This window comes from Mobilitalea sibirica, assembly GCF_015999265.1.
Taxonomy (GTDB): Bacteria; Bacillota; Clostridia; order Lachnospirales; family Lachnospiraceae; genus Mobilitalea; species Mobilitalea sibirica.
On the sequence record NZ_JAEAGR010000014.1, the window covers coordinates 1 to 57,671 of the forward strand.

A 57,671-nucleotide genomic window follows, 5' to 3' on the forward strand; every position below is an offset into this window, starting at 1 on the left:
TTTTTGTTGCACTCAAGGTTGGCGTAACCTGCCAATGCATAAATTCAGGGTTAAAATATTTGCTTTTTCAATGTTCAAAGGGACATATTTTTTTATATCAGTTTTTCATACCAAACTTTACACTACCCAATTCGAGTCTACACCTTTACGTAGCGTCAATGTCAAGAAGTTTTTGTAACATTTTTTCAAGATGAAATTTCTATCTCCATTGCTCTATCCGTTGCATAATATTATCCGGTATGCATGATATCGCCGTTTCCAACAAAGCTTTTATTGTAAGTATTCCAATATATTTCCCATATTCTGTTACAACAATTATATCATAGAGTTTATCAATTTTTCTTAGCATCGCCAGCTTCGATACGTTAAAGATAGGAATATTTACATCTACTGATAAGAAGTCCTTTTCCATAAAAGAAGATATAAAGTTATCCTCATAAAGAGATGAGCCATCATACTCCTTCATTCTTAAAGCCAGCTTATCCTTCATAATAATTCCAATCGGAATATTATCATCGACAACACACAAACCCGGAACGCATTTATTAGATTTTAACACATTATTTACACATTTAATATTATCATTCGGTGATATGCTCTCTGTGTAAGTACAAATACTCTTTAAGCTGTAATTATTAATATAACTATATATTGCTAAGTTATTACTTAAGTTTATCTCCATAATTGACTCCTGTACCTCCTCCCTAATTTCAGAAATCATAGTATCCGGTTTTTGTATGTAATAACCTTGTCCGTATTGTACCCCTAGCTTTATTAATGTTTTTAATTCCTCATAGGTTTCAATCCCCTCTGCAATCAAAGCTATGTTAGATAATTTCGATAATTCAACTAATCCCTTCACCAGTGCATATTTTAGACAATCGGCATCAATTCCTCGGATCAGCTTCATATCCAATTTTATATAATTAGGATTTACATCACTGATTAAGTTCAAGCCGGAATAACCGGCTCCTGCATCATCTATGGCAATCTTATAATTCTGACTTCTATAATGGTTTATGGTCAGTAAAAAACCTTCCATGTCAGTGATAGCATTCTTTTCAGTTATCTCAAATATCACATTATTGGGTCTAATATTATATTGCATAAGAAATTCTTTTGTAAAACCTTTTTTAAAATTCTCATCATGCATCGTATTTGGGTTTACATTAATAAAAAGGATTTTATTGTACGGAGGTCTCATAAATTTATATGCAGCTTCTAAGGCGGTTGTCCTACATAATAGCTCCAAATCCCACAAACGGTTATAAGTGCCTGCCACAGAAAAAAGCATCTCCGGATTTTCTATCATACTATCACAGGTGATTCTACTCAAGGCTTCATGACCTAACACACAACCATCCTTAAGTGAAATAATCGGTTGAAAGACTGTTTTTATTTTTTTATTTTTTATTATATATTCCAATGCTTCATATCTTTTGTTATTCATTTATTACCTCACACGCACTCTATTTGTCTTTATACTAACAGATGTCATAATATAATTCGTACAAGAATTAGTAAAATTAATGTTTAGATTACGTTAATTATCCACCTAATTTACCACAATATAAAAGGGTGAATCTCTGCCGATACACCCTCTTATCATAATGATTATAAAGAAATGCTTCATTTAATCTCGAATTACCTACCTAGTCGTATCTTATTAACAAACTGCTCAATCTTTTCTTTCTCTTTATAACCGGGTGATTGTTCTACTCCGGTTAACACATCCACTGCATCCGGGTTGGTCTTTGATAGGATATCAATAATATTGACCGGATTTAATCCACCGGCCAGTATAACCGGTAAGGTACTGTTATCTTTCACCTTATGAAAGGTATGAAAATTCACATTCATTCCTGTACCCCCGGGCATTGCATTGGTATAGGTATCAACCAAAATTGCTGTTATACCGGTCTTTGAAAGCTCCCTTGCAGCCATGGCAGGATCCGATATCTCAAAATCACAAAAACCTCTATCGTTAATTCTTAAAGCTTTGATCGTTTCTATCCCTAATTGCTTCAGTTCCTTTGCAATCTGTACGGTTTCTTCAAGGTTTTCTTTATAATGAAGTTGAATGATATCCGGTGATGTTTCTTTCGCTATCTGTAATACTTTATCAATCGTACCCCCGGTTACGACACAGGTTTTTACCTGTGCCGGTGTAGTGCTAATCAGCTCTCTGGCTTCTAGCACATCCAGATTCCAAGGAACCGGTACCGGATATTCTACAACAAACCCAACAATATTAACACCTGAATTAACACATAAATTCACATCTTCTTCCTTCATTAATCCACAGATCTTAATATTTACCATAGTAACTCCTTTTATTAATAAAAATCCATTCTTAATACCAATCATATATTTTCATATAAAATTATAAACTTCTAAACTTCGAAGGTCATTAATGTGAAATGTAAATAATGTCAGCTATTAAGTAACCATTAAAATGAAAACCTGGTTTTATTTATATCAAAACTTAGATTTTCATAATCATACATTTTACTGTTATTCAAGCTTACATTAGATGTTATTTATGTTTTTTGTCTCTGTATACTGAGCTTATGAAACATTTCCACAGGATCTGCTGCTTTTAAGATGGCAGTTCCGACTAATACACCATGGGCACCTGCTTTTACTGCTGTCAAAACCTCCTCTGTATTGGAAATTGAACTTTCACTTAATACAAAGCCTTTGGATTTTATATTCCCGGCAATCCTTTTCGTTGTTTCAACATTCCCATCATCTATTTCCCATTCTAAAATATTGCGGTTATTGATCCCTAGAAATGTCAAAGGACATGCTTTTAATGCATCCAGCTGTTTTTTCGTATGGATTTCAACCAGTGGTTCCATTCCAAGGTCATAGGCTTGCGTTATAAGTTTCAACAGTTGCTCTGTCTCCATGATGGATGCCATTAATAATACGGAGCCGGCACCACTTCTCAAGCTATCGACCAGCTGCTCCCTGGTATTGATAAAGTCTTTTCTAAGTACAGGAACAGATACTGCTTCTGCTATCATAGAAAGCATCTCTAAGGAACCCCCATAATGCTCCTTCTCCGTAACGACTGAGATAATCGGAGCACCGGCATCCACCAAAGCCTTAGCATAGTTGATTGGATCCCGGACACCAAGTAATTCACCTTCTTTTGGTGATTTTCGCTTAATGTCCGGAATCACCGGTATAATTCCTTCCTGATACCGTTTCCAAAGAGCTTTCGTACATGCACCACTCAAGGGTATCCCTTCTAAAATATTACTATACATGCTTTTTTTATTTATTTCTGCTTTCTTAAATTTGCTATTATTGTCTTCCTTCATAATTTATATCACCTTGTATATAAAGTTTCACCTCTTAGCAAGAACACCCGGCTAATGATATTTTGTTAATATAGAAGTAACTCATATCACTACCGAAACCAGTCATTGCCTTTCGATTGCTATTTTATCTTTTTATATTCATGGGAAGCCTCAATCAACTGATTTAATTTTACCTGAGCTGCACCACTGTCTATTATTTCGCCAGCCAATTTAATACCTTCTTTCATTGAGGCTGCTTTGTCTCCGATCATTAACGCACCGGCTGCATTCAATATAACAGCCTGACGGCGGGGCCCTTTATCTTTACCTGAAAATACATCCTTAATCATCACAGAATTTGCTTCCGGGGTGCCGGTTGCTATTTCCTCAAGAGAACAACGACTTAGACCGAAATCTTCCGGTGCTATCTCATAACTTGTTATGATACCGTTATTTAATTCGTTCACTCTGGTTTTTCCTAAAAGAGATATTTCATCCAAACCATCCGTTCCATGAACAAACAATGCTCTCGTATAACCAATGGAGTCTGCCACATGAGCAACGGTATCCAAAAGCTCCGGTTTATAAACTCCCATAACATGGCGGGATGCTTTGGATGGATTAATCAAAGGTCCTATGATTGTATAAAAAATCGTTTTTATCCCCAGATCCTTCTCCGGCGGAAGAACCTTCCCCATAACCGGGTGGAATAAGGGAGCATATAGGAATGCAATCCCTACATCTTCAATAAGTTTTTCAACAGCCTTAGGACTTTGGTTAATATGAACTCCCAAGGCTTCCAAGACATCAGCACTTCCCGATAAACTTGATATGGATCTACTACCATGCTTTGCCACAGGTATTCCTCCAGCAGCTGCTACAAATGCTACAGCTGTAGAAATATTAAAGGTACTTAATCCTCCTCCGGTACCACAGGTATCCATCAGCTCCTCCTCCACTGCAGGAGTGATTTTAATACAATGATCCCGCATGGCCTGAGCGATTGCAGTTATCTCAGTCAGTGTCGGTCCCTTCATTAAAAGAGCCACTTGAAAACCGGCAATCTGGACATCACTCAGCTCATCATTTTTTATGGCTACGATTAAACTATATGCTTCCTCTGCCGTAAGGTCCTGTCTTGCAGTTAATTTTTGCAATATATTTTTTATCATGCAAATCCTCCTTCCAATAACCAATAAAGGCTCTAAATTATTTTTATGAATCTTAGAAACCTATGATTTAACTTACTTATTTGATTCGTCACATTACCTGCTTATTACTTCATTTCTTATCAAATAGCTATATACTACATTAATAGTATGAAATTCTCTGGCCATCCTATCAGCTTAAGATAAAGATATTATATATTAGTAAATCTATTAATTTAAATCTAAGATACAACAGCTTCCTTCATTTTGCGAACATATTCCTTAACATAAGGGGTACATTCATTCCCATATTGCTCTACAATTTTTACAATAGCGCTGCCGACTATAACACCATCTGAAAACTTTGCCATCTCCGCAGCCTGCAAGGGAGTAGAGATCCCAAAACCAATGGCACAGGGAATGTCTTTTATTTCCTTAACAAGGCGGACCATTTCTTCGGCATCATTGTTAATCTCATTGCGGACCCCAGTAACACCCATGGAGGAAACACAATACAAAAAGCCCTCTGCCTCTTTTACAATCATTGCGATACGCTCTTTTGATGTCGGTGCAATCATAGAAATTAATTTAACCCCATATTCGTTGCAATAAGGTTTCAGCTCTTCACTCTCCTCAAAAGGTAAATCCGGAATAATTAAAGCATCCACTTCAATTTCACTACATCTTTTTAAGAAGCGCTCTGTACCATAGGTATAGACCGGATTGATATAGGTCATAAATGCAATCGCCGTATCACAGCTTTTTCGAATTCTTGCAACCATATCAAAGATCTGATCGGTCGTTACCCCGCCCGACAATGCTCTAGCATCTGCATCCTGAATTATGGGACCTTCTGCTATGGGATCCGAGAACGGAATACCCAACTCAATTAAATCCGCCCCCGCTTCTGCCATTTGAAGCACCAATTGCTGCGTAACCTCAAGGGAGGGATCTCCTGCGGTAATAAACGGTATAAATGCTTTTCCTTGTGAAAATGCCCGTTCTATTCTATTCATTAATCTGCACCCCCCTATAACGAGCTATCTGTGCCACATCCTTATCTCCTCTACCGGAAAGATTAATCACCATGATCTGATCCTTACCCATATCCGGTGCCAGTTTTTTAGCATAAGCCACTGCATGGGCGCTCTCTACAGCCGGAATAATACCTTCCATGCGAGATAGATATTCAAAGCCTTCAATTGCTTCCCTGTCTGTGACAGGTACATACTCCGCTCGACCACAATCATTCAGATAGGCATGCTCGGGACCAATACCCGGATAATCAAGTCCGGCAGAGATGGAATATACCGGAGCAATCTGTCCATATTCATCCTGGCAAAAATAAGATTTCATACCATGAAAGATACCTATGGTTCCGGTCGCCATAGTTGCAGCGGTTTTATCCGTATCAACTCCATCTCCTGCTGCCTCACAGCCAATTAAGCGAACCTCTTTATGGTTAATAAATTCATGAAAAATTCCCATCGCATTGCTTCCGCCGCCGACACAGGCCAACACAGCATCCGGCAGTCTTCCTTCTATCATAAGTAGCTGCTCCTTTACTTCACGTCCTATGATACTTTGAAAGTCCCTTACAATCGTTGGAAACGGATGAGGCCCCATAACCGATCCTAAAACATAATGGGTATCCTCCACTCTTTTTGTCCATTCCCGCATGGTTTCATTCACCGCATCCTTAAGGGTTTGGGTACCCGAAGTTACAGCATGAACCCTTGCCCCCAATAGCTCCATACGAAACACATTAAGGGCCTGACGCTCGGTATCTTCCTTTCCCATAAATATCTCGCATTCCATTCCCAGTAATGCAGCCGCCGTTGCCGTAGCCACTCCATGCTGTCCTGCACCGGTTTCTGCTATGACTCTGGTCTTACCCATCTTCTTAGCAAGCAGCACCTGCCCAAGAACATTATTAATCTTATGGGAGCCGGTATGATTTAAATCCTCTCTTTTAAGATAGATCTTTGCACCACCTAAATCCTTGGTCATCTTTTCGGCATAATATAAAAGAGATGGTCGTCCGGCATAGTTATTCAACAGATCATTTAGTTCTTCGCAAAATTCTTCGTCTTTTTTGTACTTTTCATAAGCCTGTTCCAGTTCAATAATCGCATTCATTAAGGTTTCAGGAATATACTGTCCCCCATGTATGCCAAATCTTCCCTTAGACATCTATCTCACACTCCTTATCTTAGTAACAATTGCTTTAATTTTATCCGGATCTTTTAATCCGTTAGTTTCTACTCCGCTGCTGACATCGATACAATAAGGCCGACACTTTATTACGGCATTCATAATATTACCTTCATGAATACCCCCTGCCAGAAAAAACGGTTTGCCTACATCCTTAATCAGGTTCCAATTAAATACTTCTCCGCTGCCGCCGTATAAGTCTTTCTTATAAGTATCCAAAAGGGTATAATCCGCCATGGTCTGTTTCTCCACATCCATATTTCGTCCGTCCCCTATTCTGATTGCCTTAATGATCGGATTGGGAATTAATTTTCTTAGTTTCCTCATATATTCATCATCTTCATCCCCATGCAGCTGTACCAGATCAAGAATTCCCATCTTGCATAAATGTTCAATTCTTTTAATATCTTCATTAACGAAGACCCCTACGGACTGGATGGTTGGATTTAGTAGAAGTTTTAATTGCCTTGCCTGTTCATCACTGACCTGCCTTTTACTTTCTGCGAATACAAAGCCGATGTAATCCGGAAGTACTTCATTCACAGCTTCAATATCAGTTTTTTGGGTTAACCCACAGATTTTTATCTTAGTCATGTTCCTACTACCCTTCCTTCCTATCCTTAAGAACCATCCCATTAATCCCAGATCAATTCACATTTGTCCTGGCGTATAGAATGAATTCGTGATTTTATGCACCTTGACGTATGGTCCTGCAGATTATGTATCCAGCTGAGAACGTTATGCCTCATGTGCTTGGCACGTTTCATTGCCTTTCTTAATCCATATGCTCAGATATTCTCCTTTGCATGATACCTACTTACTAATCTACGTATTTAGCTTAAACCCCGTAATTCACTAATCATCCTACCCTTATCCGAACTTTTCATTAGAGTTTCGCCGATTAACACTGCATTTACTCCGGCATCCATAAGCTCCTTGATCTGTCTATGGGACTTTATTCCGCTTTCTGCCACAAAACAGATTTCTTTGGGAACAAGTTCACGCAGGCGAATACTGTTATGAATATCTACCTCAAAGGTCTGTAGATTACGATTATTTACGCCGATCACCCTGGCCCCGGCTTCTATGGCTGATCGAATTTCCTCCTCATTATGTGCTTCTACCAAAGTAGAAAGACCCAGTTCATCACAAAGCTTAATAAAGCGTTCTATGGTTTTCGTATCCAGCAGAGAACAGATAAGGAGTATTGCATCCGCACCGATTATCTTTGCTTCATAGATCTGATATTCATCAATGATAAAATCCTTTCGCAGAACCGGGATATGAACCTGACCACTGATTTCCCTTAGATAATCCTTGCTCCCTTTAAAAAATTCCGGTTCTGTAAGAACTGAGATTGCATCTGCTCCAGCTGCCTCATATTCCCTTGCTATCGTAAGGTATGGAAAATCCTCTGCTATGATCCCTTTCGAGGGAGAGGCTTTTTTCACCTCACAGATAAAAGATACATCCTTTCTCATAAGTACTCTCTCAAATGCAAAGGCTTCCCTGCTATGAAAGCTTCTGGTAGTCCCTCTTTCATAGATAAAATCCATCAATTCGCTCTGAGGAAGTTCTTCCTTCGATTTGTTTACCCGTAATCTCGTAGCTTCAGCAATTTTATTAAGTATCATGGTATACCTGCCTTTTATTTATCTTATTTTTATCTTCATTCTTTAAAGTCTAATTAAAGTATTAATCTTCATTCTTTACGCTTTATTCTTGTGATAAAGTAATTTAATAATAAATATTGAAATCCATTAAGCTTTTACTTGCTTATCATCCTTAATAATTAACTTACTATATTAAGCCTTATTAAGTTAACTTGTTGCATTTGACAGCCGGATGAATTGCTCCAGCTTTTCTCTTGCTTTACCGCTGTCAATCATATTCGCAGCCAATTTCACACATTCCCTTAAGGTAATATTGTTATAGGACATATAAAGACATACGGCTGAGTTAAGTAATACGATATCCCGCTTTGGTCCTTTCTCACCCTCCAGTATGCTTCTTGCTATACCAGCATTTTCGGCCGGATCACCACCGACTAATTCCTGCGGATTACAAAATTCAAAACCGAACTGTCTAGGATCCAGAAAAAAGCTGTTAATCTTACCATTATTGACTTCACATACAGTAGTTTTCGCACATAAACTGACTTCGTCAAGACCATCATGCCCATGAACCACCATAGCCCTCTTTACTCCCAGGTTCGCCAGTACACTAGCCATAGGTGCTACCAGATTTTCATCATAGACTCCCAGAAGCTGAAGATTAGCCTCAGCCGGGCTGGATAATGGTCCAAGAATATTAAAAATGGTACGAACACCCAACTCTTTTCTAACCGGGGCCGCATACTTCATGGATGAATGATAAAAAGGTGCAAACATAAAGCATAGCCCAATTTCTTTTAAAATCTTCTCACTCATCGAAGGTGTGATATCGATTTTTACACCTAAGGCCTCCAAAACATCGGCACTGCCACATTTACTTGATACACTTCGATTACCGTGCTTTGCCACCGGAATTCCTGCAGCCGATATGACAAAGGAGGAAATGGTTGATATGTTGAAGGTATTTGCTTCATCCCCACCGGTACCTACTATATCCATGACATCCCCTTCGTGTTTTAGTTTAGTTCCGTAATGTCGCATCACCATGGCACAGGCGGTTATCTCATCAATCGTCTCACCCTTCATTCGCATGGAGGTTAAAAATCCCGCAATCTGTGCATTGGTGGCGTTACCGCTCATAATTTCATCCATAACTGCTTTCGTCATTTCTAGGGATAGATCTTCTCTGTTTAATATCTTATAAATTGCCTGTTGTATCATTCAAATCACCACCTATCTTAAGAAAATTCTTCATAATCTCCATACCTTTCGGAGTTAATATAGACTCCGGATGGAACTGTAGTCCGTATATTTCATATTCTCTATGCTTTACGGCCATGATTTCACCGTCATCATCCTCTGCAATCACCAAAAGTTCATCGGGTAAAGTTCCTTTTTTCGCTATTAAAGAATGATATCTGGCAGCTTCAATCATAGGTGGTAAACCATGAAAGATGAGACTTGCGTTAGCGATATGAATGTTACTCATCTTCCCATGCATCAATCGTTTTGCTAAGGTGATTTCTGCGCCAAAGACCTCACAGATTGCCTGATGTCCCAGACAAACACCGAGAATTGGAACTAATCCTTTCATCTCCTTGATAATATCTTCGCTCACCCCTGCATCCTTCGGGTATCCGGGACCCGGAGAGATAATGATATGGGAGGGATTTAAGCATTTAATTTCATCTACCTTCATGGCATCATTACGAATTACCCTGATATCCTTTGTTATACTTCCTGCCAGCTGTACTAAATTATAGGTAAAACTGTCATAGTTATCGATGATAAGAATCATAACTCATCCACCTCCCTTGCTCTCATAACTGCTTCCATCAAAGCTTTCGCTTTATTTTCTGATTCCTCATATTCCTTACCTGGAATACTGTCTGCTACAATACCGCTTCCGGCCTGGACATATACTTTACCATCCTTTTTCACAGCCATTCGAATAGCAATACAGGTATCCATATTACCGGCAAAATCTATATATCCGATGGCTCCCCCATAAATTCCTCTGGGAACGGTCTCTAACTCTTCAATAATCTCACAAGCTCTTATTTTGGGAGCACCGGAGAGGGTTCCTGCAGGAAGCAAAGCTTCTATGGCATCAAAAGCATCTTTATCTTTATGCAGCTGTCCTTTTACCTCAGATGTTATGTGCATGATTCTTGAATACTTTAATATTTTCATATAATCTGTTACCTGAACCCCTGAAAATTCTGATATCCTACCGATATCATTCCTTGCTAAATCCACCAACATATTGTGTTCTGCCAATTCTTTCTCATCCTCCAATAGCTCAGTTTCAAAGGCATGATCCTCCATCTCATCCTTACCTCTGGGTCTTGAGCCTGCGATCGGAAATGTGGTAAGTACTCCATCCTTTAACCTGACCAAGGTCTCCGGAGATGCACTCATTAGCTGAATATCCTTGTTTTGCATAAAAACCATATATGGAGATGGATTTGTTGTCCGAAGCACCCGGTAAGCATTTAACAAGCTATCGTTATATTCCGTTTCAAACCGTCTAGAGATTACAGCCTGAAAGATATCTCCGTTCACAATGTAATCCTTCGTTTTATCCACCATGTTTTCGAATTCTTCTTTTGTTACATTACAGGTAAATGAGGGCTCACTATTCAATTCGGTCTTTTCCCCCGGTAATGGGTCATGAATTAAACGTACGATATTTTCAATGTTTGCCATAGCTTTACCGTAATTCTCCATCACCTTATCGGTGTGCATATTTACGACGATACTGATCATTTGCTTTAAATGATCATAAGCAATCACTTTGTCAAACAGCATTAAATCAAAGTCATTAAAATCACTATCCTTTAACTTTAAGACCGGCTCTGCATAACCTATCATACTGTAGGAGAAATAACCGACTAAACCTCCGGTAAAGGGCGGCATACCCTTAAGCTTAGGTGCCTTATATTTATTTAAGAGTTCCCTCAAAACCTCATAGGGTTTATCCGTATGAAAAGATTTCTTCTCTCCATTGTCAAGGGTTATCTTCCCATTTTTACAGGTTACATGTAACACCGGATTATATCCTAAAAAGGAATATCTGCCCCATTTTTCTCCACCCTCTATACTTTCAAGCAAATAATATTTCTGACTGATTTTTGAAAGCTTTCGAAGTAGCGTAATCGGCGTAATGATATCTGCATAGATTTCTTTACAGATAGGTATCATACTATACTTTTTTGCCAATAATTCAATTTCATTACAGGTTGGTTTTAACATATTCTACACCTTATTTTCATTGATGGGATGAAAATTCCTTTCTTTTTTATTATTTAAAGTGATTTAAGGGTATAAAAAAAGCCCTTGCCCCTGCATTCTACAGGGACAAAAGCTCTAGCTTCTGCGGTACCACCCAAATTGACGTACTATAAATACGACCACTCATTTTGCATACCATCATATGCACCCTACTGATAACGGACAGGGTTCCCGTAAGCGCCTACTTTCATGCTATGATTTCGGGCTTCCCTCTCAAGTCCATTCAGAATAATCTTCGTAACCGCACTCGCACCAACGGCGGCTCTCTGTATACAAATAATTAATCTTACTCGTCTTGATCAACGGTTTTTGTATTAAACGGATTATAGCAGAGAACAAACTTATTTGTCAATAATATTTTCAATATTCTCCAAAAATATTTTTACAATATTCGGATCAAATTGTTTACCAGCATTTATACTAATCTCTTCTAGTGCTTCTTCCACTTTCATTGCTTTTCGATAAGGTCTGTCTTGAGTCATAGCGTCGAAAGCATCCGCAATTGCAATAATACGTGACAAAATGGGTATTTCTTCACCCTGAAGTCCCTGAGGATATCCTTTTCCATCCCATCTTTCATGATGACAAAGGATATAATCAGCAATTGGAGCAAGTTCAGGTGTTGACATTGCAATACGGTAACCCATTTCAGGATGTTTCTTCATTTCTATCCATTCTTCCTCTGACAACTTACCCGGTTTATTTAATATAGTGTCACTGATACCAATCTTACCGATATCATGTAGGGTAGATAAGAGTTCGAGTTCATTCAACTGTTCGTTCATAAGATTCATCTTATACCCAATTGATTTCGAAATGGAAATTAATCTACCGGCATGCGCTTCCGTTTCATGGCTTTTTTCACATAGTGTAGTTTTCATAGATGAGATCAGTGAACTATGAAGGCTTCTGCTTTCTAAAAGCTTTTTCCTGTACATACTCTGTTCAGCTTCTTTTATTATATTTTCTAAAGAGATCTTCGAATTGGTCTTAGTCGCACATCCCAGAGAAATGCTGATATGATATGCATCATCTGTTGAATGATTATTATATTCCTTACAGGTAGAATTAATTAAATTAATAATATCACAGGCATCTTCATATCGTGTATTGGGTAAAAGGATGCTAAATTCATCTCCTCCCGTCCGAGCTAATACATCCTCTTTCCTTATGCAGGATTTTAAAATATTCGCAATAGCATTAATAAACTTATCGCCTTCCTGATGTCCCATGGCTGAATTTATTAGTTTAAGACCATTAATATCACCTACGATAACTGACAATGGATATTTTTCTTCTTTATCAAGAAGTACCTTGTTTTCATCAAAATATCTTCGATTATGAATACCAGTTAATGCATCATGATAAGTAAGATAGAGAATTTCTTTTTCTCTCTTCTTCTGAATTGTGATATCAATAATTAATCCTTCAATAGCCTCCACCTTACCATCTTCATCATATACGCCCTGTCCCTGCTCCAATACCCACTTTTCCTCATTCCTGGTAGTTGTGATAGGATATTCTTCTCGAAAGATTTTTCTCTCCTTTATAGCATCTGTCCATTTATTCCAGATATAATCCTGATAATCCTCATTTATAATATCATTATAGGCTATAACTTTATTTTCAATAAAACACTCAGGCCTATAACCGGTTAATTCATAACAGCCTTCAGATACAAAATGCATTGTCCACTGTCTGTCATAATCACATCGATAAGCCATGCCCGGTAAATTAGATAATAACATCGCATTGCTTCTTTCACTTTCCAATAAATTCTTTTCTGCCTGAACTCGGTCTGATAAATCCTCAATGATACACAGATGACTTAAATAGTTATTCTTTTCAAGTTTTAGTGGTGCTAAAGTCATATTAGCCCAAATGATCTCTCCGTTTGGTCTGATATATCTTTTTTTAATAGTATATCCATTAATCTCACCTGCCTTGAACTGGATAAATTTGTCTTTATCTTCTTTTATATCATCAGGATGGGTGATATCAATCCAACTTTGATTAACTAACTCATTCTTCTTTCTTCCTACTATTTCTTCATACTTGGGATTGACATCTAATATATTATCTCTAAGATTACCAAAGGCAATCCCGAACGGTGATTGTTCAAATATAGTTCGAAAGAGTTCTTCTTTTTCTGTCAAGTTCTCGTTTACAATTGCCAGCTTTTTCTTTTCATCCATTAGAGCTCTGTTTTTTAAAATCAACAGAGATACTGTAATATAAAGTAAGATAAAGAATATAACAACAAAACCTGCCAGGATTGTACTTTGAATTGCAGCGTCATCCCAGTCATTAGCCGGATAATCCATCCCAAATACTGCTATTATTTCCTCTGACGTATCATCTTTTATGGGAACTAGAATACTTACCCAGGTCCCCCAACGATCCTTTGCAGGTTCTGTTACAATAGGTTCTTGCTGCTCCATTGCCTGATAAATAAATACATCAGCTTCACTATATAACTGTCCCGGTGGAGAATAATCATCGGAAGTTGCAGGCTCTGAATCAACCAAAAAGAAAATTTTACCGTCTATTTTAGTATATAGATAGGCAAAGCGGACTTTCGGGTTAATTTTTATTAGCTTTTGCAGACTGTTTTTAAGCTGTTTATATTCTATTTTATGGATGCCCTGTCCTGTAGCCTCCAGTTTATGGATCACATCCGGTTGTAAACTGGATTCCGCAGTCAATGCTATCTTTAAAGCATGATTTCTGGTTGATTTCAAACTAGCTCTCCAAATGTATAAAACAAGAGCACATCCTATTAAAATTAATACAATGAAACTCAAGTAAAAATATAACTTATTCGGTTTAATTTTCATATTATATTCCTCAACTTTCTAAGTTGTTGTTTTATCATTTGTTAATTGATAAGTGAATTAAAATATGCTTTAATTGAACTTGAAACAAATGCCCCTTCCTGAAAACCTCGATTATTCTTTAGTTTAATTTGATATTGATTCAAAATCTTTGTAACATTCATTCGGTCATTTTCATCAAAGGTAAATTCTATACCGTACTCATAATAATTCTCTTCCAACTCAGCCGACCATGCAGGGCATCCAAACACCTTTAACGTAGTGCCTAAAAGTTGCGTTGTAAATTGTAATATAATATCTCTCCTAACAGGAAAACGTATATTAGATATAAAGCATAATCCACCAGGTCCCATATTCTTAATAAGTACTTTTGAGTTACCTACTCCAGCTTGTTTTTCGCCTATTTTCAAGATAGTAATCGTTCCCTCGAGTAACTCGTGAAATTGTACTCTAAAATACTTTCTTCTTTCAACGAATGGTTTTTCATCCACATTGTTCACTATTTGAGGTTTACAAAATCTCTTCCTAAGAAGCTTTTTACATTCTAAAGCACTAACAGGTCGGCTATAAAGAAATCCCTGACCAACATGGCAGTTTAGTCTTCTTAGCATTAGAAGTTGCTCCCAGTCTTCAATTCCCTCTGCAACTATTTTAATTCGAAGTTCTTGAGCCATTTTTATAATAGCAGTAATAATAATAAGACTTCTTTCATCTGTTGACATATTCATAATAAATGATCTATCTATTTTAATAACATCAATGTGCATATTATTTAAGTAAGCCAACGATGAAAAACCGGTTCCAAAATCATCAAGAGCTATATGTATCCCCATCTCTCTAAGCTTTTTAATATCTGATATCACATTATCAAGACGATCAATTAATACACTCTCCGTTATTTCAATAATAATAAAGTTCGGATCTAACTGAAATTCATTTATAATTGATTTTATATTATCAACAAAGTCTTTCTCATAAAACTGGAGAGCGGAATAATTCAATGAAACCTTTATACTTGGTAACTTTTCTGCAATCCACTGCTTATAATTACGACACGCCTCTTTTAGCATCCATTTACCAAGTTCTATTATTAATCCTGTTTCACTTGCTATTGATAGAAATTCATTCGGTGGTACTAACCCCCATACCGGATGCTCCCAGCGTATTAATGCTTCTACTGCCAAGATTTCATTCGTCTTAAGGTCAACCAATGGTTGATAATATATTCTTATCTGCTCCCTTTCAATCGCTTTATGAAGATCATTTCTCAGTTCAAAGTCCTTATAATTATTTATTCCCATATCAGGTGAATAAAATTGATATTTATTTTTACCCCTTTCTCTGGATCTAATTAATGCAGAATTTGCATGCTTCATTAATGCTATAAAGTTTTGACCATCTTCTGGATAAGTGCTAATCCCAAGACTCACAGCTATAAACAATTCATAATTATCAACTTTAAATGATTGGGAAAACAAATTAACTATATCCTGAGCGATACGTTCGCAGTTTATTTTCGAATTATTGTCAAGTATAATAACAAATTGATCAGTCGAGTATCTGCATAGAAAAACATCTTTACTTAAATATTCCTTTAATCTTTTCGTAAACTTGACAAGTAATTGATCGGCTGCCTTATATCCTAGAGAATCTTGAATAAACTTATATTCATTCATTTCTATTAAGATCAAAGTAGTTGAAAGCTTACTACTGCTACTACTGGGTTGCTGTATCATTCTTTTTTCCATATAATACCGATTGGGTAATTTCGTCAGCTCATCATGAGTAGCTATATAAATCATTTTTCTTTCTGCCTCTATGCGATCTGTAATATTATTCCAATATACTGCAATCCCCTTAATATCCGGATCAGATAAATAATTTGTCATTTTTATTTCAAAATACTTTAATTTACCAAGTCTTGTTACATAAGATATAATCTCTTTCACACTTTTATCGCTTGATTCCAAAACCGCATTTAACATATCGTTTAACTTAAATTTGTTTTTATTAGTAAAAAAAACAGAAATGTTTTTTCCAATGACCTCTTTTGCTCTAAAACCTGTATCTTCAAATGAAATATGGCTGATATAAAATATAACTCCACTAGAAGATATCAACATAAAAAAATCTTTAGAGTCAGTTTGGAAAGACTGATTTTGCTTTTGCATCTTTTGTATCTCTATTTCAGTATGCTCCAATTTCTTTTCTAATTGCTTCTTTTCCGTTATATCCTGTATTGTACCATAGATATAAATTGGTTTTTTATTAACGTCATATATAATCTCCATAATTTGATAAGCATTACGAATACTACCATCCGGACGTACAATACGAAATTCCATATCAAATTTATCTTCTTCCGGTGGATATTCCATAACATTCAATATAATATGCCTATCCATTGGATGAACATATTCTAAAAATCCCTCAAAACTGTTATCATATTGTGAAGGTGTTATACCGTATATGCGATAGGTTTCATCTGACCAATAGTGTTTTCCTGTAGATAAATCTACTTCCCAACTTCCAATATGGGCTAATGCCTGTGCATTTGATAAGTTATCTAATGCCCTTTTAATTTTAATCTCAAGTATTTTCTTTTCAGTAATATCATGAACCGTTCCCAAGATACCAACAATATCATTATTCGAATTGTAAATAGGTTCTCCTTTTCCTATAATATACTTAACAGAATTATCTTCCAGCAAAATCCGATATTCAACTTCATACGGTTGCCCTAGAAAGCATTCTCTGATTTTATTTTTAACATTTTCTTGGTCCTCCGGATGAATTAATGAAATAAAGCTATTAAAATCTTTTTTTAAATCCTGTGGTTTCACATTATAGATATGATATACTTCCTCTGACCAGTTAATATAATCTTTATCTTGGTAATATTTCCAACTACCAAAGCCTGCCACTTTTTGTGCCTGATTTAAATCATCACGAAACGATTTCCATTCCTTTTCTAAAGATTTTTGGTGTGATATGTCCTGTATGATTCCAATGATTATATATGGATTGCCCTTATTATTATATAAAACTTTCGTTTTTTCATATATATACTTTTCTACATTGTCTGGTAATAAGAGTCTATACTCAATATCATAATCGTTGCTATGGAGTGATTTAGAGATAGTTGTTTTTACTTTATCTAAATCATCTGGATGTACATATTTATAATACTCCTCCAATGTTAAATTAGAATTTTTTTTCTGAATCTCAATAATATCATAGATTCCATCAGATAAAAACACTTCATCTGTAAGTAGATGATGTGTCCAACTTCCTAAATTCATCAGTTTTTGACTATAATCCATGTTTTGCTTAAGTAAATTGTATTTTCTATTTAAATTGTCAAATACTTCGGAATCTAAAATATTATCCATACTTCGCTCTCCATTCAATTAATTTTAGATATATAAGTCTTATTACCTAATATTATATATTTTTATGTCTTTTTTTACAATATATTTATATTTTATTATTCCTATCTTTTTACTATAATTATTTATTTCCTATTAAACTCATGATCATGACATAACCTGTATTTCATATTGACATTACCGCCCATATGAGGTAATATTATAGAAATTCAAATGGCGTGAATTCATAACCAATGGACAGCTGTAAAACAAGGGTGTCTGAAGCTGTGAGTAAATTTTAATTTACTAATAATCCACAAGGAGTTGCGCTCTAAAAAAAGAAACGTGATTAATAGTAACTTTTTATGGATAAAATTCAAATTATAGTTTATATAGTTGACATTAATCCATAAATAAGTTATATTATTAACATTCAAAGGTGGTGGATTCATGACCAAAGGTCAACTGGAAGCAAAGCTCAGTGAAGCTGTGAGTAAATTTGAAGTTGAATATATGGGAAGAGGTCCCAAACTAATACGTACCTATGTAATTAATGATTTAATTATCGTTAGGCTTTCTAATTTTTTAAGTCCCTCTGAGTTAAAACTTACGGATAATCCACAAGGAGTTGAATTGTTTAAAAAGGTGCGTTCTGCTCTATTTGAAGGTGGTAGAGGATATTTGGAAACATTAATAACAGATATCATAGATGTAGCCATCATCAGCACCCATTCAGATATTAGCACAAAAACCGGTGAAAAGATTATCATTATAACCACGGATAAAAACATAGAACAATTAATATCCAAAAAATAGACCCGGAAGACAATGCAAAGTAGCAAAGCTAAGTTGTAAGTAAGCCGATATCTTAGAATGATGTTTTCTAATGATATCGGCTTTTTGTAAAATACCCTATAATGTTTGTCTTGAATTAATATATATATATTAGAATTACATATCATTATTAGTATAAAATACAAAAAACAATATTAAGTAATAACCTTTACGTGTTTCATTATGGTGGAAAATGTAATCTAAAAAAACTTATTTTAATTTTCTTAGTGCATAATTGTAATCTAGTGCACGAAAAATAAATATAGTTTAGGAAGATTACATTTATCTATAGAAGCTTTTGAGGAATTGTATAACAATTAATTAAAGGGACTAAATTTTAAGAAAAGGAGTTTTATATGAAAGAATACTTACAGAAATTTGTTTTAGCAGAAGAAGTAAAAAACACTCTGGCAAATTGCAAAAATGTAATCTTTCCAAAGTCTAGAGACGAACTTATCTCTCTTGCTTTTGGTAATGATGACAATAATGTAAGCTTTGATGTGGAATATGATGTTAAGGGTATCGGTAAAGTACTGGAAGCTAATGTTACCCGCTGTAAAAACGGTGCCGCTGTAAATTACATGGAGGATTATATGCGCCGTCGTGATCCTAACTGTCTTGTAATCGGTGATGACCTACCTACAGATAAGCCACGATTTAAGGATCTTTATAATAAAGATTTTGGTCCGCTTCGTGATGAAACCCTTGAGTGGTTAAAGGATCAGGACCTTATTGCAATGGCTTTCATGGCTGGTGGTTATGAGTATGGCTACGATGCTCTTTTAATCGCTCCTGCAAATGCCGGCTTTTTTGCAGCAGGTTTAGCTGATCTTCAAGGATTCGTAGGTATTGATGATGTGAAAGAAGGCTTTAATCCGAAAGCAATCGTATATCTTGCTCCTCCTTTCAGACATACTCATTTTAATGGAAAACAAGTAGTAGTTCATAATAGAACCGAGGAAGTTCATGAAGTATTTTCCTATAATTTATATCCGGGACCAAGTGCTAAGAAGGGTATTTACGGCGTTCTGTTAAATATCGGCGAAAGAGAAAATTGGGTAACTGCTCATGCTTCTACTGTTAAGGTAATCACCCCTTATGATAACGAAATCATCATTATGCATGAGGGTGCATCCGGCGGCGGTAAGAGTGAAATGATCGAGCAGGCTCATAAAGAAATGGACGGACGGATTAAATTAGCAGAAAATGTTGTTACTGGTGAAAAATTCTATATAGAGTTAACCGAATCCTGTGAACTTCGTCCGGTAACCGATGATATGGCGCTCTGTCATCCTAAAATGCAGAATGAAAGTAAAAAGCTTGTGGTACAAGATGCAGAGAATGGTTGGTTCTTAAGACTTGACCACATAACACAGTATGGTGAATCTCCTGCATATGAGAAAATATTCACTCATCCTAAGGAACCATTGATTTTCATGAATATTCAAGGCGTACCAAACTCTACTTGTCTTGTTTGGGAACATACCCTTGATTCCGATGGTACTCCATGCCCTAACCCTAGAGTAATTCTTCCTAGAAGATTAGTAAAAGATATTGTACAAGAATCTGTTGAGGTCGATGTTCGTAGCTTTGGTGTAAGAACTCCGCCTTGTACCAGAGAAAACCCTACCTATGGTATCTTAGGTATGTTCCAGATCCTTCCTCCTGCTCTAGCATGGTTATGGAGATTGGTTGCACCAAGAGGTCATAACAATCCTAGTATCGTAAGTACTGCTGGTATGACCAGTGAAGGCGTAGGCTCCTATTGGCCATTTGCAACAGGAAAGATGGTAAAACAAGCCAACTTATTGTTAGACCAAATAGTTAACTCCCCTAATACCAGATATGTATTGATTCCTAATCAACATATCGGTGCTTATAAGGTAAGCTTCAATCCTCAATGGATTGCAAGAGAATATATTGCTAGACGTGGTAGTGCGAAATTCAAACCTGAACATCTCGTAGAAGCCCGTTGTACAATCTTAGGATATGCTCTTGATTCCTTAAAGGTTGATGGTCAGTATATCAGAAGCTCCTTCTTACACCCTGAAAAACAGTCAAAGGTTGGTACAGATGGTTATGATGCAGGTGCTAAGATTTTATTAGACTTCTTTAAATCAGAAGCATCTAAGTTTAATACTGAAGAATTACATCCATTAGGAAAGCAAATCATTGAATGCTTACTGAACGATGCTCCTTTACAAAGCTATCTTGATTTAATTCCTATGAGATACTAAGCCTATGAGTACAAGACAAGTTAACCCCAATCGTATAAGACCGATAGATTTAATACCAGCCTTATCCGGGTTAATAGGAAAAATAGCCCTAGTTTCCTCTTTTGCCGTTGTATGGGCTCAGGTTTTGAATATCACAACTCCTGACTTTGTTTTTAAAAATGTTCAAATCGAACTTATTATCGGTAGTGCAGTATCATTAATAGCTGCTTTATTATTACCAAATATGTCTCCTGCAGGTACATTAGCACCCCTTGTGGTGCTGATACCTGCCATGGCAGGCTACGGAGTACATCCGTTTGTTTTAAGTATATTAGTCGGTATTGTCGGTATCATCAGTATAAAAACACGGTTATTTCATGTATTGATATCCTTGTCCGGTATTATAAGCAAAACAAGTATTACGATGACTTTTGGTATCTCGGGTATCATGCTATCTTTAAAAAACTTACAATCGTTTTTTGGAGATAATATGGCCCCATTATTTATAATGATAGGCATATCATTGATTTCATTTCTTATTCTAATGAGAAAAAATATAACTTGGCTTATCATCCCAATATCAGCAGCAGTATCCATTGTACTGCCACTTATTTTTGGATTTAGCATTGATTATGCTGTCACTACTACTCTACCTAATTTTAATCCGTCCTATTGGTGGTATGAGGTGTGGGGAGTAGGTTTTGGCTTTGATATTAGGACCATATTGGTTACCTTGCCCTTTGCATTTTTTGCAATTCTTTTATGGGCAATAGATACAGTATCGGTTCAGGCCATGATTGATGCCAATTATAAAGAAGATGAAGCAAAGGAAGAGATTGATCTTGATCGTTCCTTCATCCTGGCAGCCCTTCGTAATATGATTGGAGGCACCTTTGGCGGTGCACAAACCGCTGCCTTATGGAGAAGCTTTTTAATACCTCTGTTTATGGTAAAAAGACCCGTGCGCTACTCTTCTATCTTACTGGGTATCCTGGGAATTATAGCTGGTTTTAGCGCAGTACCGATTAAGGTACTATCCTTTCCACCATTGATATGGTCGGTACTACTATTTGGTATCTTCCTACCATTTATCAATGTAGGAATTAGAAACATTATCAATGCCAAATCAAATGTAAACCGAATATCAATCGTGATATTCACCACATTAGGTGTAGTGTTTACCCCAATTTTAACTTGGGTTGGCGCCGTAGTATTTGAAAAAACTCAAAAAAGGTTCCTAAAAAATAAAGATTAGGCAAGCAAATAAATTTTGCTACCCTTGGATAGAACTGAAAAAAGAAGGCAAGCCTTGGAGTTACCTTCCAGGAAACTCCAAGGCCACCTTCTTTTTTTATATCAATATCCTGTTACAACCTTCTATTGTACGTTTCAATATGAGCATTACATTCAAGAAATATAGCATGCAAGTTAGGGAAAATACTTGCAATGATCGAATATGAATCTTAACGAATTGTTATTCTTTCATTGTTTCTAATTCTACATCAACTAACGGTAAATCCTACTTCTCCCATACGGGTAGTTCTTCAGTTAAATCATCTAAATCTTCCTTAAGATCAGGTAATTCTGCCTCAACTTTAGGTAAAATTTCATTTATCTCTTTATTACAATCTATCTTTTTAAGCGGCCTTCCTGCTTCAATAAGTATCTTATCACCTACCAGATAGAAACATCCTAAAAACATGGTAATTCCTGTACCAATCATAATCCATTCCAGATTTATAATATCAGCTAAAGGACCAAAAATTATCATTCCTAAAGGCATCATTGAACTTTGTATCATACCCATTACACTAAAAACTCTACCCATATATTCTTTTTCAACCTTCTCCTGTAGCAACACCATTACCGGTGTATTAAAGAACGGCATAGACATACCGATAAAAGCTATAAATGCTAAATAAATGATAAAATTAAGGTTAAACCCAAGAGCCATCGTTCCGACACTTAACATTAGTGCTGCCAAGGTGATTGTATATACTCGATTTTTAAAGCCTCCCCATGCTGCTAAAATAACTCCTCCTAAAACAGTACCGATAGAAAAGATAATTTCCAAAGCAGACAGACGCCATACTTCCTCTCCAAAACTAATGGCAATCTGTAATGGAGACAGAAATGCAACGGGGGTAACTAATATATAACATATGGTTAGGAACAATAACAATCTCTTAATAAAAATATGCTGGTTTATATATCCTAACCCCTCCTTCATATCGCTTAGATATTTAAGAGGTTTTTTCTCAAGGGTATTTGTGTGTATTGGAATTTGAATGAATAACATAAGGAGGAAAACCGCAAAAGCTGCAGTAAATACATCAATTAGAAGAATCACCTTAAGAGTCGACATACCCAGTAATGCACCGCTTAACAAAGGCGAAAATAACAAAATAACGGAATGTATACTCTGATTCGTAGCATTAATTCTCGTAAGTTTATCCTCCGGAACCATCTGTGGAATAGCTGCCATAACTGCCGGGCTTTGAATACCCTGCCCCACTGCCCTGATAGCCAATACTAGAAATAGTAACCAGACTGAATCAAATCCTAAATACAATAAGATAGCTATCAATAATGTTGAAACCGCTATCATGGTATCTGCAGCTATAATGATTACTTTACGATTAAAGCGGTCAGCCCAAACTCCCGCAAATGGTGATATTACTAAAGATGGTAGAAAACCACAGATAATAGATATTGTCATCATAATACCAGATTTAGTATTCAAGGTTATAAACCAGGTTATTGCATACTGTACTAAAGAAGACCCAAATATAGATATGGCCTGTCCAGTCATAAAAAGGATGATATTCTTTTTCCAATTTTTATTCATATAAATTCTCCTCATTATCTTATTAATGTAGAAAAACAATGAAATACACCATATACTGTAATATACTTACATCCAATAATTAACATTATAATTAAAAAAGATAAATATGCAAGTTAATTTAATCTAACCCAGTCTATGGTATTTATATAAAAGGGAAATGAGAACGCTAAGTGATCATAACAAAAGTTCCTGCTATAAGTATCTATACATTTAGATACTTATAGCAGGAACTTTTGTTATGCAGTAATAATTTTATTACATAATAGTTTGATTTTCATCTCATTATGCCTTGTTTTCACCTGTATAGCTGCCCATACCACCTTTCACATTGACAACATCGTAACCTGATTTAAGTAAGGCTGACGTGGTACTATGGCTTCTGGCTCCTGACTGGCAGATAATATAATATTTTTGATCCTTATTTAAATATTTATCGGGATTTGCCAACAGCTGTCCCATCGGAATATTCCTAGCTTTTTTTATGCGGCTAGAAGCACACTCATATGGTTCTCTGATATCAACCAAATTAATGTCATTATACATCTGATCTATTTCACTTGCATGAATTGAATCTACAGCTTCTTTCTTAAATATTGAAAACATTCCTACACTCCTTATCTACATGTTTATTGGTTTACTCTTATCCCAACGAATAATATTCAATACTCATATCGTTGCTCTCTAGTTATATCAGATTTATCCGTTTTATTATGTGACAAAATCACATGTTATATAAAGATTTTTTATAAGCAAACTGTTTGTTATTCCCATTAGGAACTGATTAATAAGAGTAAATTCATCACTAATAAAGAGTATATGAACCATATTTCATTATCTAAGACTGTGTTAGCTGTTCAGTAATCTTCTTACCACTTCTTCCTGTTCAAATAGTACGCATCCCCCTGTATGTTCCTGCATCAGGATATGATTATCACTTAGTTTCTTAAACAATGGTGATTTTAATGCATCAAATAATGATGTCTCTTTCAAATTCGTATCAGAATAAGGCGAAAACGGACAGGGCTCTGTTCCCCCGCTCGGGTTGATATGAAAGAATCCCCTACCTGCAGCAAGACAGCCGCCGGAACTTTTTTCATCTCCCGGGAAGGATATGAATATCATGTCCTCATATTCGTTTCTTAAAACTTTAAGTTTCTCTTCCATATATTCCCGTTCATTATCTGTGGGAGCCAGATCCTTAGATTTATTGTCTATGGGAACATATTCAACATAAAAAATCACTTTACATCCTCTATGATATAATTCTGATAAGAAAGATTGATCAGTAACCTCTTTTATATTTTCCTTGGTTACAGTTATGGAAGCGCCATAAAAAATCCCCTTATCCTTCATCTGCTCCATAACAGAAATCAACTGATTATATACGCCGTCTCCTCTTCTTAAGTCAGTCTTATCCTCATTTCCTTCTATGCTAAGTATGGGTATCAGATTACGATTTTTATCGAATAACTTCAAATAACTTTCATTAATTAAAGTCCCATTTGTAAAGATAGGAAACATAATATTTTTATGCCTGGTAGCCACCTCAATTATTTCCAATCTTATCAAGGGCTCACCACCGGCTAATAATATAAAGCTGATGCCAAGCTCATCTGCCTGTTCAAATATGTAACCCCATTCCTTCGCACTCATCTGATCGCTCTGTTTGCGATTAGCATTATTACAGGTTTGATTAGAAATTGTATTGTCCTGCCATTTTGTCTTATTTACGTTGGCGTAACAGCCTTTGCAATTTAAGTTACAGGCCTCGGTAATACTGGCAATTAAAAACGGAGGTATATGATTACCGCTTTTTTCATGCTTTTCTCTTTTTTTTCGGGACTCTTTTACAGAAAGAGAAAACCGTGTAATAAATATACTTTCTTTAGGATTTTTTAAAGAAGCATTTAAAGCTCCTTTTACAATTGTCTCAATCCCCTTACCTAAGTATTGTTCTAAATTAAACTCCTCACTCATTCTTTTCACAGATAATCCTCCTTCTCTCATTAAATGATAGAATTATCTTTCCTTTCTTATTATTTATATATGGCGCAGAGTTCATCTGTCCCATTTGATTCAATCTATTATATATCATATACATTAACGACAAGTTAAGTGATCATTATAATTTAATTAATAATATTATATGGTTTTAACAATAAAAAGACAACAAGTTGGATAAATGTAGTAAATTCATTCTTATAAAATCCTAAAAAGCAAAATCATAAATGGACGATATATTGTTAATATGATATACTTCATTATTATTTATGAAATGAAAAGAGGATGTCTTAATGTTAAACCCTACATTAATGAAAATTAAAGATTATCTAAATAAAAACTTTTCGTGTTCCTGCACAAGGGAGCACTCAGTAAGCATTGAACACATTATTATCGAAACAGATGCCCTATTAAGCTTAACTAATATTTTTACACAGGCGGCTTGCCAAAAAGCATTTATCCTATATGATAAATCTACTTACTCAATAGCAGGTCACCTAATCGAGGATCATTTTCAAGCTAACAATATAAGTTTTATTAATTGTATTATAAATAAGGATCATCCTATTCCCGACGAGAAAACAATCGGCGAAATCTTTATTCAATTTGATTCTTCCTGTGACATGATTATTGGTGTGGGTAGCGGAACCATCAATGATCTAAGTCGTTATATCAGTTATAAATTGCAGCTTCCATATATCATAGTAGCAACAGCTCCTTCCATGGATGGGTATGCCTCAAGCGTAACACCATTGATTGTTAATCATATGAAAACCACCTTTGAAGCTCATGCTCCGTATGCAATACTTGGTGATGTTAATCTATTAAAAGAGTCTCCTATAGAAATGATTTGCGCAGGAATCGGTGATATTCTGGGTAAATATACTAGCCTCTGTGATTGGAAAATCTCCTCCCTAATAAATGATGAATATTACTGTGATACCATTGTTAATATGGTTGGCCATACCTTAGAAATTATAATGAATCAAATCCATCTGGTGAAAGACAGAGATCCAATTGTAATCAAAACCATTATGGAAGCATTGGTTCTATCCGGTATTGCCATGAGTTATGCAGGCAATTCAAGACCGGCTTCGGGCAGTGAACACCACATCTCCCACTACTGGGAAATGGCATCTTTACTTCGTAACAAACAACCAGCCCTTCATGGTACACAGGTTGGTGTTGCCACTGTAGCAGTGATCAAAGCATATGAGCTTTTAATGAACCGCAACATAGATTTTGAGCAGTCAATTAATGATGCCCTACATTATTCACAAATACAATGGGAAGACAAGATAAAAGAAACGTATTTTGATGCAGCCTATTCCGTGATCGACTTAGAGAAAAAGATTGGAAAGAACACACCTGATAAAGTAACCTCCCGACTAAAGATTACAGAACAAAACTGGGAACTTTTAAAGAAAGCAACGAATAGTCTGCCTTACTCAGAGACCATACGCAATATACTAATAGCTTTAAATGCTTCGGCAAATCCTATCTCAATTGGGATTGATAAAGAAACCTTTATTAACAGCTTTCTTGTAGCCAAAGAGCTAAGAAACCGCTACGGCCTACTTCAGCTATTGTTTGATTTAAACCTCTGTGAAGATATAGCAAATGAAGTATGGGATTATTTTCAGTAATTACCCGTCCAATTCTGAGGTTTTTGAATTGTAAATAAGATTCCCATTAATGAATGACAAATCATCTAGAATTAACTATTAGTCAGTAGTATCTAAAAGTAAGCCGAAAAAAATATATTGCACTTTCTTCCGGCTTACTTTTATTGTTTTTATTACGTTATAAAGACGATTACTATTCGTTAAATATAAAGATAACTATTTTTTAATTCTATTGATTTTGTGAATCTAATATCTCTGGAAGAACTTCCTATTCTTAATTCAAATTCTCCGGCCTCTGCCTTAAAGCATTTTGACGTTACATCGTAGAAGCCGAAAGCATTCTTATTAAGTATTATTACTACTTTCTTTTCTTCTCCTGCCTTTATAAACACCTTTGAAAAACCTTTTAACTCATGAATCGGTCGTTCTATGGATGCTTCTTTATCTGCGACATATACCTGTACTACCTCAGCTCCATCCATAGCTCCTGTATTTTTTATGATAACTTCAACCATAACCTTAAGATCATTTTTATTAATTTCCTTTACCGAAACATTCAGATCCTGATATTCAAATGTGGTATAGGACAAACCATGGCCAAAGCAGAATTCCGTTTCAATATCATAGGTATCATAATAACGATAGCCTACAAATACACCTTCTTTATAGGTTATTGAATTCAAATCTCCAAACTCTCCTATCTTATGGGCCGGAGAATCGTTAAGATACTTAGGAAATGTTTCAGGAAGTTTACCACAAGGATTCATGTCACCAAGAAGAACCTCAGCCAAAGCTGTTCCGCCCTCCATTCCAGCATACCAGCACCAGACAATCGCCTTGGCTTTATCGGACCAGCGGTTCATCTCAACAGGAGAACCTGCCATAATAACCACCACTGCCTTAGGGTTGACTTTCAGAATCTCTTCGATTAACCGATCCTGATAATAAGGTAGTTCCATATCCGTACGGTCCTGCCCCTCAACATCATATTCATGGTCCAGTCCGCCGATAATAATAACCTCATCACTTTCCTTCGCAAGCTCAACCGCCTCCTTAAGAAGAAGCTCTCCTTGTCGGTTTATCTCTTCTAAAACCAACTGCTTCTTTTTTTCCAGTTCCTTCGCTTCTTCCTCCGTTAGCTCTTTCTCCCTTTCAATGCTATGCTGTTGCCAGTTATGCTCCTTCTCTTCCTTCGTCGGTACATAATAGCCTTTGGCATATTTTATATCCACATTGCCGCCCAGCTTCATCTTTAATCCCAGCAATGGTGATATCTCATAAAGTGCTTTGATTTCTGCGCTACCGCCTCCGTCCGAATGAACTCTCTCTGCATTTTGTCCGATTACAGCAATGGATTTCAAGCCCTTTTTCTTAATCGGAAGACGATCCTCTTCATTCTTGAGAAGTATGATAGATTCTCTGGCCCCCTCTAAGATAATTTCACGATGCTTCATATCGTTATAGGTTCCGGTATTTCTGTTTTCCCTATCATCCCCAAGCATCTTAATTCGATACATGGTTCGAAGGATATTTCTTATTTTAGTATCGATATAAGCTTCCTCTATTTCACCATTCATTACCGCATTATATAGAGGCTTTGCCATATAGTAATTGTCAAAATCCGGCCCAACTGACATTTCAATATCCAGTCCTGATAAAGCCGCCTGCTTCGTATCATGTACGGCTCCCCAATCAGAGATGACAGCACCGTCATATTCCCATTCTTCCCGTAACACTTTAGTCAGAAGGAATTTACTCTGGGAACAATGCTCACCATATAAAAGATTATAGGCTCCCATTAAGGTGAAACTTTCTCCTTGGTGAATTGCAGCATAAAATCCCGGAAAATAAATTTCTCGCAATGTACGCTCATCCATATACGTATCAACCCAGAGCCGTTTCGTTTCCTGGTTGTTTGCTGCAAAATGCTTCACACAGGCAGCTACGTCATTTTCCTGTATACCCTGTATCAAAGGAACCACTAACTCCTCTATTAGTTTGGGGTCCTCACTCATATATTCAAAATTCCTGCCACAGAGCGGGCTTCTTTTAATGTTAATTCCCGGTGCTAATATCACATCCTTACCACGGCCTCTGGCTTCTGCCCCTAATACTTGTCCGGTTTTATAGGCAATATCTTTGTTCCAAGTGGCAGCAAGAGCACTGTTACTGGGTAAATAAGATACCTGATCATCTGTCGTTCCTACATTGGTCCAATCTTTTAAAGCGAACTCTTTTCGTACTCCCATAGGTCCATCTGACATTTTTAACGGTGGAATTCCTAATCTTTTTACACCGGCTGTTTGAAATATCCCTTCTCCATGGATCATAGCAATCTTTTCTTCCAAGGTTAGTTCACTTACTAATTCTTCGATTTTTGTTTCGTCTACATTCATCATTTTATAAGCCCCTCATTTCTTTATCTTTGAATTATATAATCTTCTTATTAATTTCTCTAAATCTATCGTACTTTATTATACTTAAATTAAATTTATCCCAAAATGGATCTCAAGACATAAAACAGAATAGTTTTGTAGAGAAAACTTTTGCAATATCTAGATTATATCAAAGTAAACCATAAATAAAAATGTACTATTCTCTTTATGTTTACATGAAATTTGTCTTATTTTTCTATCTTATGTAGGAATTATTCTAATACATCTCCTTTTCCATAAGAGATAAATTTCTGTGGTTTTATCCTCAGCTTTATAACCGTAGTTTATTACCTTTAATTTTTAGCATAATAAAAGGATGTCATTCTTTCGAACTTAAAAGCTCTGACACCCTTCCTTCTTTACTGTTGATTTCTACTATATATTTTATTAATTAATCTTTCATTGATCGGAAGAAAAATCCCTGCAACAGGTCCAACCAGAAAGGCACATATAACGGTGCCAATTCCAAATATGCCTCCGAACATTCCTCCGACTGCAACGAAGGTGAAATCCACTATGATTCGTATCAAACTGAACTTTTTATGTATCTTATCACTGATTACAAGTGCAACCAAATCATTCGGACCGGTTCCGGCCTCTGATTTTATTACAATTGTCATTCCGAAAGCAAGTATGATACAACCTACACTGAGGACGATAAGTCTTACGATATAAGGTAATGTCTCATTGATGTAATCTTTTAAAATAAAAGTAAACATATCGATAATAGGTCCACCAAATAGCATGCATAAAACGGTTCCGATTTTTATGTAACTACGATTCACTACCAGTAAAATTAAAATAACTATAAAGCTTATGAATATATGGGTATAACCGTGAGTCAGAAAAGACAAAGGAAATAAATCCTGTAACGATCGATAGATCCCCTGAACAAATACATTATAAGGATCGGATCCCAAATTAGTCTGTATAAATAAGGTGACTCCAAAATGAGCAATTGTAAGTCCAACCATTAATACCAGAATATGTAACAGTAAGCTTCTGATACTATTCTTCGTTATAGTTTTCGTAAGCTGCATGATTCTCTCTCCCGGTTTTTACTTTCTTTTAATGCTGTTCAATGGTTGCACCAAAAGGCATCAAAGCTAATTTAGCAATCTTAAAATGCTGTAATCCAAAGGGAATACCAATTACTGTTAAACATAATACTCCACCTATGATAGCAGATTCAATGGCAAGCGGGATACCGGATACTACCAGCCATATAATGTTTAATAATAATGATCCTACCCCGCCACCATATCTGATTTCCTTTCCAAACGGGAAGAAGCTTAATCCGGCAAACTTAAAGCATTGTAATCCTATTGGAATTCCAATTATGGTAATACACCACAAAATACCGATAACCAGCCAACTAAGACCACTTATAAATCCACCAAACAGAAACCATAAAATATTACCTAAACACCCCATAGTAATCCTCCATCCTATCGCTTTTCGATACAAAAAATCAGAAAACATATTCACCTATAAGTTCTTCCTATAAAACCCATAAATGCACTTAGATTATATCATTAGTTCAACGGTCTGTCTACTTATGTCGAAATTCTTCTTCCCTTTGAGAATTCGAAAAAATTCGATGTTATATATACTTATACTTATAAAAAATATTTCTAGTCTTAAAAAATTTTTACGTGTTTTATTTGTATATTTATGTTATAATTACCAAAATATGAAAGACCGTAACCTCAAACTTACTATATTTAGGCTAATAGGAGGATGAAGATGGAATATAAAGATCGATTTGACCAATTATTTCAACAATTGGGTAGCCATAAAACTATGGTTTTGGCGACCTCTGCTGATAATCGTACCACGGCTAGAATGATGAGCTGCATTATGTTAAATAATAAGATCTATTGTCAGACGGATATTGATTTTCAAAAATCAAAACAGATTCTTAAGAATCCTTTTGTAGCCTTGTGTGTGGATAATATTCAGATAGAAGGAGAGGCTACAATTAAGGGTAGCCCTATGGAGGAATGCAACAGTGAATTTGTCGAAGCCTTTAAGACATATTTTAGAGGTTCCTATGATACCTATTCCAGCTTATCCAACGAGATTGTAATTGAAATAGCACCTACATTAATAACCCTTTATTGCTATGATAACAAAAAACCGTATCGTGAATTTATTGATTGTAAGCAACAAAAAGTACACATAAAACAATATGAAATTGGTAGATAAATTAACTACATTTTTATAAAATAAAATAAAAAGAGGTACAAATATGAGAAGAAAAGACCGTGAAGTTACAGACATTAATGATATTCTAGACATTCTACAAAAATGTGATGTTTGCAGAATTGCATTTTTTGATAATGAATATCCATACATTCTTCCTTTGAATTTTGGTTATGTCTATGAGAACGATGTAATTAAACTCTATTTTCATGGAGCAAAGGAGGGTAAAAAACTACAATTAATAAAAAACAACCCAAAGGTTGCCTTTGAAATGGATTGCTCCCATAAGTTGATTACTGGGAAAAAGGCGTGCGATTACACCATGGAATATGAAAGTATTTGCGGTACCGGTGTGATAGAAATATTAGATGAAGACCAGACAGAATATGCTTTGACACAGATTATGAAGCAGTATTCCGATCAATATAGCTTTGAATTTGACGAAAGATATTTAAAAGCTGTATCTGTCTTACAGTTAACAGTCAAGCAAATAAACGGAAAACGTTTGCATCGTTCCCATTAATGATAGGAGGACCATCAGATGGTTTTTAATCATCCGATGGTCCTTCTTATCTAAACACGAAAGTTCCTCACAAACTTCGCGTACTATCAGTATTTAATACTAATATTTTTTATAGCTACTATATTTCGTTCTACCTTTTCTACGCTTTTTAGTTTAGTAAAACATAGAATGATTATAGACTATACGATAAACGGAATAAACATTTTAGTTCTTTTTCGATATGCTTCATAATCAGCTCCAAATTGATCTACCATATCCCTCTCCTCCCGTTTTGCAAGTCTGACATATAAGATTATAATAACCGGGAATAAGATTAATAAGGGTATTGTAACCCATTCTGCCAACATTCCAAATGACAAAAGCATCAGGCCGGTATACTGCGGATGACGGATATATCGATAAATTCCGGTCGTAACTAAAATTCCCTCTCCCTCTTTCTTTGACCAGTATTTTTTATATATATTGTACCATCCATTTAAGATTAATATCAAAGCTATAATTGCACAGGTATAATTTATGTACATACCGAGATATCCAACAGAGTCAAACAATGTATGTCCCCACAAAACTCCATTCGGGAGATTTTTTCCTATAATCCATGAAATCACATACATGCTGAATGGTATTCCATGCATTTCAATGGCAAATGCCAGCACAAAAGCAATATAAGTTCCCACCGGCTTTTTATCCATCTTTTTATAAAACGGAATAAAGAAAAGAACCACACTATAAACAACAATAAAAAAAACCACACCAAACCAATTATGAAAATGACTTTCTAATGTCTCTCTCAAATAATACACACCTTTCCCCTTTGGTATTATATAACATTTTATGGCTCCTATTTTATTTTGTCAATATTTTAACATATGCTTTTGTCATTATTGAATTTTTTTGAGTATAATTTTACATTATCTCAAGACCTGTATTGGTTCCTGTTCCTTTAAAGATAATATTACGGTGTATATCAGTTAACTGTACTTCTACTTTAGCGTTGATACTCTCAATAATATCTCGTTTCATAAAACCATTTTTCGGTGCTTTTAATATTCCTCCATTTGTATGATATACCTTTATCTTTAGATAATATTTACGATCTTTTAGAACAATCCAAATATAGTCTTTGAGTATTTTTAGTTGACACAGCTTAGCACCTGTATACGTAGCAAATACATAGATTTCTTCTGCCAGTCTGATGAAGGATATAAACCCCGGAAAGCTGTAACCAAACAGAGGAATATCAGCTATAGAAAACATAACGCTAACATCATATTCCCCAAAATGATTGGATTGAAGCCATATCCATGATTTCGGAAATGACTTTCCCCAATCTTTTTCAATATAGCCATACCCACTGGTAAAATCGATTTGATTTTGACAAATACCTAAAAAGCCTTGAATGTTATGGTGGATATTAACAATTCCATGATAACACTCCATAAAAGGTATATAAGAAAAGTAACCCATGATACCGGGTTTTAGTATAGTCTTAGGTAACTTAATTATATTATAAAAACTAAGTTTTCCTTTGATTATAATATCTTTGCCTATCAGATTTAGATGTATTTTATCTCTTGAAAAGTAATTGTTTGCAATCCTGATTTCAAATTTCTTTTCATTATAAGAAAAATCCGTATAATGAAAACGAAATATTTCAACTGTATTATTGTTAAGTAAAACTTGAATAAAGGCATGGGAATCCTGCATTCCACTTCCGATAGAAACGCCGGGAATGACTGCAATAGCATGTTTCATGGTTGGGTCTATCAGTTTAAAATACCATCCTTCAAAATAATTTTTCTTTTTATATTTTCCTTGAAAAAGCTCCGGGTAGAATATTTTTCTAATTCGATACATAATTAATTTTCCTTATTATTTATTTATTTGTATAAATCACTTCTGTTCTAGCTAGAGCAACCTCTCGATACTTCGTATCTCGGGTTCGCTGGGCGCGCTCGCATCTTTCTAGCTAGCGCAACCTCTCGATACTTCGTATCTCGGGTTCGCTGGGCGCGCTCGCATCTTTCTAGCTAGCGCAACCTCTCGATACTTCGTATCTCGGGTTCACTGGGCGCGCTCGCATCTTTCTAGCTAGCGCAACCTCTCGATACTTCGTATCTCGGGTTCGCTGGGCGCGCTCGCATCTTTCTAGCTAGCGCAACCTCTCGATACTTCGTATCTCGGGTTCGCTGGGCGCGCTCGCATCTTTCTAGCTAGCTTGATATTTCAATAAGATAGCAGCTAATGAAACTAAAGTTTCTTAGCTGCTATCTTATTGAAATATACCTTAAGATGCTCACTTTGCCTTCACGCACACTACATTTTGTCTGCTATTTTTAAAAGTTCAACCGCATCTTTTGTATCCTTCGCAAAATCTCCTCTCAGCATTTTTAATGCCGTCTTTTCTGCACTTATTTCTTCTGCTGTCCTGACACCCCATTTTCTCACCAAGGGAACAGGTGGACACCAGCCTTGTAAAGCATGCTGTAATACGAACATACCAATCAAACCGGTCAACAAAAACCAGCACCTGCTGGTTTTTATACCTAAGATAGAACTTAGGATTATTAAGGTCGCAGCATTCGCCTCTAACACTCTTTCCGTATCCCATTCTAGGTTTAAATATCTAATTCTATCTGCAATTTCGTCCTCATTACAATTCTTATAGATATTTAGATTTCGTATCGTCTGATTTCTTATTTCAGCATTAATTAGTGGATCTGTACGAAGGAATACCCGTAAAGCTGTTGGGGGTAGTATCGTTCTTTTTTTGTTCATCATCACTCACCTTTCTAAATTTTGATAATAGTATGTGTATCCAAAATAGAATCATACATTCTATATAAAATTTGTTTATCTTTATTAATCTTCGTAATATAGTCTATCTTTTAAAATTTACGAAAATAAAGACAATCATAAGCTTTTATGCTAAAATACTAAGGAATGACTACATAGGAGGATATACACATGAAATTATTATGGAGACTTGGAAAAGAAGCAATCCGTTATAAAGCTTTTTATCTGATTGCAATTTTATCTACCTTTGCATTAACGATCACAAACCTTACAGCACCTAAACTGCTGGCATCCATGACAGAACTAATTGAACAGGGAGCGGCTGAGGGTTCAAAAGATAAAATCCTTATCATTACCTTGGCGCTGATTGCTGTTTATTTACTTAGAGTTTTATTTCGGTTCCTAAGTAACTACCTTTCCCATAAAGCTGCTTGGAACCTGGTTGAGGATTTAAGAACACGGGTTTATGATAAGATACAGTCCTTTTCCATGAGCTTTTTTCATGATAAACAGACCGGAGATTTAATGAGCCGCGTTGTCAATGATACTGCAACCTTTGAACTGCTATATGCCCATATTATACCTGAGATGGTGACCAATATTGTGACGGTTGTGGGTGTTATGATTATCTTGTTAACCATCGATGTAAAGCTTGCTCTTTTAACCTGTATCCCGATACCCATCATCTTATATTCCGGATGGATTTTTTCTACCAAGGTACGGCCTAACTTTACAAAAGCCCAGAAATCCTTAGCAGAACTTAATGCAAAGCTTCAGGATAACTTCTCAGGAATTCAGGAAATACAAGCCTTTGGTCAGGAGAGTTACGAAAAAAAGCAGGTTTCTACCCATGCCGGTGCATATACCGGCTCTATCCTTTATGCGTTAAAATTAAGCGGTGTATTTCATCCTGCCGTTGAATTCTTGTCTTCCACCGGTACAGTTATTGTTGTAGGAATTGGTGGTATCCTTGCCCTGGGTAATGAATTATCCGTATCCGATATTGTGGCATTCTTATTGTATCTTTCCCTTTTCTACGCTCCTATTTCCGGCTTGGCCAGAATCTTAGAGGAAATACAGCAAGCCTATGCCGGTGCAGAAAGAGTTATGATGGTACTAGATACGCCAAATGATATTATCAATGCCCCGGATGCAAAGGAAATGGATAAGGTCAAAGGAAGTATTACCTTCGATGGGGTAGATTTTAGATACGAAGAAGAAGTTCCGGTGTTAAAAGATATCAGTTTTTCCTGTCAACCCGGACAGATGGTTGCACTGGTCGGACCCACCGGGGTTGGTAAGACAACCCTTACCCAGCTGATCTCCAGATTTTATGACCCAACAGCCGGACAGGTTAAAATCGATGGAGAGGATATTAAACATGTAACCTTGGAAAGCCTTAGGGCAAACATTGCTCCGGTATTACAGGATACTTTCCTATTCAACGGAACAATTGCAGAGAACATAGGCTATGCGGATCCTACGGCTTCAAGAGAAGATATTATAGAAGCTGCCAAAGCTGCAAGAATTCACGATAACATTATGGAAATGCCAAATCAATACGATACCAAGGTCGGCGAACGAGGCATGCGTCTCTCCGGAGGACAAAAGCAGCGAATTGCCATAGCACGGGCAATTCTTCGTAAAGCTCCTATCATTATATTAGATGAAGCTACCGCTTCTGTTGATGTTGAGACAGAGAAAGAAATCCAAAAAGCAATTGCAGATCTGGCTGGTACAAGAACCATCGTAGCCATTGCTCACCGTCTCTCTACAATACAGAATGCAGACATTATTCTTGTATTGGAGGAAGGTCGAATTGTTCAAAGAGGTACTCATAAGGAACTTTTAGAACAGGATGGTTTATATAAGCGATTAAATCAAGCTCAATCAAGACAATAGTCAATTTAAAATGGGATGAAATGAATTAATTATTACGCTTATTTAATTTTGGGGCTGTTTCAAAATAAACAATGGGAATATAACTTACCTCACATACAGATTGAAGGACATATTTTCAATTTTGTGATGCCTTGTTCGAACACTTTTGTTCGCACTAGGCATCATAAAATCATCAACATGTCCGTCAAACAATGTATTACGGTAAAATCATATTCCCCGCTTAACTATTTTGAGACAGCCCAATTTATTTTTATCTTCTTTTGGTAGCATCGATTACTTTTAAATTTCTATTTCCAATAGGGGTCTCTTCCATTGCTCTCAAAACCAAAGGTCCTTTCCCATTCAATATTTCTACAAAGGTAAGCGAATCAAGTACTGTAATGATACCGATATCCTCAGCTGATACTCCTTTAATATTCGAAATCACTCCGACAAAATTAGTGGCTCTAAGCTTCTTATTCTTACCACCATTAAAACGAAGCTTCATAATTCTTTGATCCAGCTTCTCACTCTTTAGCTTTTTATAACTAGGAGCTTCCTTTAATTTCATATCAAATGCTATCTTTTTTTCAGATAACTCCTGTGTATCAGGCACCGACATCACAGGAATGGAAAAGCCAATGTAAGCCTCTATATCCTTTGCTTGATTTTCTTCCTCGGGGGTTACAAACGTGACTGCTTTCCCTGCCAGACCAGCACGTCCGGTTCTTCCAACCCGGTGAACATAATTTTCTTTTTGAATCGGAATATCATAATTAATCACCAAGGTAACATTATCAACATCTATACCCCTAGCAGCTACATCGGTAGCTATAAGGTAACGAATTATTCCCGCTTTAAATTCCTCCATTGATTTCATTCTTTCCTTTTGTTCCATACCACCATGGATTTTATTACAAGGGTAGCCTAGCTTCTGCAGATGATCATATACTTCTTCAACCTTATCTTTTGTACTGCAAAATATGATACAGCTATCCGGATTATTAACGATCGTAACATCCTTTAACAGCGCTAATTTCTGATCCTCCTCGATAGGATAGATACTATGTTCAATTTTATCTGCCATAATAGTATCCGGCTGAATATTTATAGCAACCGGCTCTTTCATATACTTGTAGGAAAGCTCTTTAACTCTTTCGGGAAGCGTAGCTGAGAACAGCATCGTTGTCCTTTCCTTAGGAAGACTCTGAATAATTGTTTCTATTTGCTCGGCAAATCCCATTCTAAGCATCTCATCAGCTTCATCCAATACAAGAAACCTAATTTGGGTAATGTTTAATGTTCCTCTTTCTAAATGATCCATAACTCGTCCGGGAGTTCCGACAATAACATGTGTCTTTTGCTTAAGCTGAGCAATCTGATTGGAGATAGGCTGCTTTCCATACAATGCCACAACATGAATACGCTTATATCTCCCGTAATTCATGATATCATCTTTCACTTGCAGGGCTAACTCCCTTGTAGGAGTCAATATCAAAGCTTGTGGCTTGTTTTTCAACCAATCAAGCAATTCACAGACAGGGATACCAAAAGCTGCTGTCTTGCCGGTACCTGTCTGTGATTGTACTAAAAAATCCTGATTATCTAGTACCATAGGTATAATTTGCTCTTGTACCTTCGTTGGCATTGTAATATCTAGATCGTTTATTGCTCTTATAATTTCAACACTTAATTTATAATCCTCAAAACCATTCTTTTTCATCTTATGTCTCCGTTCTTTTTATCTTTGAAAGAATATAAGCTTATCACACTTAACTCTTATTATATGTTACTACACAAAAAAATCCATCTATTTTGAACATTATAATAAAGTTAGTAAAATATATTATACATTTATAGATCTCATCTGTTATATTATAAGATAGATAAGATGACATTAAATGTTTGACAAAGACGTCATTAAAAAATTAAATTAAGAAACACCGAGATATAGAAAGGGGATGAGAAGATGCAGATTAAGAAGGAGGAAATCCGTGAAAACATTATTGGAGCGGCGGAAAAAGAATTTTTAAAGCGTGGCTTTAAAAACTCATCTATGCGAACCATAGCAGCTAAATCCCATACAACGATAGGAAATCTATATAACTATTTTGAGAATAAAGAAGCTATTCTAGATGAAATTATAGGTGATACTCCTGAACAAATTATTCAATTAATCAATAAACACGAAGCAGCAGAACTTGTTGATTTAAGCAAGGATGAAATGGAAAAGAACTTTGACGAGGTAGTGGATACCTTTATGCCCAAGTTCTTTCCCATGGATCTCTTACTAAGTAACTCTCTTCTAATCTTAATGGATAGTTGTGAGGGGACGAAATACGAAGCATACCGTAATACTTTTCTAGAATTATTCCAAGCCCATCTGGCATCGCATCTTAATGTAGAAAAGGGCTCTTTTTTGGCTAAAACCCTTTCCCACGGTTTTTTATCTGCTCTTCTTTTCATCGGTAAAAACAAACGCAATATGGAGGACGGAAAAAAGGATTTAATTAACTACATAAAATTAATGGTTCTTGGTATGCCGATGCCTCCAAAGTTATAATCGTACCAGATAAATAATTATTGTTATTATTATGATTTACTTATAGTTGGATACACTTATAGCTTGATACATTTATTATTTGATACACTGATTGATTAATTTACTTATTTCTCAATACTTGTATTGCTTGAAACACTTAATTTACCACTATAACCTTTAATCATTTAAATCATTCAACAGATTTTAATGCACTTACCATATCAATAGTCCTTAATTTGCGACTTAAGAACCAATTAACTACGACAGATAACAGTAAGGTACCGATGATACTAACCCCATAGGAAAAGACAGTGATATGTGGAAGTAAATCAAAACTATCTCCCATGAATTTTAACATATAAGTGAGTAATAGATATCCACCGGGTACTCCGATGATGATTCCTATAAGGGTCAGCCATATATTTTGCATCTGTAGCAGTTGACGAAGTTTATGATATTGAAATCCTAAGACCTTCAATGTCGTAAGCTCTCTTATTCTTTCTTGGAATGATAAAATCCCCAGATTATATAATACTACTACGCCTAAAATGACTGCAGCCAGTACTAAAATAGCTATCATAACATTCATTGTCTCCATCATCGTTTCCATATTCTTAACTATATCTTCTTTAGATTGTACGGATGCGAAGTCATTATTTGAAAATTCTGACACTGCCTCATCGGTTAAAAATGCAGTCGGTCTAAGTACCAAATCCATAGCTTGATAAGCCTCTTCACTGATAAATATCCCTTGCATGATCGGGTTACGGATGATCACTTTGATTTCTCCGGTCACCCAAGAGCCGGTACCATATAATCTCCATGTAACCATGTTACCCACTTTTAAATCATGAAGTTCTGCGATTTTATTCGTTATTGCAAGCCCTTTTTTCGGGAGTTCCACTTTATAACCGAATTTATCTCTATGATTAATATAAACTCCATCTCCCACGACCGTTAGGACCGAACTGACTATTTCATCACGGATATTTATTTCAACCGATGTTTCCTGAATAAATTGATATTCCTGATTCTTTTTTAACTCTATCATTCGTTCAGACGATGTGCTATCCGATAATACGATCTTTGTATCATAGGTATTAATTTGATCGTAGGCCTCATTTGTAATGTCATCCATGGTGTCCCGTAAACCAAAGGCACAAAGAATCAAGGTCATGCATCCGATGATGCCAACTACAGTGATTACACTTCGTAATCTGTTTCGTAAAAGATCTCGAATATTCCACTGTATATCGAACTTTAAATTATTCCACCATCTACTTTTCTCAAGTTTTGTGTGCTTGCCGGCTTTGGGTGGCTTGGGTCTTAATATCTGAGCTGCTACACCCTGAAGCTCTTTATAACAAGCATAGAAGCCACTGATCCCGCATAATAAAATACCGCCCAAAACTATAATGGTAATCCTAGGGTCTAGCGACCCATTCCATTCCGGTAAGGTGTAAAATCCTTTTTGAAATTTAAACATTAGTTTCGGAAGAAAAATCGGTCCTGTAAAAAGTCCTAACATACTACTAACAGTTCCTATAAATACACCATAACTCATATAATGCCATATGATCTTTCTATTGAGAAACCCCACGGATTTCAAGATACCAATCTGTGTTCTTTGATTGGAGGTTAGTCTGGTCATAGTTGTTAAAGTGGTTAATATAGCAATTAATAAAAATGCGATAGGAAAGACTGTCTGCATCGCTTTCATCTGGCTAACCTCATTTTGAAACATACGAACACTTGTATGATCCTCCTGCATCACAAGAATTGTCTGTTTGTTAGGAAATACTGTGTTCTTTATCGTTTCGATACTTTTTTTATCTCTATTACTCTTAAGCAACAACTGATTATACGATAAATCGAAACCCCAATCTCCACTAAAAAAATGAGCTGAAAGAAAGGCGTAACCAAAAGTTTTATGATCCGGAATCACTTCATTCTCATCCTTTAGGGCATATACATATTCTGGATGCATGATAAGCCCCTGTACCGTTTTACTTATTAACTGTCCCTGTATCTTTATAGATAGAGTGTCACCCACATGAATTAAATTTTCTTTTGCATAGGAGCTATTTAGCCAGATCCCATCTTTATCGGGTTCAAATGCTTGCCCCTCTACAATATGATTTAAGCATATCTGGTTACTTTCTACTATGTTCAACTGAATCATACTTTTCGTATTATCCGCTAAGGATGCGTTAAGCTGTAGCCTTCTCTCTACATTATGAATTCCTTCTTGCTTCCTAAGGTTTTGGACTTCCTCCATTGTAAAGTCAGATCCATAAATTAAAGCATCTGCCAGCTTCGTTTCCTTATAAAAGTCACTAACAGATTGATCCATTCCCTCTCCGACTGCATTCATACCAGTAAAAATAAATATTCCCATAAAGGTCATCACAAAAATCGAGACAAACTGAACCAGATTACTCTTTAAATCCCGTAACATTTTTCGAAACAACATTACCAATTCACCTCTTTCACCGGCTTAGGATTTTCATTTATAATCACTTCCCGGACCTTACCGTTTTTTATGCGAATCACTTTATCTGCCGCTTCCGCCAAAGCTGCATTATGGGATACTATAATTACTGTCCGTCCTCCTATTTTACTCATATCCTGAAGTAGTGACAAAATAATAACACCGGTATCTGAATCAAGTGCCCCGGTTGGTTCGTCGCATAACAGCAGCTTAGGATCTTTACAGATTGCCCTGGCTATTGATACCCTCTGTTGTTCACCCCCGGAAAGCTGTGTTGGAAACTGATAACGGTGTTCTTTTAAGCCGACCGATTCAAGTACTTCATCTACATCCAATCCACCTCCTACCACCTCCTTCACCAAAGCCACATTTTCTCTGGCAGTCAGACTGGGAATCAGATTATAAAACTGAAAGATAAATCCAACGTCCCTTGCTCTATAATTCGTTAGTTCTTTATCGTTATATTGGGTTATGTCCTTTCCGTCGATTAATATGGTTCCCTTCGTAACCCTATCCATACCCCCAAGCAGATTAAGAACTGTACTTTTTCCTGCACCGCTCGGCCCCAGAATCACAACAAACTCTCCCATCTCTATGGAAAAGTTTATCTGATCCACTGCCAGAAAAGAGTTGTTCTTTCCTAGTCTGTATTCCTTATTTACATCCCGAAATTCTATAAAATGATTCATACAATATCGCCCCTTTTGATAAGTTTTGTATTATGATATCGTTTCGTATCCGGAAAGTAAACACTTATACATCATAAAAAATCAAAACTTAACAAGCGTTCGTTATTGAGATAAATCTTAACTTTCTTGTTACACTTATAGGCAAAATAATAGGGCATCCGTTAAGATGCCCTGTCTGTGTCATATTCATCTGTATATTCGATCCGTGGGGGTATAATGCCTCGACAACCACTTACATAGTCCATCCAATCCCGGAAAGATAACACGCTCATTTAAATTAATCATGTCCAATTTATCTCTTATCTCCAGCTTTAGTTCCTTTGGTATAATAATCGCTTTATATGTTTCAGGATGTTTCTCCATCCAGTGGTTGAATATCAGTTCCGGTCTGGATGCTACTGAAAAACATGCGTATTGATTAATGATTCGATCATCAATGGATGGAGGTTCAAAGAACAGAAAATAACTCTTGTCATCACTACCATTTTGTTTTTCTAATAATTCCAGATCCATCATTTGTTTAGTATCTATCTTTAAATTATTTAAGATATCCGTAGTAAATATGGTTGATTTATGATCAACTAATTCTTGATAGAGTATCTTTGGTAAATAAGAATGAATTTTATTGTAATCAACTTGCCATATGACCCCGTCCGAGTTATATTTACTTAAATTATCGGTTGTAAAATGTAGCGCTACATAAGGTGAGAAAGTCCAATCCAACAGTCTTGTAGGAAGACCATGATGCTGTGCTATGGATAGTACATCCCAGAAACCATATTCGTTTTTTAGTTGAGTACTGGCATATTTTTGAAAATTTCTGATTAGACCGGATTCCAAATCAAGCCGATCATTCACAGTTCTGTGTAAACTATGTTTTAAATCATGTTTACTATCCGAAATTCCTCGGTATAAAAAAGTAGGACGATGTCTTTTAATTTTATCATCATATGAATCAAGAAATAATTCTTCCTGAAGTTCTGTATATGTATTAACTCTACATGAATTGATTTTCATAATCTTTCTCCTAAATAGAATTTACATTTTTAATAAACCATATCGTATCTGTAATTATCGTAATGGCTAAAATAAAATCATGGTATTTTCATTCCCAAGTACTGGGTATCCGCATATGTATTATACCATGGTAATAAATTCCATTCAATGAGAAAGATTGAATTATAACAAACTCAGTGACGAAACCTTCTCCAAAAAATACTGGTGTACCCGGTAATCCGAGGTTAGTTCCGGATGAAAGGAAGTAACCAGCATGTTCCTTTGTCTTGCAGCCACAATATGTCCGTCAATCTCAGCCAGAATTTTCACATCCTGATCTTTCGCTACTTCTTCAATATAAGGTGCACGAATAAAAGTCATGGGAATATCACCAATACCCTTAAATTCCGATATCGTATGAAAGCTACCCAATTGCCTGCCATAAGCATTTCTTTTCACTTTAATATCCATGGTTCCAAAATATCTGCTTTTATCATTAGAGATGCTTTTTGCTAAGAGTATCAGACCGGCACAGGTACCAAGTACCGGTAAGCCGTCTTCTATCGCCGTCTTCAAATCTTCAAACATTTCCAGTTCTCGAAGCAACTTTCCCATAACAGTACTCTCCCCGCCGGGAAGAATTATTCCCTCCATGGTTCCATGATATAAGTCTGATTTCTGTCTTATCTCAAAGGCTTCCACTCCTAGCTTATTCAGAATATTGATATGTTCTGCAAATGCCCCCTGTACCGCCAGTACACCAATCCTTTTCTGCATAATTCCTCCTGATCAATTTACATTATGTGTAACATAACATAATAATGCTTATCTAAATATCTATCAATTGCAACAAACCTTATCGTTACACACCTCTTGCAGCCATTAACAGTTCTATTTCTTGTTCATTAATACCAACCATTGCTTCTCCCAAATCCTCGGAAAGCTCTGCAATCAGTTTCGGGTCATTGTAATTCGTAACCGCCTTTACAATTGCCTGCGCTCTTTTCGCCGGATCACCTGATTTAAAGATCCCTGAACCAACGAACACACCTTCTGCACCAAGCTGCATCATAAGTGCTGCATCAGCCGGGGTGGCAACTCCTCCCGCAGCAAAATTAACAACCGGCAGCTTACCATTCTCATGGACATAACATACTAAATCGTAAGGAACCTGTAATTCCTTAGCCGCATGATAAAGCTCATCTTCTCTCATATTTTGTAATTGTCTGATCTGCTTCATAATTAATCTCATATGACGAACAGCCTGTACCACATCCCCTGTACCGGGTTCACCCTTCGTCCGAATCATGGAGGCTCCCTCACTGATTCTTCTTAAAGCTTCACCTAAGTCTTTGGCACCACAGACGAAGGGAACATCGAATTTTGTTTTATCAATATGATAAGTATCATCGGCAGGGGAAAGGACCTCGCTTTCATCGATATAATCAATCTCCAATGCCTGTAAAATCTGTGCCTCTGCAAAATGTCCGATTCGAACCTTCGCCATTACGGGTATCGATACAGCCTCTTGTATTCCCTTAATCATTTTGGGGTCACTCATACGGGCAACCCCTCCAGCGCCGCGAATATCTGCAGGTATTTTCTCAAGAGCCATTACTGCACAGGCTCCAGCTTCTTCGGCTATTTTAGCCTGTTCCGGAGTCGTTACATCCATGATAACTCCTCCCTTTAACATCTGTGCTAAGTTCTTGTTTAGTTCATAACGTTGATTCATAACAAACACTCCTTTATTTCTATGATAGTTTTTTATTTCATGAACAGTATCCGTAACGATTTTACACCTCTTATTCTTTTCAACGATTACTTCATCTTAGTCCGTACTTATACAAGCAGCTTTATTTACATTCCCTTGACTAATTAGATAACTTGCCTTATTATAATACAAAACTGATAGTGTAATAAGTATCAGAATTTCACAAGTTAATGGTATCAGTTTTCTTAATTACTATGGAAAGGTAAATTTTTATGGAAATGTTAACTCTATCCTTAAATCTCGATAGTAAAACCCCACTATATCATCAGCTTTATACCTTCATTAAAGCTGAAATACAGGAGGGACGTATTCCCTATAATACAAAACTTCCCTCAAAAAGAAAGCTTTCCTCATATTTATCCATAAGCCAAAACACCATACAAGCAGCCTATGATCAGCTGATTGAGGAGGGTTATATTACTCCTGTGGAACGAAAGGGGTTTTATGTATGTCAGCTTGATCATATACAAAAACTTCAAATAAAAAATGAAATAGACACCCGTAAGAACCGCTCATTACAGTCAGATATAATATATGATTTTTCCTACCATGGGGTGGATATTCCTACGTTTCCTTATAAAACATGGAGAAAACTCATGAAAGAAGTGATTAATGAATATGATACTGAGCTCCTGCAGCAAGGAGATTCTCTTGGATACGATAAATTACGCATCGCTCTGGCAGAATATTTACATCAATCCAGAGGTGTTAATTGTTCAGAGGATCAGATCATTATTAGTTCCGGTACCGAGATCTTATTCCAATCCCTGATACAACTTTTGGACCGGGACTTCACCTATGGTATTGAAAATCCTGGTTATGAAAAGCTCAATCATTTATTTACCGGGAACCGAGCCAAATTTAAAGCCATCAATATAGACCAAAGTGGAATGATCTTAAGCGAGATTGAGAAAAGTCATGCAAATATCCTATGCATTACCCCGGCTCATCAATTTCCCTCCGGTGAGATTATGCCAATTAATCGGAGGATCCAACTACTAAACTGGGCAAACGAACAGGATAACCGCTATCTTATTGAAGATGACTATGACAGTGAATTTAAATACAGCGGTAAACCAATTCCCGCTCTGCAAGGGCTGGATACGAATGAAAAAGTTATTTATATGGGTTCCTTGTCCAAATCACTCGCTCCAACTATCCGGGTCAGTTATATGGTTTTACCCCCTCATTTAATGAAAAGATATCACGAAAAGCTTTCTTATATTTTATGTCCAGTACCAATTATGGAACAAAAAGTACTTCATCAATTTATTAAGGAAGGATACTTCGAAAGACATTTAAACAAGATGAGAAACATCTACAGAAAAAAAAGAGAGCTTCTGATTAAGGCTATATCCGAACTTAACTGTGGGATTGAAATTCTTGGAGCTGATGCAGGACTCCATCTGCTTCTTAGAGTACCAAACAATATGTCTGAGGATGCATTAATTTCCTCGGCAAGAAAATATAAGATTAAAGTCTATGGAATATCCAAGTATTACTTTAATAAAAACAGTATCCCACCTAACCCAACCATTGTAATTGGATATGCATCCATGAGTGAAGACGAAATAAGATCAGCCGTTCAACTATTATATAAAGCATGGTTTATCCGTTGATTACAGGGTTATATCCTATTAATTTACTCAGTTAACAACCATTGCTTTATAGTAAATAAACGAAATTTCTTATAACTACCATTAATGTAACGAAAAGTGTAGTGAAAAGTAGCTCATTTTTTACCATAAACACTTTCATATTACAAAATTCGTGTTATAATTATGTAAAATAATTAATGTGCTATACCGACTTAATTACAATATTATTTTTGTTTTATTCAGGGTTGATGGGAGGCTGTTTCTCTTGAAAATACATACAGATAAATTCGGTAGGTCAATGTTCTATATATTACTAGTGGTAGAACTCTTATTTTTATTATTAGTTATAAACAGTAAGTATCAAAGCGTCTCCTTTCACAATGAATCCCTTATAAAACTAAATAATAACTGGACTTATAAGGATAATGAAGGTAATACTCACACTATAACTATTCCGTCTAAATTAGATGTAAGTAAAACGAAAGCGATGTTAATCAGTAATCAATTACCCAAAGACCTTCCAACCGGTTCTATATTGGGAACGCTGTCTTCTCATCAAAGTATTCATGTCTATGTGGATAATGAGTTGATTTATACCTGTGATGCAAAAGATAGTGGTTTTATTGATTTGTCACCCGGCAGTATGTGGAATTTAATTCATTTACCGGATCATGCAGCAGGAAAAGAAATATCTTTAGATATTTCTACTGAAAAATCCGGTTCTATAGAAACGTTCAGCGATGTTTATATCGGCACGAAAGCAGCACTATTAATACATATTATTCAAACCCGAGGTTTTAGTCTATTGATATCTTTCATTATTCTTTTTATAGGAATAAACCTGGTATTGGCTTATTTTTCCTTGAGATCATTTTTAACAGCTCATAAATCCATACTATATTTAGGTTCATTTTCACTAATTGTTTCTATATGGATGATCATGGAGAGTGATATGGCACAGTTTTTTGTGGATAATCGATACTTGATATCTTCCATAAAGTATCTTTGTCTTAATACACTTCCTATTCCGTTGTTGTTGTATCTTTCTGTACTGGTTCAATATAGATATCGTAAATTAATGCTTCGTTTTAGTTACATCTTTATAACAAATGCCTTTGTTATGCTTGGGCTCCAATTATCTAATATTGCTAACTTACATGAGGGATTAATCGTATTACATGTTTTAATTTTTATTATATTCAGTATTGTTTGCTATACTTTGTGTATTGATGTTTTTAAGTATAAAAACAAAAAATTATATTATCTTACCCTCTCCTTTGGCTTCTTATTCTTATTTACTGTTTTTGAGTTATTATTTTATTACTTTGAATTAAGAACGAACACCGGAACTTTTATGCAGTTAGGCATGCTTGTCTTTCTTTTAATATTATCACGGAGTGGCCTGCTCAAAACTGTAGAAATAATTAGATTAAGTGAAAATGCCAGTTTTTACAAGCATATGGCAAACTGGGATTATATGACGAAATGTAAGAACAGAACGGCATACACAAGAGAAATTAATGGAATTTCATTGAATCATAGAATTGCTATTATTATGGCTGATGTAAATAACATGAAATTCATTAATGATACATATGGACATTTGTCCGGAGATGAGGCAATAATTCTATGCGGTCAATGTTTACTTGAAGTCTTCCAAGATCAAAATAAGTGTTACAGAATTGGTGGCGATGAATTTTTAATTATACTGATTGATGAGGATAAAGAAGAAGTAGAATTTAAACTAGAACAGTTTAATCAAGAATGTAAAAAAGCCAGTGAAGCCTATCCATTTGACATTGATATTTCAATTGGTTATGCCTTCTATGATAAGGATATTGATGAAACTATCTATGATACTATAAAAAGAGCCGATAAAAATATGTATGACCTAAAAGCCGGATTGAAGAACATGTCAAGCAATAACACATGAATTTATAACACCTGATAACCCATTAATGATGAAATTCCTTTCTCGTTGTCAGGTGTCTTATTTTAGATAACTAATAAATCAAGCATATTTATAAGGGTTTCATAATTCCTTATTGTTCCATCGTCTAATACAAACTACTGATTTAATGTGAATTTAAGTAGTCGCCACTGAGGTAGGTATTGATTCATATAAGCCTTAAAAACATGATTATGACTTTTCTCTAACAGATGTACTAATTCATGAACCACGACATACTCGAGACAATCCAAAGGTTTTTTCGCAAGATTTAGACTTAACCATATTCGCTTATCCCTGATATTACAGGTACCCCATCTGGTTTTCATATCTCGAATTCTCCATTCCTTAGCCTGAACACCAATTACAGCTTGCCATTTTTCCATCAGTGGCGGAATTTCGCGGTTTAAAGCTTTCCGATAATATTCGTTTAACAATTTACGCCGTTGTAAAGTGGTACAATCTTTCTCATTATCCTTAACCATAATTATGAGATCATTATCCCTTAATTCCACCTGATTATATCTCTCATCATATCGAATTTGTAACAGATATTTTCTGCCCCATAAGAAAACCTCTTCCCCCGAAACATAGTCCGGATCTGATCTCTCCGGTAACATCTCCTGTCGCTGTTTTATTCTTTGCTGTTGTTTCTTGATCCAGTCCCTTTTGGATATTACAAAATTTTTAATCGCTTCCTCAGGTATTTTATTAGGGACAGAAATATGGATTCTCCCATCCGGTGGAAGAATCCTAAGGTACATGTTCTTGATTTTCTTTCTCTCTATTTCAATTGGGATATTGTTAATTGTAAGGTGTTTCATTCGTTTATCAGTCCTTAACCTTTATTAATCCGCTTTATTAAATATAATCTAGATACGGTTTTATAAAAAGTATTATAAGTTATCCTAAAATTAATATCAATATGTGATTTGAATTGTAACTGCTCCCACAATTTTTCATCAACTAATTATTTCTTGCTTTACAGATTTTATGAAATCAAATATAATATATAAAAATAATAACTATTATTAAAATGATTATTAATGTATTCGTGTTTATCATACTTATAAAGTTTAGCCTAATCTTAAATAATACATAATGGAGGACATCGAAATGAACGAAATTTTATTTGCTTTTTCGTTAACACTTTTTGCAGGTCTTAGTACCGGTATTGGAAGTGCGTTGGCATTCTTTACCAAAAAGACCAACACTAAGTTTTTATCAATCAGTCTGGGTTTTTCAGCCGGGGTAATGATTTATGTTTCCATGGTTGAAATCTTTTTTAAGGCCAAGGATTCTCTTACTGCTGAGCTGGGCATGAAAGCAGGATCTTGGTTAACCGTAGGTTCTTTTTTCGGAGGAATGTTATTAATTGCTATCATTGATAAATTAGTTCCCAGCGGAGAAAACCCTCATGATATGTATAAAGTTGAAGATATTAATTCAAAGGATGCGAAAAGTACCACTAATGCCAAGTTGTTACGTATGGGTGTATTCACTGCTTTAGCGGTTGGTATTCATAACTTTCCGGAGGGTCTTGCAACTTTTGTATCTGCCCTTCAAGAGCCGACCATTGCTATCCCCATAGCCGTGGCTATTGCCATTCATAATATACCGGAAGGTATCGCAGTATCGGTACCTGTTTATTATGCTACAGGAAGCCGTAAAAAAGCATTTCTATATTCCTTCCTGTCCGGTCTATCCGAACCGGTCGGTGCTATCGTTGGCTACCTGATCTTAATGCCGTTTATGAGTGATACTTTATTTGGTATTATCTTCGCAGGAGTAGCCGGTATTATGGTATATATCTCTTTGGATGAACTGCTACCTTCTGCTGAGGAATACGGTGAACACCATCTATCCATATACGGTCTTGTAGCCGGTATGGTTGTAATGGCTGTCAGCTTATTATTATTCATACCATAAGAAGCATAGGTTTACTGATCACTGCATTTGCACTCAATAGATGAAATCGGTCTATCGTAAGAAAAAACATCCAAAACAAAACGGTAAGTTGCTTTACTTGTCATGAATTTAAAGGGTGGGATGTGAACTCAATGTAAGTACCCGTTAGAGAAACATAGTAATATGTTCTCTATGAATCTACTTAGAAGCTCATAACCCACCTTCTTCATGTTTTCTTTATAATTATAGGTAGACTATCTATCTATCAATCTGTCATCTTGCAGCTCTCTTCTACTGCTCCATTCTATGATTTCGAAATTCCATAAAATCCTCCCAAAGACCGGGGTATTGTTGAAAGAAATCAAGCAAATCCTTGATTCCACATAAGATTTCCTCATTCATTGTATGTTCAATCTTTTCAGTTTCCTCCAGTAAACCATCGGTTATGTTTAAAAATTCAAGAAACTTCTCAACCAGATTATGACGCATCAGCAAAGCCTTGCCCGTTATTACCCCGCTGGGCTCCAGCATAATTACCCCATATCGCTCATACTTAATTAAGTTCATATCAGCTAGCTTTTGTATCATCTTCGTTACCGAAGGAGGTTGAACATTTAATGCAGCGGCCAGATCATGAACCCTGGTAAACCCATATTTTTCAGATAATCTGTAAATCATTTCTATATAGTCTTCTGCCGAAGGTGATAGAATATCCTGATCCTTCCTCATAAATTCCCTGAAAGTATAAAATTCATTATTCGCCATTACATTCATTCCCTGTACTTATCCATCAGTTAATTATATGTTAGACTACCGGTAATTATGGATGCGTAAATAAATTCAACCTATTAATATTCGTATATTAATTTATATGATAAATCCGGATGGCATAAATGATAGTAACCTTATATTCGCTGTATTAATTCTTATCCGTTCTCTGGATATAAAGACAATACCTATGGAGTAAATACTAAATTGATCAATATTAATCTACGATTTATTCCAATTAAGAAGTAGAAACATTATTGGTATATATGATGGATACATCAAATTTATCATGTAACAGAATGATTGTAGTTTAACATTATATGGTAAATTTTATATAAATACGTTTATCTTTTAATCATCTGGCAATACTTCTGTCAAGGAGGTGTAAAAGATGATTGCTTTTATTAAAAATTCTACTTTAGACTCAATAAAGAAAAAGCTGTTTATTCTTTATCTTTTGAATGTAACGGATATTATTTTTACCCTATTATTATTACAGACCGGTTACTTTGCAGAAGTGAACATACTTATGGTGAATGCTGTTAAAAGTCCATTTGCCAGTTTTATGCTAAAAATCATATTGCCGGCTTTGCTCTTGTATTATCTTTATCGTAAAATATGTATCTCTGATACTTCCCAATTAAGGGCAGCAAATATCGGAATCAATATATCCTTAACCTTATATACCCTTGTTAATCTGTCCCATCTGGTTTGGACAGCCCTACTTCCGGTTTTCATGAGGATGAATTATTAGATAGACTACAGGAGAAAAGTATACAGTGTATAGGCTTCTATAAGAAGGAAGAAGCCTATACACTGTGTTTTTTTATATAATAGTACGATAGCTATAATCATTTTAGAAATCGTATCTATTCAATATCTAATTCATTGTTAATTAATTTACCTCTGTTAAATCAGGAAGTTCCTTTATATAGTTCAAAAGACTATTAAAATCTCCCTGACGATACACAGTAATGTCTTCACCAACGTTATTAATCAAACAATCCTTTAATAAGAATGTTTCCATACCAAGCTCTTTCACACACATGTCTTCTTTAATATCATTACCTATCATAATACATTCCTCAGGCTCCCTATGGATTTCTCTTAGAATTGCCTTGTAGTATTCCAGATTAGGTTTACAATAAGACGAATTTTCATAGGTTGTTATCCACTCAAAATCTTCTTGATTAAGTCCTGCCCATTGTATTCTTTGTAAGGTGGCAACTCTTGGAAATACCGGATTGGTTGCCAGAGCAAGACGATATCCTTTGCTTTTTAAAAGATCAATACAATCCTTAGCAATCGGATTCGTCTTTGTAGCTACCTTTGCTTTATTAAATTCATTTTGATAAAATTCTTCAAATACAGGAGCCATCTTACGAACCTTCTCTCCCAAAACACCGGAAAACACATCCCAAAACCGCTGTTCATTGGTCATAGATCCGTCATTGTCTATCATCGCTTTAGTTCCTACCCAAACAGCTTTAATAAGTCCTTGTGCTTCCAAACCATAGGGAGCAGACTTCATAGCCAATAACTTAAAGTAAGTATCTAAAAACTCCTCCTGATTCATTGGCAGTAAAGTACCATCAAGATCAAAAATAAATGTATTCATATATAACCTCCTGTATTTTGGTTTTGATTTCACTTCTTGTATCTGCTATCTTTTTTAGAATTCTTTACCATAATACCAAAACACTTTTTATTAATCAACTATAAATCGTAGACAATGTTGATTATGACTAAAAATACTAACATAAGTTCTTCATAATAATATCCGTTTATTAAGGTAATAAATGTGGTGGTACAATAGATATACATGGATATCTCGTCATAGAGAAAAGGGATTGTGCAAATAAATTTTGCAACAACCCCTTGCTATATTAATATTTTTATATAAATATGTACCACATTGGGAATCTGATAATGACTCGGTAAACGTAATACCTTACTTTTGTCAGATTGCGATTATTCTTATGACAGCTTACATAACCTGCTAACCACGTCCGTTATCATATCCTCCCGTTTTTTACTGGACCAATTAACTACTCCGATGTCTAAAATTTCAGCCCCTTTTGTAAGACAGGCATTTTTCATCTGTTTTACACCACGGTTTCCTCCCATCCATGCAAAAGGAAACTGCTGAGTTACAAAACAACTTGCCTTCTTACCGTCCATGCTTGAGACCTGTTTCAGGTACTTAAGCATTACCGGAGATAAAGAAAATGCTCGAATCGGGGCACCAAATACATAGGCATCATATCCCGTAATATCCGGTGCGGTTTTTAATTCTGTTTTCATAGCTTCGTTAGGGTCTTCATTGACAGCCTCAACTCGTTCCAAGTTTACCGTGTGCCCGGCTGCCAATAAAGTTTCCTTCATTTTTTCAGCAACGCTGAGGGTATTACCGGTGTGTGAGTGAACGATAATTCCAACCTTCATAATTAACTCCTTTCTTTCATAACTTAATTCCTAATTTATTTATTGATAAGTTCTTAATTATGTTTTAGGTAGGCGTTTTATATTTCTAATCTTAGTTTATTCTATGTTGACAAAAAGTCAATATCATATCGAAAGTTTCTTAAAAAAATGAAAACATTACCTATATTGGTACATAAAACGTTCCATATAATAGAGAAATACCTGATTATAATAGCCGGAAAAGTAAAAATCACTGGCATGGCCTCCAAAGGGCATTTTTATCATTGCACATTCATTATTCCCTGCCTCTATGTATGCTCTTTGAAATTTTTCAGAAACTGATAAGTCTACCAACCCATCATGATTTCCTTGATAAATCAGGCAGGGTGGGCTTTCTTTTTTAACCAATAAAGACGGATTCACTAAAGATTCCTGACCACCAATATTCATACTCCTGGATAGATCCACTGCAGGATAAAAAGGAATTAAGCCCTTTACGATAATTCTGTTATCGAGAATATCCTGATAGTTACCCGATGAAACACCAAGCCCCACTGCCAGAGCCAATTGCCCTCCTGCAGATCCGCCGGAGATAAATACTGAATCTGTATTCGCATTATAGTCCTCCTTGTGATCTGCCAAGAATTTAATAAAAATTCCAATATGTCTTACCATATCATCAATTGTAAAATCTCCTTTACGACTCTCTTTTACCGGCACAAAGTCAAATAACTGTTCCTGATTGCTTAAGCCATATTGGATATCAAATACAACATATCCCTGAGCAGCAAAATATTTATTCATCTGTGTAAAATTAAACATACCCTTATCGCCCATGGTCCATCCTCCGCCATGGATACGAATTAGAACCGAATTTCCTCCGGGTAGTTGCTTTTTAGCAGTCGGAGTATACACATCAAAATGAAGCTTAAGACCTTCATCTACTCCCTCGCTTCCTTCATAAAAAAGAATATTTTCCTCCACTTGATATGGTTTTGAAGCTGTTCCCAGAAAATATTCCGGCAGTAGAAAGGCTGAATTACGGTAAAAATCACTCTCAGATATGGGAATTGAGGCACTCTCGTTCCCATTCCTTATAAAAGCTGTTTCATAACTATCTTTTGCATTCTTTAATAAAACCGGGATGAATACAAAAGGTAATAAGCATAGTAAGAAAATTGCTATAGTTAAGGTTCTGATGATTACCTTAATAAAACGATAACAATCTCTACTTAATTTTTTATATAATAACACTCCAAGACTTAAAAACCCTATGGCAAAAAACAAAGCAATTTCTGAAACAAAAATTTCAGAAAACCAACCTTTTTCCAGTCTTAACATATTAATGGCTAGTAGAAAACCAATGATTAATCCCATACTCAGAAGAAATATTATTATCGTATGATATGTCTTATGTAAATCTCTATTTCTTATCATTGATTTTTGGGGTTCTGAACTATCTTTGTCAACTTTTTTGATTAGGTTTGTAAATGCTATGTTGCCTCCAATGAATAACAAAGAAAAAATTAATATTATGGAGAAAATTGATTGTGATTTATAATGGAGTGGTAAAGCTGACACTATCATATTAATAAATGGTAATGTAAACATGAAAACCATAGAGAAGCTTAAATATAAATTACCAAGTATTCCATTATTCTTCTCATAATATGCGCTGCTAATATTACTCAGCAACGCTATCAATAGTAAAATTCCAAATGTATTTTGAAAGAAGGGTTTCCTCCATAAAGAAGATAGATTACCCCTAATATAATGGTCAAGGCATTCAATCCTAATAGTAGACCATAGTATGCTTTAGTAAAAAGTTTATAACTGCTTTGCACATCTAACAATGAATTTTCATCTCCTTAAAATAATATCATATTAAAATTCACCTCATTTAATTATATACCGGTATATCCATAATAAGTATGCGTTGGGTTATCTTATGTAACATAGATTTACATATCATGCGCGATTAAGTTGTACCCTCATCCCTTCCTATATTTATTATCATAACAAGAGATTATAGGTATCTCAAGTAGGATGCTTCTATATTAGGTTAAATTCATCATTTTTTATTTGTATACAATTATCTAATCGTGTAATTTTACTGTATACTTTCATATATTAAACTATAATAAACTCGGAGTATAAATATATGAAAACGTGTAATGAAAACTGTCAAACTCATAATACCATGACCTTAATAGGAAAGGGTCAGGTAACGGCGCTCCCTGATATTGCTATAGTCAGACTTGGTGTACAAACAAATGGAACTAGTCTGACAGAACTCCAACAGGAAAATGCCGAACTAAGCCAAGCAATTCTACAGGCTCTTAGACAAATGGGAGTCACAGATATCAAAACCGATCAATACACGATAGATCGGGTATATGACTACGATGAAGGGGTTCGGGTTGATCGCGGTTATTCTGTCCGTAATATCTTTGAAATAACATTAAGCGATATGAGTATGGTTGGACCGGTAATCGATACTGCAGTTAATTATGGAGCCAATTTAGTTGAATTTATCTCTTTTGAGATATCAAATACTGATTTTTATTATCAACAGGCTCTTAATTTGGCTATTCTTAACGCTTTTGAGAAGGCGAAATCTATAGCAGAAAACAGTTTGCAAACACATATGGATCCCAAACCGATTCAAATTACAGAAAACAGTACCCAACCAATACCCTTCAGACAATATAATACTGCAAGAGAAGGATCGTACACTACACCTGTAGAACCAGGTAAAAAACAGATTGAAGCTAGTGTTACTGTAGAATTTGTATACTAATATCTTTATCGACAATAGTAGTATAATTGTCAGCCCATGAGTATATCTTTTCTTAAGACAAACTGTGGGTTAAAATCTCACAGAATAAAAACATTAGGATACAACAGGACATAAGGTTTTTTCTTCACTAATTGGCAAATGAGAATAATTTTTCCGTGTAGACAACCCTATGTCCCGTTATATGCTTTGCTATTATGAAAATTGTTTACTAATCTCATATAACTGATATAGATTATTATTTTATATTCAATTTTATACATTATTTACTATATATAGCGCGGCCTTGATCATATAAAAGCATTTCAAATACTCCTTCCCTAAAATCATTTCATATAAATCTATCCTTCTATACCATACCCCTTTTTTGATTTTATTTTAATATATGATATGAACTTCACCATAATATTCCTATTTTTTTAACGTATTATTAATTATATTTAATATTTATGTAACAATTATATGCAAATATGAATACGTTTTCCTACATACCCAGTAAAACTGTATAGCTTTTATGCATAGGGTTCCTATACAATAGAATATGTAATACAACACTTGTGATTTTCTTTATTATAGAAGGAGGTTCCTATGAA

Annotated in this window: 47 protein-coding genes and 1 other annotated feature (1 of these 48 running past the window's edge); of the genes, 14 read left to right on the forward strand and 33 right to left on the reverse strand. The window is 35.6% G+C overall.

The genetic code is table 11. The features are described from left to right. Positions 1 to 199 precede the first annotated feature (199 nt). From I5677_RS12650 to I5677_RS12710, 13 genes are all read right to left on the reverse strand, one after another. Positions 200 to 1,450 (reverse strand): EAL domain-containing protein, encoded by a 1,251-nt coding sequence (locus I5677_RS12650; RefSeq protein WP_197661997.1) that lies wholly within the window; start codon positions 1,448 to 1,450, stop codon positions 200 to 202. A gap of 194 nt (positions 1,451 to 1,644) precedes the next feature. After that, positions 1,645 to 2,322 carry a phosphoribosylanthranilate isomerase gene (locus I5677_RS12655; protein WP_197661998.1) on the reverse strand — a complete coding sequence of 226 codons (678 nt, stop codon included), beginning with the start codon at positions 2,320 to 2,322 and terminating at the stop codon, positions 1,645 to 1,647. 218 nt (positions 2,323 to 2,540) lie between these two features. After that, positions 2,541 to 3,329, reverse strand: a complete 789-nt coding sequence (locus I5677_RS12660; RefSeq protein ID WP_197661999.1) for an indole-3-glycerol-phosphate synthase — start codon at positions 3,327 to 3,329, stop codon at positions 2,541 to 2,543. A gap of 119 nt (positions 3,330 to 3,448) precedes the next feature. Then, positions 3,449 to 4,480, reverse strand: a complete 1,032-nt coding sequence (gene trpD, locus I5677_RS12665) for an anthranilate phosphoribosyltransferase (RefSeq protein ID WP_197662000.1) — start codon at positions 4,478 to 4,480, stop codon at positions 3,449 to 3,451. Between the two features lie 218 nt (positions 4,481 to 4,698). Next, positions 4,699 to 5,472: a tryptophan synthase subunit alpha gene (gene trpA / locus I5677_RS12670; protein WP_197662001.1), complete on the reverse strand. Its 774-nt coding sequence runs from the start codon at positions 5,470 to 5,472 to the stop codon at positions 4,699 to 4,701. Continuing rightward, positions 5,465 to 6,649 carry a tryptophan synthase subunit beta gene (gene trpB, locus I5677_RS12675; RefSeq protein WP_197662002.1) on the reverse strand — a complete coding sequence of 395 codons (1,185 nt, stop codon included), beginning with the start codon at positions 6,647 to 6,649 and terminating at the stop codon, positions 5,465 to 5,467. Before trpB ends, trpA begins: the two co-directional genes overlap by 8 nt. Then, positions 6,650 to 7,264, reverse strand: a complete 615-nt coding sequence (locus I5677_RS12680; RefSeq protein ID WP_197662003.1) for a phosphoribosylanthranilate isomerase — start codon at positions 7,262 to 7,264, stop codon at positions 6,650 to 6,652. A 239-nt stretch (positions 7,265 to 7,503) separates the two neighbouring features. Beyond that, positions 7,504 to 8,304 carry an indole-3-glycerol phosphate synthase TrpC gene (trpC, locus tag I5677_RS12685; protein ID WP_197662004.1) on the reverse strand — a complete coding sequence of 267 codons (801 nt, stop codon included), beginning with the start codon at positions 8,302 to 8,304 and terminating at the stop codon, positions 7,504 to 7,506. A gap of 186 nt (positions 8,305 to 8,490) precedes the next feature. Continuing rightward, positions 8,491 to 9,504: an anthranilate phosphoribosyltransferase gene (trpD, locus tag I5677_RS12690; RefSeq protein WP_197662005.1), complete on the reverse strand. Its 1,014-nt coding sequence runs from the start codon at positions 9,502 to 9,504 to the stop codon at positions 8,491 to 8,493. Continuing rightward, positions 9,482 to 10,081 carry an anthranilate synthase component II gene (locus tag I5677_RS12695; protein ID WP_197662006.1) on the reverse strand — a complete coding sequence of 200 codons (600 nt, stop codon included), beginning with the start codon at positions 10,079 to 10,081 and terminating at the stop codon, positions 9,482 to 9,484. Before I5677_RS12695 ends, trpD (I5677_RS12690) begins: the two co-directional genes overlap by 23 nt. Next, positions 10,078 to 11,538, reverse strand: coding sequence for an anthranilate synthase component I (trpE, locus tag I5677_RS12700; protein ID WP_197662007.1), 1,461 nt, complete (start codon positions 11,536 to 11,538; stop codon positions 10,078 to 10,080). Before trpE ends, I5677_RS12695 begins: the two co-directional genes overlap by 4 nt. A 98-nt stretch (positions 11,539 to 11,636) precedes the next feature. Continuing rightward, positions 11,637 to 11,889, reverse strand: a binding site (T-box leader). 29 nt (positions 11,890 to 11,918) lie between these two features. After that, positions 11,919 to 14,318 carry an HD domain-containing phosphohydrolase gene (locus tag I5677_RS12705; protein WP_197662008.1) on the reverse strand — a complete coding sequence of 800 codons (2,400 nt, stop codon included), beginning with the start codon at positions 14,316 to 14,318 and terminating at the stop codon, positions 11,919 to 11,921. Positions 14,319 to 14,455: 137 nt separating this feature from the next. Then, positions 14,456 to 17,803: an EAL domain-containing protein gene (locus I5677_RS12710; protein ID WP_197662009.1), complete on the reverse strand. Its 3,348-nt coding sequence runs from the start codon at positions 17,801 to 17,803 to the stop codon at positions 14,456 to 14,458. 426 nt (positions 17,804 to 18,229) lie between these two features. On the opposite strand from I5677_RS12710, the gene I5677_RS12715 reads away from it, so the two are divergent. The 3 genes from I5677_RS12715 to I5677_RS12725 all read left to right on the forward strand — a co-directional run bounded on the left by I5677_RS12715 (position 18,230) and on the right by I5677_RS12725 (position 22,084). Next, positions 18,230 to 18,595, forward strand: a complete 366-nt coding sequence (locus tag I5677_RS12715) for a DUF2294 domain-containing protein (protein ID WP_197662010.1) — start codon at positions 18,230 to 18,232, stop codon at positions 18,593 to 18,595. 374 nt (positions 18,596 to 18,969) lie between these two features. Next, positions 18,970 to 20,850, forward strand: a complete 1,881-nt coding sequence (locus I5677_RS12720) for a DUF4914 family protein (protein WP_197662011.1) — start codon at positions 18,970 to 18,972, stop codon at positions 20,848 to 20,850. A gap of 4 nt (positions 20,851 to 20,854) precedes the next feature. Next, a complete protein-coding gene (locus tag I5677_RS12725; protein ID WP_197662012.1) occupies positions 20,855 to 22,084 on the forward strand; it encodes a DUF3360 family protein in 1,230 nt (409 codons plus the stop codon). Positions 22,085 to 22,348: 264 nt separating this feature from the next. On the opposite strand, the gene I5677_RS12730 is transcribed toward I5677_RS12725, so the two are convergent. The 3 genes from I5677_RS12730 to I5677_RS12740 form a co-directional block, all read right to left on the reverse strand. Next, positions 22,349 to 23,677, reverse strand: coding sequence for an MFS transporter (locus tag I5677_RS12730; RefSeq protein WP_197662013.1), 1,329 nt, complete (start codon positions 23,675 to 23,677; stop codon positions 22,349 to 22,351). A gap of 282 nt (positions 23,678 to 23,959) precedes the next feature. Further along, on the reverse strand, positions 23,960 to 24,280 hold the full coding sequence (locus I5677_RS12735) for a rhodanese-like domain-containing protein (RefSeq protein WP_197662014.1): 321 nt from the start codon (positions 24,278 to 24,280) through the stop codon (positions 23,960 to 23,962). Positions 24,281 to 24,523: 243 nt separating this feature from the next. Beyond that, positions 24,524 to 25,654, reverse strand: coding sequence for a radical SAM protein (locus I5677_RS12740; RefSeq protein ID WP_197662103.1), 1,131 nt, complete (start codon positions 25,652 to 25,654; stop codon positions 24,524 to 24,526). Positions 25,655 to 25,989: 335 nt separating this feature from the next. Between I5677_RS12740 and I5677_RS12745 the strand changes: the two genes are divergently transcribed. Then, positions 25,990 to 27,324 carry a sn-glycerol-1-phosphate dehydrogenase gene (locus I5677_RS12745; RefSeq protein WP_197662015.1) on the forward strand — a complete coding sequence of 445 codons (1,335 nt, stop codon included), beginning with the start codon at positions 25,990 to 25,992 and terminating at the stop codon, positions 27,322 to 27,324. A gap of 179 nt (positions 27,325 to 27,503) precedes the next feature. Here the strand turns inward: I5677_RS12745 and I5677_RS12750 are convergent, their stop codons facing one another. The 3 genes from I5677_RS12750 to I5677_RS12760 all read right to left on the reverse strand — a co-directional run bounded on the left by I5677_RS12750 (position 27,504) and on the right by I5677_RS12760 (position 31,172). Continuing rightward, a complete protein-coding gene (locus tag I5677_RS12750) occupies positions 27,504 to 29,702 on the reverse strand; it encodes a beta-glucosidase (protein WP_330617919.1) in 2,199 nt (732 codons plus the stop codon). 395 nt (positions 29,703 to 30,097) lie between these two features. Then, positions 30,098 to 30,778 carry a YczE/YyaS/YitT family protein gene (locus I5677_RS12755; protein WP_206762705.1) on the reverse strand — a complete coding sequence of 227 codons (681 nt, stop codon included), beginning with the start codon at positions 30,776 to 30,778 and terminating at the stop codon, positions 30,098 to 30,100. Between the two features lie 28 nt (positions 30,779 to 30,806). Beyond that, complete coding sequence (locus I5677_RS12760) at positions 30,807 to 31,172, reverse strand: YccF domain-containing protein (protein WP_197662016.1); 366 nt, start codon at positions 31,170 to 31,172, stop codon at positions 30,807 to 30,809. A gap of 312 nt (positions 31,173 to 31,484) precedes the next feature. Here I5677_RS12760 and I5677_RS12765 point away from each other — a divergent pair, with 312 nt between their 5' ends. Further along, positions 31,485 to 31,946, forward strand: coding sequence for a pyridoxamine 5'-phosphate oxidase family protein (locus I5677_RS12765; RefSeq protein ID WP_197662017.1), 462 nt, complete (start codon positions 31,485 to 31,487; stop codon positions 31,944 to 31,946). A 43-nt stretch (positions 31,947 to 31,989) separates the two neighbouring features. Continuing rightward, positions 31,990 to 32,466 (forward strand): pyridoxamine 5'-phosphate oxidase family protein, encoded by a 477-nt coding sequence (locus I5677_RS12770; protein WP_197662018.1) that lies wholly within the window; start codon positions 31,990 to 31,992, stop codon positions 32,464 to 32,466. Positions 32,467 to 32,645: 179 nt separating this feature from the next. On the opposite strand, the gene I5677_RS12775 is transcribed toward I5677_RS12770, so the two are convergent. The 3 genes from I5677_RS12775 to I5677_RS12785 all read right to left on the reverse strand — a co-directional run bounded on the left by I5677_RS12775 (position 32,646) and on the right by I5677_RS12785 (position 35,244). After that, on the reverse strand, positions 32,646 to 33,260 hold the full coding sequence (locus tag I5677_RS12775) for a methyltransferase family protein (RefSeq protein ID WP_197662019.1): 615 nt from the start codon (positions 33,258 to 33,260) through the stop codon (positions 32,646 to 32,648). Between the two features lie 112 nt (positions 33,261 to 33,372). Continuing rightward, on the reverse strand, positions 33,373 to 34,323 hold the full coding sequence (locus tag I5677_RS12780) for a tocopherol cyclase family protein (protein WP_197662020.1): 951 nt from the start codon (positions 34,321 to 34,323) through the stop codon (positions 33,373 to 33,375). A gap of 459 nt (positions 34,324 to 34,782) precedes the next feature. Next, positions 34,783 to 35,244 (reverse strand): YgaP family membrane protein, encoded by a 462-nt coding sequence (locus tag I5677_RS12785; protein ID WP_197662021.1) that lies wholly within the window; start codon positions 35,242 to 35,244, stop codon positions 34,783 to 34,785. A gap of 189 nt (positions 35,245 to 35,433) precedes the next feature. Between I5677_RS12785 and I5677_RS12790 the strand changes: the two genes are divergently transcribed. Continuing rightward, positions 35,434 to 37,164 (forward strand): ABC transporter ATP-binding protein, encoded by a 1,731-nt coding sequence (locus tag I5677_RS12790; RefSeq protein ID WP_197662022.1) that lies wholly within the window; start codon positions 35,434 to 35,436, stop codon positions 37,162 to 37,164. 250 nt (positions 37,165 to 37,414) lie between these two features. On the opposite strand, the gene I5677_RS12795 is transcribed toward I5677_RS12790, so the two are convergent. Beyond that, positions 37,415 to 38,866, reverse strand: a complete 1,452-nt coding sequence (locus I5677_RS12795; RefSeq protein WP_197662023.1) for a DEAD/DEAH box helicase — start codon at positions 38,864 to 38,866, stop codon at positions 37,415 to 37,417. A 246-nt stretch (positions 38,867 to 39,112) separates the two neighbouring features. Between I5677_RS12795 and I5677_RS12800 the strand changes: the two genes are divergently transcribed. Beyond that, on the forward strand, positions 39,113 to 39,706 hold the full coding sequence (locus tag I5677_RS12800; RefSeq protein WP_197662024.1) for a TetR/AcrR family transcriptional regulator: 594 nt from the start codon (positions 39,113 to 39,115) through the stop codon (positions 39,704 to 39,706). A gap of 169 nt (positions 39,707 to 39,875) precedes the next feature. Here I5677_RS12800 and I5677_RS12805 read toward each other — a convergent pair whose 3' ends face one another. The 5 genes from I5677_RS12805 to pdxS all read right to left on the reverse strand — a co-directional run bounded on the left by I5677_RS12805 (position 39,876) and on the right by pdxS (position 45,596). Beyond that, positions 39,876 to 42,143: an ABC transporter permease gene (locus I5677_RS12805; protein WP_197662025.1), complete on the reverse strand. Its 2,268-nt coding sequence runs from the start codon at positions 42,141 to 42,143 to the stop codon at positions 39,876 to 39,878. A 14-nt stretch (positions 42,144 to 42,157) separates the two neighbouring features. Continuing rightward, positions 42,158 to 42,865: an ABC transporter ATP-binding protein gene (locus I5677_RS12810; protein WP_197662026.1), complete on the reverse strand. Its 708-nt coding sequence runs from the start codon at positions 42,863 to 42,865 to the stop codon at positions 42,158 to 42,160. A 186-nt stretch (positions 42,866 to 43,051) separates the two neighbouring features. Beyond that, positions 43,052 to 43,882, reverse strand: coding sequence for an FRG domain-containing protein (locus I5677_RS12815; RefSeq protein WP_197662027.1), 831 nt, complete (start codon positions 43,880 to 43,882; stop codon positions 43,052 to 43,054). A gap of 162 nt (positions 43,883 to 44,044) precedes the next feature. Beyond that, positions 44,045 to 44,638: a pyridoxal 5'-phosphate synthase glutaminase subunit PdxT gene (gene pdxT, locus I5677_RS12820; RefSeq protein ID WP_197662028.1), complete on the reverse strand. Its 594-nt coding sequence runs from the start codon at positions 44,636 to 44,638 to the stop codon at positions 44,045 to 44,047. 85 nt (positions 44,639 to 44,723) lie between these two features. Further along, a complete protein-coding gene (pdxS, locus tag I5677_RS12825; protein WP_197662029.1) occupies positions 44,724 to 45,596 on the reverse strand; it encodes a pyridoxal 5'-phosphate synthase lyase subunit PdxS in 873 nt (290 codons plus the stop codon). A 251-nt stretch (positions 45,597 to 45,847) separates the two neighbouring features. Between pdxS and pdxR the strand changes: the two genes are divergently transcribed. Next, positions 45,848 to 47,254, forward strand: a complete 1,407-nt coding sequence (gene pdxR, locus I5677_RS12830; RefSeq protein ID WP_197662030.1) for a MocR-like pyridoxine biosynthesis transcription factor PdxR — start codon at positions 45,848 to 45,850, stop codon at positions 47,252 to 47,254. Positions 47,255 to 47,498: 244 nt separating this feature from the next. After that, on the forward strand, positions 47,499 to 49,166 hold the full coding sequence (locus tag I5677_RS12835; RefSeq protein WP_197662031.1) for a sensor domain-containing diguanylate cyclase: 1,668 nt from the start codon (positions 47,499 to 47,501) through the stop codon (positions 49,164 to 49,166). Positions 49,167 to 49,300: 134 nt separating this feature from the next. On the opposite strand, the gene I5677_RS12840 is transcribed toward I5677_RS12835, so the two are convergent. Further along, complete coding sequence (locus I5677_RS12840; protein ID WP_197662032.1) at positions 49,301 to 50,005, reverse strand: M48 family metallopeptidase; 705 nt, start codon at positions 50,003 to 50,005, stop codon at positions 49,301 to 49,303. 292 nt (positions 50,006 to 50,297) lie between these two features. Here I5677_RS12840 and zupT point away from each other — a divergent pair, with 292 nt between their 5' ends. Further along, positions 50,298 to 51,110, forward strand: a complete 813-nt coding sequence (gene zupT, locus I5677_RS12845; protein ID WP_197662033.1) for a zinc transporter ZupT — start codon at positions 50,298 to 50,300, stop codon at positions 51,108 to 51,110. A gap of 270 nt (positions 51,111 to 51,380) precedes the next feature. Here the strand turns inward: zupT and I5677_RS12850 are convergent, their stop codons facing one another. After that, the gene (locus I5677_RS12850; protein ID WP_197662034.1) at positions 51,381 to 51,854 is read right to left on the reverse strand and encodes a metal-dependent transcriptional regulator; all 474 of its coding nucleotides are present in this window, start codon (positions 51,852 to 51,854) and stop codon (positions 51,381 to 51,383) included. Between the two features lie 394 nt (positions 51,855 to 52,248). On the opposite strand from I5677_RS12850, the gene I5677_RS12855 reads away from it, so the two are divergent. Further along, entirely contained in the window at positions 52,249 to 52,611 is a 363-nt protein-coding gene (locus I5677_RS12855; RefSeq protein WP_197662035.1) for a DUF5658 family protein, read from the forward strand. A gap of 141 nt (positions 52,612 to 52,752) precedes the next feature. Here the strand turns inward: I5677_RS12855 and I5677_RS12860 are convergent, their stop codons facing one another. The 3 genes from I5677_RS12860 to I5677_RS12870 form a co-directional block, all read right to left on the reverse strand. After that, positions 52,753 to 53,475, reverse strand: coding sequence for an HAD family hydrolase (locus I5677_RS12860; protein WP_197662036.1), 723 nt, complete (start codon positions 53,473 to 53,475; stop codon positions 52,753 to 52,755). A gap of 359 nt (positions 53,476 to 53,834) precedes the next feature. Continuing rightward, entirely contained in the window at positions 53,835 to 54,302 is a 468-nt protein-coding gene (locus tag I5677_RS12865; protein WP_197662037.1) for a flavodoxin family protein, read from the reverse strand. A 156-nt stretch (positions 54,303 to 54,458) separates the two neighbouring features. Next, positions 54,459 to 55,718 carry an alpha/beta hydrolase gene (locus tag I5677_RS12870; protein WP_197662038.1) on the reverse strand — a complete coding sequence of 420 codons (1,260 nt, stop codon included), beginning with the start codon at positions 55,716 to 55,718 and terminating at the stop codon, positions 54,459 to 54,461. A 724-nt stretch (positions 55,719 to 56,442) separates the two neighbouring features. On the opposite strand from I5677_RS12870, the gene I5677_RS12875 reads away from it, so the two are divergent. Both I5677_RS12875 and I5677_RS12880 read left to right on the forward strand, forming a co-directional pair. Further along, positions 56,443 to 57,081 carry an SIMPL domain-containing protein gene (locus I5677_RS12875; RefSeq protein ID WP_197662039.1) on the forward strand — a complete coding sequence of 213 codons (639 nt, stop codon included), beginning with the start codon at positions 56,443 to 56,445 and terminating at the stop codon, positions 57,079 to 57,081. 585 nt (positions 57,082 to 57,666) lie between these two features. After that, a protein-coding gene (locus I5677_RS12880; protein WP_197662040.1) for a LysM peptidoglycan-binding domain-containing protein crosses the window boundary here: on the forward strand, positions 57,667 to 57,671 show its 5' portion. 748 nt of this gene lie beyond the right edge of the window; 5 of the gene's 753 nt are visible here — the first part of the coding sequence; the start codon lies at positions 57,667 to 57,669; its stop codon lies off the right edge, out of view.

Excerpts from the sequence above, each read along its gene's own strand:
- I5677_RS12650 (WP_197661997.1), bottom strand. The coding sequence starts at position 1,450 with ATGAATAACAAAAGATATGAAGCATTGGAATATATAATAAAAAATAAA.
- I5677_RS12655 (WP_197661998.1), bottom strand. The coding sequence starts at position 2,322 with ATGGTAAATATTAAGATCTGTGGATTAATGAAGGAAGAAGATGTGAAT.
- I5677_RS12660 (WP_197661999.1), bottom strand. The coding sequence starts at position 3,329 with ATGAAGGAAGACAATAATAGCAAATTTAAGAAAGCAGAAATAAATAAA.
- trpD (WP_197662000.1), bottom strand. The coding sequence starts at position 4,480 with ATGATAAAAAATATATTGCAAAAATTAACTGCAAGACAGGACCTTACG.
- trpA (WP_197662001.1), bottom strand. The coding sequence starts at position 5,472 with ATGAATAGAATAGAACGGGCATTTTCACAAGGAAAAGCATTTATACCG.
- trpB (WP_197662002.1), bottom strand. The coding sequence starts at position 6,649 with ATGTCTAAGGGAAGATTTGGCATACATGGGGGACAGTATATTCCTGAA.
- I5677_RS12680 (WP_197662003.1), bottom strand. The coding sequence starts at position 7,264 with ATGACTAAGATAAAAATCTGTGGGTTAACCCAAAAAACTGATATTGAA.
- trpC (WP_197662004.1), bottom strand. The coding sequence starts at position 8,304 with ATGATACTTAATAAAATTGCTGAAGCTACGAGATTACGGGTAAACAAA.
- trpD (WP_197662005.1), bottom strand. The coding sequence starts at position 9,504 with ATGATACAACAGGCAATTTATAAGATATTAAACAGAGAAGATCTATCC.
- I5677_RS12695 (WP_197662006.1), bottom strand. The coding sequence starts at position 10,081 with ATGATTCTTATCATCGATAACTATGACAGTTTTACCTATAATTTAGTA.
- trpE (WP_197662007.1), bottom strand. The coding sequence starts at position 11,538 with ATGTTAAAACCAACCTGTAATGAAATTGAATTATTGGCAAAAAAGTAT.
- I5677_RS12710 (WP_197662009.1), bottom strand. The coding sequence starts at position 17,803 with ATGGATAATATTTTAGATTCCGAAGTATTTGACAATTTAAATAGAAAA.
- I5677_RS12715 (WP_197662010.1), top strand. The coding sequence starts at position 18,230 with ATGACCAAAGGTCAACTGGAAGCAAAGCTCAGTGAAGCTGTGAGTAAA.
- I5677_RS12720 (WP_197662011.1), top strand. The coding sequence starts at position 18,970 with ATGAAAGAATACTTACAGAAATTTGTTTTAGCAGAAGAAGTAAAAAAC.
- I5677_RS12725 (WP_197662012.1), top strand. The coding sequence starts at position 20,855 with ATGAGTACAAGACAAGTTAACCCCAATCGTATAAGACCGATAGATTTA.
- I5677_RS12730 (WP_197662013.1), bottom strand. The coding sequence starts at position 23,677 with ATGAATAAAAATTGGAAAAAGAATATCATCCTTTTTATGACTGGACAG.
- I5677_RS12735 (WP_197662014.1), bottom strand. The coding sequence starts at position 24,280 with ATGTTTTCAATATTTAAGAAAGAAGCTGTAGATTCAATTCATGCAAGT.
- I5677_RS12740 (WP_197662103.1), bottom strand. The coding sequence starts at position 25,654 with ATGAGTGAGGAGTTTAATTTAGAACAATACTTAGGTAAGGGGATTGAG.
- I5677_RS12745 (WP_197662015.1), top strand. The coding sequence starts at position 25,990 with ATGAAAATTAAAGATTATCTAAATAAAAACTTTTCGTGTTCCTGCACA.
- I5677_RS12750 (WP_330617919.1), bottom strand. The coding sequence starts at position 29,702 with ATGATGAATGTAGACGAAACAAAAATCGAAGAATTAGTAAGTGAACTA.
- I5677_RS12755 (WP_206762705.1), bottom strand. The coding sequence starts at position 30,778 with ATGCAGCTTACGAAAACTATAACGAAGAATAGTATCAGAAGCTTACTG.
- I5677_RS12760 (WP_197662016.1), bottom strand. The coding sequence starts at position 31,172 with ATGGGGTGTTTAGGTAATATTTTATGGTTTCTGTTTGGTGGATTTATA.
- I5677_RS12765 (WP_197662017.1), top strand. The coding sequence starts at position 31,485 with ATGGAATATAAAGATCGATTTGACCAATTATTTCAACAATTGGGTAGC.
- I5677_RS12770 (WP_197662018.1), top strand. The coding sequence starts at position 31,990 with ATGAGAAGAAAAGACCGTGAAGTTACAGACATTAATGATATTCTAGAC.
- I5677_RS12780 (WP_197662020.1), bottom strand. The coding sequence starts at position 34,323 with ATGTATCGAATTAGAAAAATATTCTACCCGGAGCTTTTTCAAGGAAAA.
- I5677_RS12785 (WP_197662021.1), bottom strand. The coding sequence starts at position 35,244 with ATGAACAAAAAAAGAACGATACTACCCCCAACAGCTTTACGGGTATTC.
- I5677_RS12790 (WP_197662022.1), top strand. The coding sequence starts at position 35,434 with ATGAAATTATTATGGAGACTTGGAAAAGAAGCAATCCGTTATAAAGCT.
- I5677_RS12795 (WP_197662023.1), bottom strand. The coding sequence starts at position 38,866 with ATGAAAAAGAATGGTTTTGAGGATTATAAATTAAGTGTTGAAATTATA.
- I5677_RS12800 (WP_197662024.1), top strand. The coding sequence starts at position 39,113 with ATGCAGATTAAGAAGGAGGAAATCCGTGAAAACATTATTGGAGCGGCG.
- I5677_RS12805 (WP_197662025.1), bottom strand. The coding sequence starts at position 42,143 with ATGTTACGGGATTTAAAGAGTAATCTGGTTCAGTTTGTCTCGATTTTT.
- I5677_RS12810 (WP_197662026.1), bottom strand. The coding sequence starts at position 42,865 with ATGAATCATTTTATAGAATTTCGGGATGTAAATAAGGAATACAGACTA.
- I5677_RS12815 (WP_197662027.1), bottom strand. The coding sequence starts at position 43,882 with ATGAAAATCAATTCATGTAGAGTTAATACATATACAGAACTTCAGGAA.
- pdxT (WP_197662028.1), bottom strand. The coding sequence starts at position 44,638 with ATGCAGAAAAGGATTGGTGTACTGGCGGTACAGGGGGCATTTGCAGAA.
- pdxS (WP_197662029.1), bottom strand. The coding sequence starts at position 45,596 with ATGAATCAACGTTATGAACTAAACAAGAACTTAGCACAGATGTTAAAG.
- pdxR (WP_197662030.1), top strand. The coding sequence starts at position 45,848 with ATGGAAATGTTAACTCTATCCTTAAATCTCGATAGTAAAACCCCACTA.
- I5677_RS12840 (WP_197662032.1), bottom strand. The coding sequence starts at position 50,005 with ATGAAACACCTTACAATTAACAATATCCCAATTGAAATAGAGAGAAAG.
- zupT (WP_197662033.1), top strand. The coding sequence starts at position 50,298 with ATGAACGAAATTTTATTTGCTTTTTCGTTAACACTTTTTGCAGGTCTT.
- I5677_RS12850 (WP_197662034.1), bottom strand. The coding sequence starts at position 51,854 with ATGGCGAATAATGAATTTTATACTTTCAGGGAATTTATGAGGAAGGAT.
- I5677_RS12855 (WP_197662035.1), top strand. The coding sequence starts at position 52,249 with ATGATTGCTTTTATTAAAAATTCTACTTTAGACTCAATAAAGAAAAAG.
- I5677_RS12860 (WP_197662036.1), bottom strand. The coding sequence starts at position 53,475 with ATGAATACATTTATTTTTGATCTTGATGGTACTTTACTGCCAATGAAT.
- I5677_RS12865 (WP_197662037.1), bottom strand. The coding sequence starts at position 54,302 with ATGAAGGTTGGAATTATCGTTCACTCACACACCGGTAATACCCTCAGC.
- I5677_RS12870 (WP_197662038.1), bottom strand. The coding sequence starts at position 55,718 with ATGATAAGAAATAGAGATTTACATAAGACATATCATACGATAATAATA.
- I5677_RS12875 (WP_197662039.1), top strand. The coding sequence starts at position 56,443 with ATGAAAACGTGTAATGAAAACTGTCAAACTCATAATACCATGACCTTA.